Annotated in this window: 50 protein-coding genes and 1 tRNA gene (1 of these 51 cut by a window edge); 23 read left to right on the top strand and 28 right to left on the bottom strand. The window is 70.9% G+C overall.

The genetic code is table 11. The features are described from left to right. The 3 genes from ACIQVL_RS23675 to ACIQVL_RS23665 form a co-directional block, all read right to left on the bottom strand. Positions 1 to 217 carry the start of an FKBP-type peptidyl-prolyl cis-trans isomerase gene (locus ACIQVL_RS23675; protein WP_403476285.1) on the bottom strand. 782 nt of this gene lie to the left of the window's left edge, so only the first 217 of its 999 coding nucleotides appear in the window; it begins with the start codon at positions 215 to 217; its stop codon lies off the left edge, out of view. 114 nt (positions 218 to 331) lie between these two features. Then, on the bottom strand, positions 332 to 1693 hold the full coding sequence (pafA, locus tag ACIQVL_RS23670) for a Pup--protein ligase (RefSeq protein ID WP_067429457.1): 1362 nt from the start codon (positions 1691 to 1693) through the stop codon (positions 332 to 334). Between the two features lie 9 nt (positions 1694 to 1702). Next, on the bottom strand, positions 1703 to 2962 hold the full coding sequence (locus tag ACIQVL_RS23665; protein ID WP_403476284.1) for an MFS transporter: 1260 nt from the start codon (positions 2960 to 2962) through the stop codon (positions 1703 to 1705). 46 nt (positions 2963 to 3008) lie between these two features. On the opposite strand from ACIQVL_RS23665, the gene ACIQVL_RS23660 reads away from it, so the two are divergent. Further along, positions 3009 to 4067: a LacI family DNA-binding transcriptional regulator gene (locus ACIQVL_RS23660; protein WP_403476283.1), complete on the top strand. Its 1059-nt coding sequence runs from the start codon at positions 3009 to 3011 to the stop codon at positions 4065 to 4067. An 88-nt stretch (positions 4068 to 4155) separates the two neighbouring features. Here ACIQVL_RS23660 and prcA read toward each other — a convergent pair whose 3' ends face one another. The 6 genes from prcA to arc form a co-directional block, all read right to left on the bottom strand. Next, positions 4156 to 4914, bottom strand: coding sequence for a proteasome subunit alpha (prcA, locus tag ACIQVL_RS23655; protein WP_403429352.1), 759 nt, complete (start codon positions 4912 to 4914; stop codon positions 4156 to 4158). A gap of 69 nt (positions 4915 to 4983) precedes the next feature. Beyond that, positions 4984 to 5829 carry a proteasome subunit beta gene (gene prcB / locus ACIQVL_RS23650; protein WP_403476282.1) on the bottom strand — a complete coding sequence of 282 codons (846 nt, stop codon included), beginning with the start codon at positions 5827 to 5829 and terminating at the stop codon, positions 4984 to 4986. After that, positions 5781 to 6374 (bottom strand): endonuclease VII domain-containing protein, encoded by a 594-nt coding sequence (locus ACIQVL_RS23645; protein ID WP_403476281.1) that lies wholly within the window; start codon positions 6372 to 6374, stop codon positions 5781 to 5783. The genes prcB and ACIQVL_RS23645 overlap by 49 nt, the downstream gene beginning before the upstream one ends. 33 nt (positions 6375 to 6407) lie before the next feature. Then, positions 6408 to 6626: a ubiquitin-like protein Pup gene (locus tag ACIQVL_RS23640; protein ID WP_234531430.1), complete on the bottom strand. Its 219-nt coding sequence runs from the start codon at positions 6624 to 6626 to the stop codon at positions 6408 to 6410. Between the two features lie 190 nt (positions 6627 to 6816). Next, on the bottom strand, positions 6817 to 8328 hold the full coding sequence (gene dop / locus ACIQVL_RS23635; protein ID WP_403429346.1) for a depupylase/deamidase Dop: 1512 nt from the start codon (positions 8326 to 8328) through the stop codon (positions 6817 to 6819). A gap of 244 nt (positions 8329 to 8572) precedes the next feature. Next, entirely contained in the window at positions 8573 to 10339 is a 1767-nt protein-coding gene (arc, locus tag ACIQVL_RS23630) for a proteasome ATPase (protein WP_403429343.1), read from the bottom strand. Positions 10340 to 10878: 539 nt separating this feature from the next. Between arc and ACIQVL_RS23625 the strand changes: the two genes are divergently transcribed. Further along, positions 10879 to 11184: a ferredoxin gene (locus ACIQVL_RS23625; RefSeq protein WP_403429341.1), complete on the top strand. Its 306-nt coding sequence runs from the start codon at positions 10879 to 10881 to the stop codon at positions 11182 to 11184. Positions 11185 to 11248: 64 nt separating this feature from the next. Here the strand turns inward: ACIQVL_RS23625 and ACIQVL_RS23620 are convergent, their stop codons facing one another. The 3 genes from ACIQVL_RS23620 to ACIQVL_RS23610 form a co-directional block, all read right to left on the bottom strand. Continuing rightward, positions 11249 to 11830, bottom strand: a complete 582-nt coding sequence (locus ACIQVL_RS23620) for a hypothetical protein (RefSeq protein ID WP_403429339.1) — start codon at positions 11828 to 11830, stop codon at positions 11249 to 11251. A 213-nt stretch (positions 11831 to 12043) separates the two neighbouring features. Further along, complete coding sequence (locus tag ACIQVL_RS23615; RefSeq protein WP_358915346.1) at positions 12044 to 12946, bottom strand: tRNA (adenine-N1)-methyltransferase; 903 nt, start codon at positions 12944 to 12946, stop codon at positions 12044 to 12046. Between the two features lie 137 nt (positions 12947 to 13083). Further along, positions 13084 to 14526: a site-2 protease family protein gene (locus tag ACIQVL_RS23610; RefSeq protein ID WP_403476280.1), complete on the bottom strand. Its 1443-nt coding sequence runs from the start codon at positions 14524 to 14526 to the stop codon at positions 13084 to 13086. A 140-nt stretch (positions 14527 to 14666) separates the two neighbouring features. On the opposite strand from ACIQVL_RS23610, the gene ACIQVL_RS23605 reads away from it, so the two are divergent. Next, positions 14667 to 15608, top strand: coding sequence for a RecB family exonuclease (locus tag ACIQVL_RS23605; RefSeq protein ID WP_403476279.1), 942 nt, complete (start codon positions 14667 to 14669; stop codon positions 15606 to 15608). A 16-nt stretch (positions 15609 to 15624) separates the two neighbouring features. Then, positions 15625 to 16296, top strand: a complete 672-nt coding sequence (locus ACIQVL_RS23600; RefSeq protein WP_030608351.1) for a response regulator transcription factor — start codon at positions 15625 to 15627, stop codon at positions 16294 to 16296. A gap of 80 nt (positions 16297 to 16376) precedes the next feature. On the opposite strand, the gene ACIQVL_RS23595 is transcribed toward ACIQVL_RS23600, so the two are convergent. The 3 genes from ACIQVL_RS23595 to metH all read right to left on the bottom strand — a co-directional run bounded on the left by ACIQVL_RS23595 (position 16377) and on the right by metH (position 22752). Next, a complete protein-coding gene (locus ACIQVL_RS23595) occupies positions 16377 to 17981 on the bottom strand; it encodes an ABC transporter substrate-binding protein (protein ID WP_403429323.1) in 1605 nt (534 codons plus the stop codon). Between the two features lie 424 nt (positions 17982 to 18405). After that, positions 18406 to 19107 carry an HAD family hydrolase gene (locus tag ACIQVL_RS23590; protein WP_403476278.1) on the bottom strand — a complete coding sequence of 234 codons (702 nt, stop codon included), beginning with the start codon at positions 19105 to 19107 and terminating at the stop codon, positions 18406 to 18408. Between the two features lie 129 nt (positions 19108 to 19236). Further along, positions 19237 to 22752 carry a methionine synthase gene (gene metH / locus ACIQVL_RS23585; protein WP_403429319.1) on the bottom strand — a complete coding sequence of 1172 codons (3516 nt, stop codon included), beginning with the start codon at positions 22750 to 22752 and terminating at the stop codon, positions 19237 to 19239. Positions 22753 to 23112: 360 nt separating this feature from the next. Between metH and ACIQVL_RS23580 the strand changes: the two genes are divergently transcribed. The 8 genes from ACIQVL_RS23580 (at position 23113) to ACIQVL_RS23545 (ending at position 31276) form a co-directional block, all read left to right on the top strand. Then, a complete protein-coding gene (locus ACIQVL_RS23580) occupies positions 23113 to 23877 on the top strand; it encodes an IclR family transcriptional regulator (protein ID WP_352367102.1) in 765 nt (254 codons plus the stop codon). Positions 23878 to 24260: 383 nt separating this feature from the next. Beyond that, on the top strand, positions 24261 to 25055 hold the full coding sequence (locus ACIQVL_RS23575) for an MIP/aquaporin family protein (protein WP_366352976.1): 795 nt from the start codon (positions 24261 to 24263) through the stop codon (positions 25053 to 25055). Between the two features lie 65 nt (positions 25056 to 25120). Continuing rightward, a complete protein-coding gene (gene glpK / locus ACIQVL_RS23570) occupies positions 25121 to 26659 on the top strand; it encodes a glycerol kinase GlpK (RefSeq protein ID WP_403429317.1) in 1539 nt (512 codons plus the stop codon). 53 nt (positions 26660 to 26712) lie between these two features. Next, positions 26713 to 28329 (top strand): FAD-dependent oxidoreductase, encoded by a 1617-nt coding sequence (locus tag ACIQVL_RS23565; RefSeq protein WP_403429315.1) that lies wholly within the window; start codon positions 26713 to 26715, stop codon positions 28327 to 28329. Positions 28330 to 28755: 426 nt separating this feature from the next. Next, positions 28756 to 29001: a hypothetical protein gene (locus tag ACIQVL_RS23560; protein WP_403476277.1), complete on the top strand. Its 246-nt coding sequence runs from the start codon at positions 28756 to 28758 to the stop codon at positions 28999 to 29001. Positions 29002 to 29099: 98 nt separating this feature from the next. Beyond that, a complete protein-coding gene (locus ACIQVL_RS23555) occupies positions 29100 to 29294 on the top strand; it encodes a hypothetical protein (RefSeq protein ID WP_403476276.1) in 195 nt (64 codons plus the stop codon). 108 nt (positions 29295 to 29402) lie between these two features. Then, on the top strand, positions 29403 to 30074 hold the full coding sequence (locus tag ACIQVL_RS23550) for a FadR/GntR family transcriptional regulator (protein ID WP_351958931.1): 672 nt from the start codon (positions 29403 to 29405) through the stop codon (positions 30072 to 30074). Between the two features lie 152 nt (positions 30075 to 30226). Continuing rightward, a complete protein-coding gene (locus tag ACIQVL_RS23545; RefSeq protein ID WP_403476275.1) occupies positions 30227 to 31276 on the top strand; it encodes a PAC2 family protein in 1050 nt (349 codons plus the stop codon). Positions 31277 to 31470: 194 nt separating this feature from the next. Here the strand turns inward: ACIQVL_RS23545 and mshC are convergent, their stop codons facing one another. The 4 genes from mshC to ACIQVL_RS23525 all read right to left on the bottom strand — a co-directional run bounded on the left by mshC (position 31471) and on the right by ACIQVL_RS23525 (position 34947). Then, positions 31471 to 32700, bottom strand: a complete 1230-nt coding sequence (gene mshC, locus ACIQVL_RS23540) for a cysteine--1-D-myo-inosityl 2-amino-2-deoxy-alpha-D-glucopyranoside ligase (RefSeq protein ID WP_403429310.1) — start codon at positions 32698 to 32700, stop codon at positions 31471 to 31473. Between the two features lie 91 nt (positions 32701 to 32791). Next, entirely contained in the window at positions 32792 to 33607 is an 816-nt protein-coding gene (locus ACIQVL_RS23535; RefSeq protein ID WP_403476274.1) for an SCO1664 family protein, read from the bottom strand. Continuing rightward, the gene (locus tag ACIQVL_RS23530; RefSeq protein WP_403429306.1) at positions 33571 to 34161 is read right to left on the bottom strand and encodes a DUF3090 domain-containing protein; all 591 of its coding nucleotides are present in this window, start codon (positions 34159 to 34161) and stop codon (positions 33571 to 33573) included. Before ACIQVL_RS23530 ends, ACIQVL_RS23535 begins: the two co-directional genes overlap by 37 nt. A gap of 99 nt (positions 34162 to 34260) precedes the next feature. Then, positions 34261 to 34947 carry a histidine phosphatase family protein gene (locus ACIQVL_RS23525; RefSeq protein ID WP_403429304.1) on the bottom strand — a complete coding sequence of 229 codons (687 nt, stop codon included), beginning with the start codon at positions 34945 to 34947 and terminating at the stop codon, positions 34261 to 34263. A gap of 62 nt (positions 34948 to 35009) precedes the next feature. On the opposite strand from ACIQVL_RS23525, the gene corA reads away from it, so the two are divergent. Further along, a complete protein-coding gene (gene corA, locus ACIQVL_RS23520) occupies positions 35010 to 36014 on the top strand; it encodes a magnesium/cobalt transporter CorA (protein WP_403429303.1) in 1005 nt (334 codons plus the stop codon). Between the two features lie 25 nt (positions 36015 to 36039). Here corA and ACIQVL_RS23515 read toward each other — a convergent pair whose 3' ends face one another. Together ACIQVL_RS23515 and ACIQVL_RS23510 are read right to left on the bottom strand one after the other, a co-directional pair. Then, on the bottom strand, positions 36040 to 36828 hold the full coding sequence (locus tag ACIQVL_RS23515) for a ferritin-like domain-containing protein (protein WP_403476273.1): 789 nt from the start codon (positions 36826 to 36828) through the stop codon (positions 36040 to 36042). A 230-nt stretch (positions 36829 to 37058) separates the two neighbouring features. After that, positions 37059 to 38114 carry an LLM class F420-dependent oxidoreductase gene (locus ACIQVL_RS23510; RefSeq protein ID WP_403429301.1) on the bottom strand — a complete coding sequence of 352 codons (1056 nt, stop codon included), beginning with the start codon at positions 38112 to 38114 and terminating at the stop codon, positions 37059 to 37061. A gap of 257 nt (positions 38115 to 38371) precedes the next feature. On the opposite strand from ACIQVL_RS23510, the gene ACIQVL_RS23505 reads away from it, so the two are divergent. Beyond that, the gene (locus ACIQVL_RS23505) at positions 38372 to 39355 is read left to right on the top strand and encodes an aldo/keto reductase (protein ID WP_403429299.1); all 984 of its coding nucleotides are present in this window, start codon (positions 38372 to 38374) and stop codon (positions 39353 to 39355) included. Then, positions 39352 to 41634 (top strand): helix-hairpin-helix domain-containing protein, encoded by a 2283-nt coding sequence (locus ACIQVL_RS23500; RefSeq protein WP_403476272.1) that lies wholly within the window; start codon positions 39352 to 39354, stop codon positions 41632 to 41634. Before ACIQVL_RS23505 ends, ACIQVL_RS23500 begins: the two co-directional genes overlap by 4 nt. A gap of 109 nt (positions 41635 to 41743) precedes the next feature. Here the strand turns inward: ACIQVL_RS23500 and ACIQVL_RS23495 are convergent, their stop codons facing one another. Continuing rightward, positions 41744 to 42445 (bottom strand): hypothetical protein, encoded by a 702-nt coding sequence (locus ACIQVL_RS23495; RefSeq protein WP_403429296.1) that lies wholly within the window; start codon positions 42443 to 42445, stop codon positions 41744 to 41746. A 47-nt stretch (positions 42446 to 42492) separates the two neighbouring features. Between ACIQVL_RS23495 and ACIQVL_RS23490 the strand changes: the two genes are divergently transcribed. Next, on the top strand, positions 42493 to 42681 hold the full coding sequence (locus ACIQVL_RS23490) for a DUF5703 family protein (RefSeq protein WP_046732800.1): 189 nt from the start codon (positions 42493 to 42495) through the stop codon (positions 42679 to 42681). 85 nt (positions 42682 to 42766) lie between these two features. On the opposite strand, the gene ACIQVL_RS23485 is transcribed toward ACIQVL_RS23490, so the two are convergent. From ACIQVL_RS23485 to ACIQVL_RS23475, 3 genes are all read right to left on the bottom strand, one after another. Then, complete coding sequence (locus ACIQVL_RS23485; protein WP_403476271.1) at positions 42767 to 43828, bottom strand: chaplin family protein; 1062 nt, start codon at positions 43826 to 43828, stop codon at positions 42767 to 42769. A 139-nt stretch (positions 43829 to 43967) separates the two neighbouring features. Beyond that, on the bottom strand, positions 43968 to 44201 hold the full coding sequence (chpH, locus tag ACIQVL_RS23480) for a chaplin ChpH (protein WP_362594298.1): 234 nt from the start codon (positions 44199 to 44201) through the stop codon (positions 43968 to 43970). Positions 44202 to 44380: 179 nt separating this feature from the next. Next, complete coding sequence (locus tag ACIQVL_RS23475) at positions 44381 to 45706, bottom strand: M20/M25/M40 family metallo-hydrolase (protein ID WP_403429294.1); 1326 nt, start codon at positions 45704 to 45706, stop codon at positions 44381 to 44383. A 211-nt stretch (positions 45707 to 45917) separates the two neighbouring features. On the opposite strand from ACIQVL_RS23475, the gene ACIQVL_RS23470 reads away from it, so the two are divergent. Beyond that, positions 45918 to 46005: transfer RNA gene (locus tag ACIQVL_RS23470), tRNA-Leu, on the top strand. A gap of 103 nt (positions 46006 to 46108) precedes the next feature. On the opposite strand, the gene ACIQVL_RS23465 is transcribed toward ACIQVL_RS23470, so the two are convergent. Together ACIQVL_RS23465 and ACIQVL_RS23460 are read right to left on the bottom strand one after the other, a co-directional pair. Further along, positions 46109 to 46345, bottom strand: coding sequence for a DUF397 domain-containing protein (locus ACIQVL_RS23465; RefSeq protein ID WP_403429293.1), 237 nt, complete (start codon positions 46343 to 46345; stop codon positions 46109 to 46111). A 3-nt stretch (positions 46346 to 46348) separates the two neighbouring features. Beyond that, positions 46349 to 47215, bottom strand: coding sequence for a helix-turn-helix transcriptional regulator (locus ACIQVL_RS23460; RefSeq protein ID WP_351501568.1), 867 nt, complete (start codon positions 47213 to 47215; stop codon positions 46349 to 46351). Positions 47216 to 47457: 242 nt separating this feature from the next. On the opposite strand from ACIQVL_RS23460, the gene ACIQVL_RS23455 reads away from it, so the two are divergent. The 4 genes from ACIQVL_RS23455 to ACIQVL_RS23440 all read left to right on the top strand — a co-directional run bounded on the left by ACIQVL_RS23455 (position 47458) and on the right by ACIQVL_RS23440 (position 53995). Next, positions 47458 to 47901 (top strand): ATP-binding protein, encoded by a 444-nt coding sequence (locus ACIQVL_RS23455; RefSeq protein WP_403429290.1) that lies wholly within the window; start codon positions 47458 to 47460, stop codon positions 47899 to 47901. Between the two features lie 359 nt (positions 47902 to 48260). Beyond that, the gene (locus ACIQVL_RS23450) at positions 48261 to 52127 is read left to right on the top strand and encodes a Pls/PosA family non-ribosomal peptide synthetase (protein ID WP_403476270.1); all 3867 of its coding nucleotides are present in this window, start codon (positions 48261 to 48263) and stop codon (positions 52125 to 52127) included. 80 nt (positions 52128 to 52207) lie between these two features. After that, positions 52208 to 53581: a M1 family metallopeptidase gene (locus ACIQVL_RS23445; RefSeq protein ID WP_403429287.1), complete on the top strand. Its 1374-nt coding sequence runs from the start codon at positions 52208 to 52210 to the stop codon at positions 53579 to 53581. Positions 53582 to 53593: 12 nt separating this feature from the next. After that, a complete protein-coding gene (locus ACIQVL_RS23440) occupies positions 53594 to 53995 on the top strand; it encodes a YchJ family protein (RefSeq protein WP_403429285.1) in 402 nt (133 codons plus the stop codon). A gap of 13 nt (positions 53996 to 54008) precedes the next feature. Here ACIQVL_RS23440 and ACIQVL_RS23435 read toward each other — a convergent pair whose 3' ends face one another. Further along, the gene (locus ACIQVL_RS23435) at positions 54009 to 54710 is read right to left on the bottom strand and encodes a FadR/GntR family transcriptional regulator (protein ID WP_403429284.1); all 702 of its coding nucleotides are present in this window, start codon (positions 54708 to 54710) and stop codon (positions 54009 to 54011) included. 151 nt (positions 54711 to 54861) lie between these two features. Here ACIQVL_RS23435 and ACIQVL_RS23430 point away from each other — a divergent pair, with 151 nt between their 5' ends. Both ACIQVL_RS23430 and ACIQVL_RS23425 read left to right on the top strand, forming a co-directional pair. Beyond that, a complete protein-coding gene (locus tag ACIQVL_RS23430; RefSeq protein WP_403429282.1) occupies positions 54862 to 55383 on the top strand; it encodes a gluconokinase in 522 nt (173 codons plus the stop codon). A 40-nt stretch (positions 55384 to 55423) separates the two neighbouring features. Then, complete coding sequence (locus ACIQVL_RS23425; RefSeq protein ID WP_403476269.1) at positions 55424 to 56821, top strand: gluconate:H+ symporter; 1398 nt, start codon at positions 55424 to 55426, stop codon at positions 56819 to 56821. Positions 56822 to 57143 lie beyond the last annotated feature (322 nt).

Here is a 57143-nt window from a genome sequence, read left to right as displayed (position 1 = left end):
GGTCACCCGTGCCCTTGGCGACGGTCGGCTTCTCGTCGAACTTCGTGCCCGCCGTGATCGCCGGCAACGGCCCGTCCACGATCTTCGGCGGCGGCACCGAGGCGGACGCCGACGGCGACGCGCTGGCCTTGCTGGAGGAGGACGACTCGTCACCACACCCGGCGAGCGTGACCAGTCCCGCGGGAACAGCGGCAAGGAGGAGAGAGCGTCGGCGCACGGAAGAGCCTCGTAATCGGTCGATCTTGCGGATGGCGTGCGCGCAACTCTACGACGTGAGAAGGGCGCCGTACGGAAAACGTACGGCGCCCGTGTGGCGTTCTGTGCCGATCTCTCACATACCGGCGATGAGCTTCTCCACCCGGTCGTCGACCGAACGGAACGGGTCCTTGCACAACACCGTGCGCTGCGCCTGGTCGTTGAGCTTGAGATGCACCCAGTCGACCGTGAAGTCCCGGCGCTGCTCCTGGGCCCGCCGGATGAAGTCACCGCGCAGCCGCGCCCGAGTCGTCTGCGGCGGTACCGACTTGCCCTCGAAGATCTTCAAGTCATTGCAGATCCGCGCGGCTTGCCCCTTCTTCTCCAGCAGGTAATACAGACCTCGACGACGGTGAATGTCGTGATAAGCGAGGTCTATCTGCGCCACCCGCGGATGAGACATGGTCATGTTGTGCTTGGCCCGGTACCGCTCGATGAGCTGGTACTTCATCACCCAGTCGATCTCGGTGCCGATCCGGTCCAGGTCCTCGGCCTCGATCGCGTCCAGCGTCCGGCCCCACAGCTCCAACACCTGCTCGACCGTGCCGGTGCGGATACCGCGGCGCTCGCAGAAGTCCACGGCCTTCTCGTAGTACTCCCGCTGCACCTCCAGCGCGGAGGCCTCCCGGCCGCTGGCCAGACGCACCTTGCGCCGGCCCGTGATGTCGTGGCTGACCTCGCGGATCGCCCGGATCGGGTTCTCCAGGGTCAGGTCCCGCATCACCGTGCCCGCCTCGATCATGCGCAGCACCAGGTCGGTCGCGCCGACCTTCAGAAGCATCGTCGTCTCGGACATGTTCGAGTCGCCGACGATGACGTGCAGCCGGCGGTAGCGCTCCGCGTCCGCGTGCGGCTCGTCGCGCGTGTTGATGATCGGCCGGGAACGCGTCGTCGCCGAGGAGACGCCCTCCCAGATGTGCTCCGCCCGCTGGCTCACGCAGTACACCGCACCGCGCGGCGTCTGCAGCACCTTCCCGGCGCCGCACAGCAGCTGCCGGGTCACCAGGAACGGAATGAGGATGTCCGCGAGCCGGGAGAACTCCCCGTGCCGCGCCACCAGATAGTTCTCGTGGCAACCATAGGAGTTGCCCGCCGAGTCCGTGTTGTTCTTGAAAAGGTAGACGTCGCCCGCGATTCCTTCCTCATGCAGGCGTCGTTCGGCGTCCACCAACAGCCCTTCGAGAATGCGCTCGCCGGCCTTGTCGTGGGTGACCAGTTCGGTCACATTGTCACACTCGGGTGTCGCGTATTCCGGATGTGAGCCCACGTCGAGATAGAGCCGGGCGCCGTTCCGCAGAAAGACATTGCTGCTACGGCCCCATGACACGACACGGCGGAAGAGGTACCGCGCCACCTCGTCAGGCGACAGGCGGCGCTGTCCCCTGAACGTGCACGTGACGCCGTACTCGTTCTCCAGCCCGAAAATGCGGCGGTCCATGACTGAACATTACGCCCGATCCCCTGAGCTGAAACGGGGTTCGACAGCACGATTTGGATCATTTTCCGAACCGGCCGCAACCACCTCACCCCCACCGGGAGCTGCGAGGACCCGCCCCGTGACCGCCAGGACCAGCAACGACACACCCCCCGCCGCACCCGGCACGGCGAACCCCCACAGGGCCCCGCCCGCCTCGACCACCGGCCCCGCCACGCCCGTTCCCACCGACGCCCCCACTGTGAACGTCGTCACAAGCCAGGAGAACGCCTCGGTGACCGTGCCCCTCGGCGCATGCCGGTCCACCAGCACGAACGCACACGCGATCGCCGGCGCCAGGAACACCCCGGCCAGCACTGTGAGCAACACCATGGCCAACGCCCCCGGCATCAGCATCAACGGCAGATAACACACCGCCAGAAGAGCCACCAGCACCCGCAGTCGCCGCGCCGGCTCCCCCGCCCACCGCCGCACCCCGTAGACACTGCCCCCCAGCAGCGCACCCAGCCCCAGCGCCGCCATCATCCAGCCGTACACCGCGTCACCCCCGTGGCCGTCCGCGTACGGCACCGACGCCACCGTGATGGACCCCAGCGCAACCCCCACGAACAGGAAGGCGGCCAGCAGCGCCAGCAACCCGGACGACCGCAGCGCACCCAGCCAGTGCGCCTCCCGCGGCGCCGACCGCCACGCCCGCGACGGCGCCGAGACCACCACCGAGAGCGCCCCGAGCACCCCCACCACGTTCACCACCAGCAGCGCCGCCTGCGCCGACCACAGCGACACGCACAACGTCACCAGCAACGGCCCCACCGTGAACATGACTTCCTGCGCCACCGCGTCCATCGCATACGCCGTGTGCACCTGCTCCTGCGCGCCCAGGACACTCGGCCACAGAGCCCGCAGCCCGCCCTCCAGCGGCGGAGTGAACAGCCCGGCCCCCGCCACGGCCGCATACGCGACCGGCAGCGACCCGGTACCCGCGAAGGCGAACACCGCCATCGCCCCGGCCGACGCGAGCGCCGCGGGCAACTGGACCCGCGGCTGCCCGCACAGGTCGACCAGCCGCCCCAGCACCGGCTGCCCCACCGCGTTGGCCACCCCGTACACCGCAGCCAGCGCCCCCGCCAGGCTGTACGTACCGCCCTCCGCACGCACGAACAGCACGATCGCGATCGCGGCCGTCGCGTTCGGCAGCCGCCCCACCAACGTCCCCGTCAGCAGCCGGGCCGCGTGCCTCGCCCTGAGGATCTCCAGGTACCCCGCGGCCATGTCCCACCTCCACGTTTTACGTATAACCCCGTCTCCCATACGTACCATGTGCGCTGTTCACACGTCCAGACGAAGGAGCCCACCCCCGGTGCCACCCAGCAGCACGCGCCCCACGAGCCGCGACGTCGCCCAGGCAGCCGGCGTCTCCCAGGCAGCCGTGTCGCTCGTGCTCGGCGACAAATGGCGCGGCCGCGTCTCCGAAGCCACCGCCCAACGCGTCCGCGAAGCCGCCCACGACCTCGGCTACCGCCCCAACCTCGCCGCCCGCAACCTCCGCCTCGGCCACACCCGCACCGTCCTCCTCGTCGTCCCTGCCCTCACCACCGAGTTCTTCGCCGGCGTCTACACCGGCGCCGCCCGCGTCGCCTCCGCACACGGCTTCGGCGTCGTCCTCTACCCCTCCCCCGAAGGCATCGGCCCCGCCCGCAACCCCTTCGGCTCCGCCCAGGCCGCCCTCGACGGCATCATCGCCTCATCCATGGCAGCCGACGCCCTCACCGCCATCCGCGGCGACCAACTCCCCCTCGTCATGCTCGACAGCGACCCCGACGGCAGCCTCGGCGCCGCCACCGTCAACCTCGACATCGCCGACGGCGTACGCCAGGTCGCCGACCACCTGCTCGGCCTCGGCCACCGCCACTTCCTCCACCTGGCCGCCGACATCGCCTCCTGGACCTTCGAGGTACGCGCCCGCACACTCGCCACCCGCACCGCAGACGTCCCCGGCACCTCGGTACGCACCGTCCGGGCCCCCATCTCCATCGAAGGCGCCCGCACGGCCACCGAGGCCGCCCTCACCGCCCCCGGCCCCCGCCCCACCGCCCTCGTCTGCGACGACGACAAACTCGCCGCCGGCGCCTACAAGGCCATCCGCCGCCAAGGCCTGCACATCCCCGACGACATCTCCGTCACCGGCCTCGACGACCTCGCCCTCGCCACCGCCATCGACCCCGAACTCACCACCGTCCGCCTCGACGCGGAACTCTTCGGCGAACGCGGCATGCAAGCCCTCCTCGCCGTCCTGGACGGCCGCGAACCCGAACACGGAGACATCCCCGTCGAACTCGTCGTACGTGACTCCACAGCACCCCCACGCCAACCCTGACCCCCGGGAACGCCCGACAACGCCCGCGCCCCGCCCGGAAGACTCCCGGGCGGGGCGCTGAGCGGGTGAAGCAAGAGCAACAGCAGGGCTACTCGACGTCCCCGCCGGACTCCTCGGCATCCTCGGCCTCCGCAGCCGTCGCCGCACCGTCCGACTCCAGCAGCCGCGACAGCTGCGGACCCACGATCCGCTTGAACTTCCGCTGCTGCGGACGCGTCCGGTCCAGCACCGCGACCTCCAGACGCTCCGCCGGAATCTCCCGCTGCGTACCGTTCGACTCCCGCGACAACGCCGTCACAGCCAGCTTCAGAGCCTCCGCAAGGGTCATACCCTCCCGGTGCTCACGGTCCAGATACGTGCTGATCTGCTCCGCACTGCCACCGACCGCCACCGAACCGTGCTCGTCCACGATCGAACCATCATGCGGCAACCGATAGATCTGGTCACCCTCCGGAGTCTCCCCCACCTCCGCGACGACCAGCTCCACCTCGTACGGCTTCTCCGCCGCCGACGAGAAGATCGTGCCCAGCGTCTGCGCGTACACGTTCGCCAGACCACGCGCCGTCACATCGTCACGGTCATAGGTGTAACCACGCAGATCCGCGTACCGCACACCTCCGATCCGCAGATTCTCGTACTCGTTGTACTTACCGGCGGCCGCGAAACCGATCCGGTCATAGATCTCGCTGAACTTGTGCAGCGCACGGGACGGGTTCTCACCGACGAACACGATGCCGTCGGCGTACTGGAGCACAACCAGACTGCGGCCACGCGCGATGCCCTTGCGGGCGTACTCGGCACGGTCCGCCATCGCCTGCTGAGGTGAGACATAGAACGGCGTCGACACCGGTATCCGTCCCCTTCCTTAGGGTTCCGTCGAAGTCACTGGGATCACCTTGATAAGAACGCCGACGCCCTACAGCAGCGCCGCGCGCGGACCGTCCGGCTCCTCCAGACGGCGCGCCAGCACCGCACGGGCCAGCTCGGAGGACTCGTCGTCGGTGAGCCGGCGGAAACCGCCGTCGGTGATCACGGTGATGATCGGGAAGATCCGGCGGGCGACATCGGGACCACCCGTCGCCGAGTCGTCGTCGGCCGCGTCGTACAGAGCCTGCACCACCAGCGTGGTCGCCTGCTCCTCGGACAGGTCGTCACGGAACAGCTTCTTCATCGCACCGCGCGCGAAGATCGAGCCGGACCCCGTGGCGGCGAAGTGGTGCTCCTCGGAACGGCCACCGGTCACGTCGTAGGAGAAGATCCGCCCCTTGTTCCGGTCCACGTCGAACCCGGCGAACAGCGGCACCACGGCCAGCCCCTGCATCGCCATGCCGAGATTGGACCGGATCATCGTCGACAGCCGGTTCGCCTTGCCCTCCAGCGACAGCTGGGCACCCTCGACCTTCTCGAAGTGCTCCAGCTCCAGCTGGAACAGCTTCACCATCTCCACGGCGAGACCGGCGGTGCCGGCGATACCGACGGCCGAGTACTCGTCGGCCGGGAACACCTTCTCGATGTCCCGCTGCGCGATCACGTTGCCCATCGTGGCCCGACGGTCACCGGCGAGCACCACGCCCCCGGGGAAGGTCACCGCCACGATCGTCGTCCCGTGCGGCGCCTCGATCACCCCCTGCGTGGGCGGCAACTGCCGCCTGCCGGGCAGCAGCTCCGGCTGGTGCTCACCGAGAAAGTCCATGAACGAGGACGACCCAGGCGTCAGGAAGGCAGCTGGTAGACGCCCGGTGCTACGAGTGTTGGCTTCCACAAGTTTCCTTCCAGGTAAGCAGCGGCTCGGCGAGCGGCGTCGGGCTTGTCCCTCAATTTGCCGATGGCCGAATTGCAGTTGAAGCACAGTACGCCTCGGACCCTACCCGTCTTGTGGCAGTGATCCACATGCACGGGCGGGGCAGATAGACAGATCGCGCAGATCCCGTACTGGGAGGCGACCATCGCGTCGCGCTCGGCTTCGGTGAGGTTGTAGTTGCGCTTCAGGTGCCCGGCACGCCCCTCGACAGCTCTGCACGACTTGCAGCGGGTCGAGAGGCCGTCCGAGGCCGTGGCGTTTCGATGCCACTCGCTCCACGGCTTCACCTCGCCGCACTTCAGGCAGAGTTTGTGACCTTCAGGAACATCGACCTTCGGCCTGACCTTTCGCCCCAGGCTCTCCTGGCGCGCTCGATGGTAGTCCGACGAGCAGTCCCGGCAATGGTGCTGGAGACCGTCGAGGTTTGATCGCTTCCGCGCGAAGGCTGCGTGCGGCTTTACTTCACCGCACCGCACACAGCACTTCGCCCCACCTTCGTTCGCCAACTTTGAGTCCCCCGCAGACCTTCAATTCGAAGGCTACTCGCCGCCTTTTTGAACAAATGATCGAACGAAGTCCTCGGCGTTCTCCTCCAAGACATCGTCGATCTCGTCCAGAACCGAGTCGACGTCGTCGCTCAGCTTCTCGTGCCGCTCCTTGAGGTCCTCGGAGCCCTGCGACTCTGCCGCCTGCTCCTCGACCTCCTCGGTGGAGTGCGTCGCCTTCTGCTGTCCGCCGCCGGTGTCCTTGGTTGCCATGACACTCACCCCGCTCAGTTCGCCCGACATGGGTCGACAGGTCGGCTTTCCTGCCGATCGGTGATGATCAGACCCTACAAGCCGGGTCCGACATCGGCCCCGCAGTTTCTCCAACGTACGGGGGCCACCTCGATGATTCCCGGGCGCCGGGGTTTTGACCCCGGTCGCCCGGTGTGCTCCGGGTACTCGTTCAGCCGCCGGAAAGGACCCTGACCAGGTCTTCTGCGGTGCGGCAGCGGTCCAGGAGCTCCTTGACGTGATTTCGCGTTCCGCGTAGCGGTTCCAGGGTTGGGACGCGCTGGAGGCTGTCGCGGCCGGGGAGGTCGAAGATGACCGAGTCCCAGCTGGCCGCGGCGACGTCGTCGGCGTACTGCTCCAGGCAGCGGCCGCGGAAGTAGGCCCGGGTGTCCTCGGGCGGGCTGGTGCGGGCCCGTTCCACGTCGGCCTCGTCCAGGAGCCGCTTCATGCGTCCGCGGGCCGCGAGGCGGTTGTAGAGGCCCTTCTCGGCCCGTACGTCGGCGTACTGGAGGTCGAGGAGGTGCAGCTTGGCGGCGTCCCAGTCGAGACCGTCGCGGCGGCGGTAGCCCTCCATGAGTTCCAGCTTGGCGACCCAGTCGAGTTCTCCGGAGAGGCTCATGGGATCGCGTTCGAGGCGGTTGAGGGTGTCCTCCCAGCGGGCGAGGACGTCCTTGGTCTGGTCGTCGGCGTCGGCGCCGTAGCGCTCCTCGACGTATTTGCGCGACAGCTCGTAGTACTCCATCTGGAGCTGGACCGCGGTGAGTGTGCGTCCGCTGCGGAGGGTGATCAGCCGCTTCAGCGTCGGGTCGTGGGAGACCTGGTGGAGGGTGCGTACGGGCTGGTCGACGGCGAGGTCGACGGCGATGAAGCCGTCTTCGATCATCGAGAGGACCAGGGCGGTCGTGCCGAGTTTCAGGTAGGTCGAGATCTCGGACAGGTTCGCGTCGCCGATGATCACATGGAGGCGGCGGTACTTCTCCGCGTCCGCGTGGGGCTCGTCCCTGGTGTTGATGATCGGCCGTTTCAGCGTCGTCTCCAGGCCGACCTCGACCTCGAAGTAGTCGGCGCGCTGGCTGAGCTGGAAGCCGTGTTCGTGGCCGTCCTGGCCGATGCCGACGCGGCCTGCGCCGGTGACGACCTGGCGGGAGACGAAGAAGGGGGTGAGGTGGCGCACGATGTCCGAGAAGGGGGTTTCCCGCTTCATCAGGTAGTTCTCGTGCGTGCCGTAGGAGGCGCCCTTGTTGTCGGTGTTGTTCTTGTAGAGGTGGATGGGCTGGGCGCCGGGGAGTGCGGCGGCTCGTTCGGCGGCTTCGGCCATGATGCGTTCGCCGGCCTTGTCCCAGAGGACGGCGTCCCGGGGGTTGGTGACCTCGGGGGCGCTGTATTCGGGGTGTGCGTGGTCGACGTAGAGGCGGGCGCCGTTGGTGAGGATCACGTTGGCGAGGCCGATGTCCTCGTCGGTGAGCTGGCTGGCGTCGGCGGCCTCGCGCGCGAGGTCGAAGCCGCGGGCGTCCCGTAGCGGGTTCTCCTCCTCGAAGTCCCAGCGGGCTCGCCGGGCCCGGTGCATCGCCGCCGCGTAGGCGTTGACGATCTGGGACGAGGTGAGCATGGCATTGGCGTTGGGGTGGCCGGGGACGGAGATCCCGTACTCCGTCTCGATGCCCATTACTCGCCGTACGGTCATGCGGCCCTCCTTGCCCGGCGGAGCCCTCGGTCGTGGGCTGCGCTCGCGTACCGCTGGCGCTCCGGTGCGTGTGCGGTGCCCGTCCCCGCACTGCGCGACTCGGCGGTAGGAAAGAGCCTAGAACGCCTTTGCGCTGGTGGGGAGATCATTTGCGTCATTGCCTTGCTCGCCTCGGTTCCGGTTTTGGCCGGAAAAACAGTCGGCTGCGGGTACCCGGTGAGGGCACCCGCAGCCGCCCTGTGTTTTACAGGTACTGTCCGGTGTTCGCCACCGTGTCGATGGAGCGTCCGGTGTCCGCGCCCTGCTTTCCGGTGATGAGGGTACGGATGTAGACGATCCGTTCGCCCTTCTTTCCGGAGATCCGGGCCCAGTCGTCGGGGTTGGTGGTGTTGGGCAGGTCCTCGTTCTCCTTGAACTCGTCCACGCAGGCCTGGAGGAGGTGGGAGACGCGCAGACCCTTCTGCTTGTGTTCGAGGAAGTCCTTGATCGCCATCTTCTTGGCGCGTCCGACGATGTTCTCGATCATGGCGCCGGAGTTGAAGTCCTTGAAGTAGAGGACTTCCTTGTCGCCGTTGGCGTAGGTGACTTCCAGGAAGCGGTTTTCCTCGGATTCGGCGTACATGTGTTCCACGGCCGTCTGGATCATGCTCTCGACGGTGGTGGCCTTGCTGCCGCCGTGCTCGCCGAGGTCGTCGGCGTGCAGCGGGAGGCGCTCGGTGAGGTACTTGCCGAAGATGTCCTTGGCCGCTTCGGCGTCGGGACGCTCGATCTTGATCTTCACGTCGAGCCGGCCGGGCCGCAGGATGGCGGGGTCGATCATGTCCTCGCGGTTGGAGGCGCCGATGACGACCACGTTCTGCAGGCCTTCGACACCGTCGATCTCGGCGAGCAGCTGGGGGACGATGGTGTTCTCCACGTCCGAGCTGACGCCGGAGCCGCGGGTGCGGAAGAGGGATTCCATCTCGTCGAAGAAGACGATGACGGGGGTGCCCTCGCTGGCCTTCTCCCGGGCACGCTGGAAGACGAGGCGGATCTGCCGCTCGGTCTCGCCGACGTACTTGTTCAGGAGCTCGGGGCCCTTGATGTTGAGGAAGAAGCTCTTGCCTGCGGCCTGGCCGGTGACTTCGGCGACCTTTTTGGCCAGCGAGTTGGCGACGGCCTTGGCGATGAGCGTCTTGCCGCATCCGGGGGGTCCGTAGAGCAGGACGCCCTTGGGCGGGCGCAGTTCGTGCTCCTTGAACAGGTCCGGGTAGAGGTAGGGGAGCTCGACGGCGTCCCGGATGGCCTCGATCTGGCCGCCGAGTCCGCCGATCTGCTCGTAGCCGATGTCGGGGACCTCTTCGAGGACGAGTTCCTCGACCTCGCTCTTGGGGACGATCTCGTAGACGTAGCCGGAGCGGGGTTCGAGCAGCAGGGCGTCGCCGGGCCGGATGTTCACGTCCAGCAGTGGCTCGGCGAGCCGTACCACGCGTTCCTCGTCGGTGTGCCCGAGCACGAGGGCGCGCTCGCCGTCCTCGAGGATCTCCTTGAGGGTGACGATGTCGCCGACGCGCTCGTACTCCATGGCCTCGACCACGTTGAGCGCTTCGTTGAGCATGACTTCCTGGCCGCGCCTGAGGTCGTCCAGGTCAACGCTTGGGCTGACGTTCACCCGCAGTTTGCGGCCGCCGGTGAAGATGTCGGCGGTGCCGTCCTCGTTCGCCGTGAGGAAGACACCGAAGCCGGCCGGCGGCTGTGCGAGCCGGTCGACTTCTTCCTTGAGGGCCACGATCTGGTCGCGGGCCTCGCGGAGGGTGTTCGCGAGTCGCTCGTTCTGGGCGGACACGCCGGCCAGGTTCGTCTGCAGCTCGACGATCCGCTCTTCGAGAATCCTCGTGTGTCGCGGAGAGTCGGCGAGCTTGCGTCGCAGGACGGCGATCTCCTGCTCAAGATAGGCGATCTGCTCGGACGGGTCGTCGGACCCTCGTCCCGGGCGGATGCCGCGGTTCATGTCGTCGTCGTGGGCTGCCACGGTCCTCACCTCCTCCAAGGGGAGCTGGACGCTTCCAGACCCTACCTGGGTGGGTGTCGATTGAAACCCCTAGATCACAAAGACTGTCAAGGTGTGTCGTCGGTCACCCATCGCGTTCTCCCTCGTGCCGGGTGGATACCCACTCAACGCGATTCGGAAGCGGCGTGTTCCAGGCCCGGAGTGGTCAAAACCCTCCGTTACTGACCGGAGTTGTCCGCTCCAGTGCCGGTTCAGGGGTTGTGCCCAGGTGGCGGATTTCTTACACAGAGCGACCGGCCGGATGTGGTGCGTGTTCATGGCGGCGGGGCGCGGGTTGGCTCAAGTCGATCGGTCGGGTGGCCGGACGCCGCCGTTCCGCGCCGGTGGGGGCGCCGTGTGCGCGGGCGCGGGGTGTGGCCGCAGGGCGCTCCGGAGGGTGCGCGAGATGGGTGCGCGGGGGGCTGTGGGCCGGAGGTAGGGTCGAAGGCGTTCAACACCCGCCGGGGCGGGACCGGGTGACTGCCGGGTCCGGCCGTCCGGCGCTTTCGACGGCAGGAGAGATGACCGTGCAGCAGGAGGCCCTGGCCGACGGTGAGGCGCTCGAGGTCTGGATCGACCAGGATCTGTGTACGGGTGACGGGATCTGCGCCCAGTACGCCCCGGAGGTGTTCGAGCTGGACATCGACGGCCTGGCCTATGTGAAGGGCGCGGACGACGAGCTGCTGCAGGCGAAGGGGGCGACGGTGCCGGTGCCGCTGCCGCTGCTCACGGACGTGGTGGACTCGGCGCGGGAGTGTCCGGGCGAGTGCATTCACGTGCGCCGGGTCGAGGACCGTGTCGAGGTGTACGGGCCGGACGCGGAGTGACTTTCCGGCCACTCCGCGTGGCATGGGCCGCGGGCCGGTCGGGCCGCGCCGGCTGGCGTGGCCGTCAGACGCTGTGGGCGGCCACGGGGGTGGAGCGGACGAACGCGTGGCCGTTCCACTGCCACTTGGCGCCGGCCTTCAGGTCCGGGCAGCAACTGGGCACGTTGTCCGAGGAATAGCCGAGCAGGGTGGCGGTGACCGCTTTGCCGGCGACCGCGAAGTCCGTCACGGTGTAGCGGTCCTTGGGGTCGACCAGGGTGGCGACGACGCGGGGGCTGGTGGCTCCGGCGGCCTGGGTGAGGACGTAGACGCCGTCGGGCGGGGTGCCCATGGCCGAGTCGCAGTGGACGACCACCACGGTTTCCGGTCTGCCGTCGCCGTCGAGGTCGCCGGTGGCCTTCTTGACGACCAGCTCTTTCACGGGGCCGCAGTCCAGGGGGAAGTCCACGCCGGTGGTGCTGGGCGGCGCGGCGGCCGCGGCGGCGGGTTTCGTCCCGGTTGCGGCGGTGGGCTGGGCGGCTTTGGCCGAGCCCGGCTGGAAGAGGGACGACAGAGCGACGACCCCGGCCACGGCAGCGGCGGTGGCCAGCCAGTGCATGGGGCGGGTGTCGGTGTGAGCGAGCTCCGGAACCACGGATTGCTGCACTAGGAGTGTCTCCTGTGAGGCCTGTGCCGGTGGGGGTGGCCTGCATCGTGCCACACGTCACAGTGGGGAGGGAACGGCGGGGTGGGCTTTCGCGGCCGGTGGGGCGCCGCACTGTGCTGGGCGGCGTCAACGGGTGAGCGCCGCCGCCGAGTTCCGTGGTGTCGGGGAACTCGGCGGCGGCGCTCGTACGTTGAAGCGGTTGCGGGGCCGGGCTCAGCGGCCGGTGCCGCCGTCGGCGTTGGGGCCGTCGTAGTCCTCGCCGTAGGCGCCCTTGGCGGGGCGGCGGCGGCGCATGGGCGGCTCGACGCCGTCGGCGAGGCGGCGGGCGGTGAGCAGGAAGCCGGTGTGGCCGATCATCCGGTGGTCGGGGCGGACGGCGAGGCCCTCCACGTGCCAGTTGCGGATCATCGTCTCCCAGGACGTCGGCTCGTTGAAGCAGCCGATCTCGCGGATGGACTCGACGGTCCGGGCGAGCTGGGTGGTGGTGGCGACGTAGCAGCACAGGATGCCGCCGGGGACGAGGGCCTTGGAGACGGCCTCCAGGCACTCCCAGGGGGCGAGCATGTCGAGGATGACGCGGTCGACGTCGGTGTCGGAGAGGTTGTCCTGGAGGTCGCCGACGGTGAGCTGCCAGGCCGGGTGCGGGCCGCCGAAGTAGCGCTCGACGTTCTGCTGGGCGATCTCGGCGAAGTCCGCGCGGCGCTCGTAGCTGTGCAGCATGCCCTGGTCGCCGATGGCGCGCAGCAGGAAGCTGCTGAGCGAGCCGGAGCCGACGCCGGCTTCGACGACGCGGGCGCCGGGGAAGATGTCGGCGAAGGAGAGGATCTGCCCCGCGTCCTTGGGGTAGACGACGGCTGCCCCGCGGGGCATGGACAGGACGTAGTCGGGGAGCAGGGGGCGCAGCGCGAGGTAGGCGACGTTGCCGGTGGTGCGGACAACGCTGCCCTCGGGAGCGCCGATCAGTTCGTCGTGCGGGAAGGAGCCCTTGTGGGTGTGGAAGTTCTTCCCGGCTTCGAGCGTGAACGTGTAGTGGCGACCCTTGGGGTCGGTCAGCTGTACCTGGTCCCCGACCTTGAAGGGCCCGCGCCTGCGGGCGGCACCGGTCGGTTCGGACATGTGAACAGCCTACCGGGCCCTGCGGGCGGCTCGGACCAACGAAGGGCGCCTTCGGTCGTGGGAACAGTGCGGGTGCGTTGCGGTTGCTCGCGCGGTTCCCCGCGCCCCTGAAGGGGCGCGCCGGCCCCGGGGCGTCGTCAGGCGGGCCTTGCCATTGCTCTGACGAAGGCGCGTTCGACGTCCGCGGCTGAGAGGACGCCGTAGATCTCGCCGGTCTCCTCGACGACCAGGTATTCGGTGGCGGGGGTGGCGCGCAGGACGTCCAGGAGGTCTTCTCCGGCCAGCTCCGCGGAGACGCGCATGCCGTCGGTGAGGTCCTGGGCGAGGCCGCTGACGGCGACCCAGGGGCGGCGGTGTTCGGGTACGCCGACGATCGCGGCCTCGCGGACGAGGGAGAGCGGGTTGCCGTCGGCGTCGACGACGACCAGGGCGCGGGCGCCGGCGGCGTTGGCGCGGCGCAGGGCCTCGGAGAGGGGGGTGTCGGTCTCGACGGGGACAGCGCGGCGGGTGAGGGTGCGGGCGCGCAGTTCCGGGAGGTGTTCGCGGAGCCTGGCCATGCGCAGGCTGTTTCCGGCGCCGGTCCAGATGATCGCGGCGAGGATGGCGGCGAGCAGGGCGTCGGTGACGGCATCCATGCCGCTGCTGTCGTCGGTGCCGCCGCCGAAGGCGCCCCAGTGGTTGAGCAGAGGGAGGCCGATGAGGACGGAGACGGCGAGGGCGCGGCCGACCCAGGCGGCGGCGACGGTGCCGCTCATGGGTTTGCCGGTGATCTTCCAGACGACGGCGCGGAGCATCCGGCCGCCGTCGAGGGGCAGGCCGGGCAGCAGGTTGAAGGCGGCGACGATGAGGTTGGAGACCATGAGGCCGGCCAGCAGGACGCCGGGGACGGTGCCGGGCTCGACGGGCTGCATGGCGAGGTAGAAGAGGCCGGAGAGGACGAGGGAGAGCAGCGGGCCGACGAAGGCCAGCACGAATTCCCGGCCCGGGGTCTCCGCCTCCTTCTCGATCTCCGAGACGCCGCCGAAGAACTGGAGCTGGATGCGGCGGACGGGGAGGTTGAAGCGGATCGCGGCGACCGTGTGGGCGAGTTCGTGGATGAGGACGGAGGCGTAGAAGGCGATGGCGAAGAAGAGGGAGACGAGGTAGCGGGCGGCGCCGAGTTCGGGCAGTACGCGGTCGAGCTGGCCGCCGAAGACCCAGGTGATCAGTGCGGCGACGACGAACCAGCTGGGGGCGACGTACACGGGGACACCGAAGGGCCGGCCCATGAGCAGTCCGCCGCCGGGTTCCTTGGGCCGCTGCGGCGGCTGTCCCTTGGCCATGCCGGACGACTGCGCGCGGGCCGGCGCGTCGGCCGGGTCGGGGGCGCCGGTGGGTGGGTCGGGTGGGTCCAGGCGGCCTGGCGTCCCGGCCGTCTCCGGTTTCTCCGGTGCCGGCGTCGTCCGCGGCTGTTCCGGCTGTTCCGGGTGCTCCGGTGTCTGTGGGGCCGGGGCCGGGGGCGCGGGCTCCTCGCCGGTCGTCTGCTGCGCCGGTTCGGCGTTGTCCGACCGGGGCTGCCCGCTGCCGCCGCTCACGTCCACGGTGTCCCCTCGTTAGATACGTCTTCTCCGGTCGATGGTATGCGGCCGTCGCGGCGTGTTCTGCCCCGGCACCCCCTGTGTTGGCCGGGGCGTCGTGCGGGTTGGGTGACTGTCAGTGGCGGGCCGTATGGTCTGTGGTCATGGACAGCAGCATCGAGGACGCCGCACGGGATCGGGGCGCGGTCGTCGCGCAGGGGGATGGGCCGGTCACGGCGGTGGCGGGCAGGGCGGCCGGGCCGCCTGCGTCGCTGTCGCCGTCGCGGGCCAGTGACTTCATGCAGTGTCCGTTGCTGTACCGGTTCCGGGTGATCGACCGGCTGCCGGAGAAGCCGAGCGAGGCGGCGACCAGAGGCACTCTGGTGCACGCGGTCCTCGAGCGGCTCTTCGACGCGCCCGCGGCGGAGCGGACGGCGCCGCGGGCCAAGGCGCTGGTGCCGGGGCAGTGGGACCGGTTGCGGGAGTCCAGGCCGGAGCTCGAGGAGCTGTTCGCGGAGGATCCGCGGGGCGAGCGGCTGGCGCGTTGGCTGGGTGAGGCGGAGCAGCTGGTCGAGCGCTGGTTCACGCTGGAGGATCCGGTCCGTCTCGAGCCCGTGGAGCGGGAGCTGTTCGTGGAGACGGAGCTGGAGTCGGGGCTGCGGCTGCGCGGGATCATCGACCGGGTCGACGTGGCTGCGACGGGTGAGGTGCGGATCGTCGACTACAAGACGGGCAAGGCGCCGCGGCCGGAGTACGCCGAGGGTGCGTTGTTCCAGATGAAGTTCTACGCGCTGGTGGTGTGGCGGCTGAAGAACGTGGTGCCGAGGCGGCTGCAGCTGGTCTATCTCGGCAGCGGTGACGTGCTGACGTACGACCCGGTCGTGGCCGATCTGCAACGGGTGGAGCGCAAGCTGCTCGCGCTGTGGGAGGCGATCCGGGAGGCGACGGAGTCGGGTGAGTGGCGGCCGCGTCCGACGAAGCTGTGCGGCTGGTGCGACCACCAGGCGCACTGTCCGGAGTTCGGCGGTACTCCCCCGCCGTATCCGCTGCCGGTGAGGTCGGCCGCGTCCGGGGACGTGGCGCAGGGCAGAATGGGCGCGGACTAGCAGAAGGAGACTCATCGTGGCCATCCGTGTCCTACTGGTCGACGACCAGCCGCTGCTGCGCACCGGGTTCCGGATGATTCTGGAGGCCGAGCAGGACATCGCGGTCGTGGGCGAGGCCGGAGACGGCCTGCAGGCACTCGACCAGGTGCGGGCCCTGCAGCCCGACGTCGTGCTGATGGACATCCGGATGCCGCGGATGGACGGCGTGGAGGCGACCCGGCAGATCACCGGTCCGGGCCGGGACGGTCCGGCGAAGGTGCTGGTGCTGACCACGTTCGATCTGGACGAGTACGTGGTGGAGGCGCTGCGCGCGGGAGCCAGCGGCTTCCTGCTGAAGGACGCCCCGGCCAACGAACTGGTGCAGGCGATCCGGGTGGTGGCGAACGGGGAGGCGATGCTGGCGCCGAGCATCACGCGCCGGCTGCTGGACAAGTACGCGACGCATCTGCCGTCCGGTGAGGAGCCGGTGCCGGACACGCTGCACACGCTCACCGACCGTGAGGTGGAGGTGCTGAAGCTGGTGGCGCGCGGGCTGTCGAACGCGGAGATCGCCGCGGATCTGTTCGTCAGCGAGACCACGGTGAAGACGCATGTGGGGCATGTGCTGACCAAGCTGGGGCTGCGGGACCGGGTGCAGGCGGCGGTGTACGCGTACGAGAGCGGCCTGGTGCGCCCCGGCGCGCAGTAGCCGGCGGCCGACAGGCGTATACGACAGGAGGGGCGCCCCGCTTCACGAGCGGGGCGCCCCTCCTGTCGTATGACCGGGCGTCAGCTGCTGGAGCCGCGGCCCAGCTCCCACAGCTGGAGGCTGGCGGAGGAGTTGAGGGCGTAGGCGACGCCGGTGATGTCGTCGCGGGCGGCGACGTACTGCTTGCCCTGCCACAGGGGCAGCACGGGGACGTCGTTGGCGACGTCGTCCTGGATCTCGGTCAGGCTGCCGGCGGCGCTGGCCCGGTCGGCCTCGCGGCGGGACTCGGGGATCAGCGTGTTGATGATCCGGTTGTTGACGTAGGGCGACTTGAGGAAGTTGTCCTTGTCGAGGAACGGCGCGAGGAAGTTGTCGGCGTCCGGGAAGTCGGGGAACCAGCCCATGCCGTAGACGTCGTAGTCACCCTTGCGCTCGTTGGTCTGGTAGCTCGACCAGGGGGTGCCCTCGATGCTGACGTCGAACAGTCCGCTGCCGTTGAGCTGCTGCTTGAGGACCTCGAACTCCTGCTTGGTGGCCGAACCGTAGTGGTCGGTCGTGTAGTGCAGCGTGAGCTTCACCGGGGTGGTGATGTTCGCCGCGGTCAGCAGGTTCTTCGCCTTGGAGACGCTGGGGTCGCCGTACTTGTTGAAGAAGGAGTTGGAGTGGCCGGTGATGGAGGCCGGGACCAACGAGTACAGCGGCTCGGCCTGGGAGCCGTACACCTTGGCGACGAGTTCGTCGCGGTTGATGACCTGGGCCATGGCCTGGCGGACGGCCTTGGTCTTGACGGACGGCGCGTCGGTGTTGAAGCCGAGGTAGCGGATCTCCAGGCCGGACATGTCGACGAGGCTGACGTTCTTGTCGGTGCCGGCGTCGAGCTTGTTGATCTGGGCCGGCGACATGGAGCGGGTCATGACGTCGATGTCGCCCTTGTCGATCGCCGCGCCCATGGCGTCGGCGTCCTTGAAGGCGCGCAGGACGACCTGCTCGTTGTTCACCTTCACGCTGCCCTTGTAGTTCGGGTTCTTGGTGAAGGTGGCGGAGACGAACTCGTCGTTCTTGACGTCGGCCTTGAAGGTGTAGGGGCCGGAGCCGTCGATGTCGAAGCCGTCGCGGAGCTTGTCCTTCTCGTAGTCCTTGGGGTTCAGGATGCCCGCGACCGGGGTGGACAGCTTGTACGGGAAGGTGGCGTCGGCGGTCTTGAGGTGGAAGATGACCTCGCGGTCGCCCTGGGTCTCGACGGTGTCGATGTTCGTGAGCAGGCCGTAGACGCCACTGTCCGACTTGATGCGCAGGGCACGCTCGATGGACCACTTGACGTCCTCGGCGGTGACGGCGTTGCCGTCGGAGAACTTCAGGCCCTCACGCAGCTTGCACGCGTAGCGCTCGCTGCCGCTGTCGGTGAAGGAGCAGCTCTCGGCCGCGTCCGGGACCGGGTCGCCCTCGCCCTTGGGCTGGGACATGAGGGTCTGCACGGTCTGGCGCAGGATGTTCCAGCCGCCGACGTCGTAGGAGTAGGCCGGGTCGAGGGGCGCCGGGGCGTCCTTCGTGGCAGTGAACCCGTCGGTGGTGCCTACGACGATCGCGTCGCTGCTGCTGCTCCCGCTGTCGGATCCACCGCACGCGGCGAGCACCGGAGTGAGCAGGCCGACCACGGCCGGCAGCACCAAAGTCTTACGGTTCATGCTCGAAGTTCTCCAGAGCTGTTCGTGTCCGTGTATCCCGCATACATGGGGTGTCGAAGCGGATCACGGGGGTTACGGCGATGTTCTCGCGACGAGATTAGTCGGCGCCCGCAGGACGGTTGGCAGCGGCGTGAGTTGAGGGCCCATCACGCAGGGGAACCGGTCGTGGACGGACCGAAAACCCGACAGCGGCAGGATTAGTGCAGCGTCTCCCCAATCGGGACACAAGGTCGCCCCGTTTCCCCCCGAACGGGGGTGGGCTGCACAATCGGGCAACGTTGTCGAGCATCCTCACGCGTGGGGAACGTCACACGCGCATTTCTGTGATGGAGTATCGGAATTCAGCCGGTTGAACAGTTGCGAATTCCGTTGAATGATCGCTGTCGGGATTTCGACCAATGGACTTTGCACGCTGGGTGAACGGCTAGGCCATTTCCGTCATCAGGCCACGCAGAAAAGCCAGGTCGACCTCTTCCAGCGAGGTCACCACGGTACGCCGTGCGGCCGGGGCGATCGGCGCGACGGACGGGACGGCGACCACCTGGCAGCCGGCCGCCTCGGCGGCGGCGACACCGGTCGCGGTGTCCTCGACGACCGCGCATCTGGCCGGATCCACGCCCAGTCCGGCGGCGGCGAGCAGGTACGGGTCCGGGTAGGGCTTGGTGCGCGAGACCTCGTCGCCGGCGACGGACAGGCTGAAGTGCTGGGGGCCCAGCGAGGTCAGGACACGGTCGATGATGCGCCGGTGCGAGGCGGAGACCAGGGCGGTGGGGATCTGCTGCTCGTACAGCTCGGCGAGCAGCCGCTGCGCGCCCGGCATCAGCGGCAGGGCGGTGCCGATGCGTGCCTCGAAGCCCTCGTTGAGCAGCACGCTGAGCTCGGCGAGGGTGATGGCGGCGCCGGTGGCCTCGATGAGGAACCCGGCGCTGCGGGTCATGGGGCCGCCGACCACGACATGGCGCCAGGAGTCGTCGAGGGTGTGGCCGAGGCGGGCGAAGATCTCGACCTCGACGTCCCACCAGAAGCCCTCGGTGTCCACCAGGGTGCCGTCCATGTCGAGGAGCACCGCCTGGAGGGCCGAGCCTTCCGCCGTACGGGTTCCGAGCGCGGGGACCGTGCTGGTCAATCCACACACCTCCTTGAGGGACGACCAGGCCGGTTCCCATGCGGGGAACCGGCCTGCTGTGGACCGACCAGTGTACGACTTATCCGATCAGTGTGCTGTGTGGGACACGTCTCGGTGCCGGCGTACCGGTCAGCGGGCGTTGAAGTACTTCGCCTCCGGGTGGTGGATCACGATGGCGTCCGTGGACTGCTCGGGGTGCAGCTGGAACTCCTCGGACAGGTGGACGCCGATCCGCTCGGGCCGGAGCAGGTCGGCGATCTTGGCGCGGTCCTCCAGGTTGGGGCAGGCGCCGTAGCCGAGGGAGAAGCGGGCGCCCCGGTACTTCAGGGCGAACATGTCCTCGATGTCGCCGGGGTCCTCGCCGGCGAAGCCCAGCTCCGAACGCACGCGCGCGTGCCAGTACTCGGCGAGGGCCTCGGCCAGCTGGACGGACAGGCCGTGCAGTTCGAGGTAGTCGCGGTAGGCGTTGGCCTCGAACAGCTTGGCGGTCTGCTCGCCGATGCGGGAGCCGACGGTGACGACCTGGAGGCCGACCACGTCCGTCTCGCCGGACTCCTCGGGGCGGAAGAAGTCGGCGAGGCAGAGCCGGCGGCCGCGGCGCTGGCGGGGGAAGGTGAACCGGGTGCGTTCGTTGCCGCGGTCGTCCAGGATGATCAGGTCGTCGTCCTTGGAGACGCACGGGAAGTAGCCGTAGACCACGGCCGCTTCCAGCAGGTTCTCCGTCTGGAGCTGGTCGAGGAGGCCGCGCAACCGGGGGCGGCCCTCGGTCTCGACGAGTTCCTCGTACGACGGTCCCTCGCCGGTGCGGGCCTGCTTGAGGCCCCACTGGCCCTTGAAGAGGGCGCCCTCGTCCAGCCAGCTCGCGTACTCCTTGAGCTGGATGCCCTTGATGACGCGGGTGTCCCAGAACGGCGGGGTGGGCACCGGGTTGTCGACGGCGACGTCGGAGCGGACGTGGCCCTCCTCGGACCGCTCCTCGACCTCGACGGCGGGGGCCTGCCGGACCCGGCGCTGCTTGAGCTCGGGGAGGCTGGCGCCGGGCACCCCGCGCTTGACGCCGATGAGCGCGTCCATGAGGCGCAGGCCCTCGAAGGCGTCGCGGGCGTAGCGGACCTCGCCCTCGTAGAGCTCGTGCAGGTCCTGCTCGACGTAGGCGCGGGTGAGGGCGGCGCCGCCGAGGATGACCGGGTAGGTGGCCGCGAGGCCGCGCTGGTTGAGCTCCTCCAGGTTCTCCTTCATGATCACCGTGGACTTGACGAGCAGGCCGGACATGCCGATGACGTCGGCCCGGTGTTCGTCGGCGGCCTCCAGGATCGCGGAGACGGGCTGCTTGATACCGAGGTTGACGACGTTGTAGCCGTTGTTGGACAGGATGATGTCGACGAGGTTCTTGCCGATGTCGTGGACGTCGCCGCGCACGGTGGCGAGCACGATGGTGCCCTTGCCCTCGACGTCCGACTTCTCCATGTGCGGTTCGAGGTGGGCGACCGCGGACTTCATGACCTCGGCGGACTGGAGGACGAACGGCAGCTGCATCTGGCCGGAGCCGAACAGCTCGCCGACGACCTTCATGCCGTCCAGGAGGGTCTCGTTGACGATGTCGAGAGCCGGGCGGTCCTGGAGGGCCGCGTCCAGGTCGGCCTCCAGGCCGTTCTTCTCGCCGTCGATGATGCGGCGCTTGAGGCGTTCGTCCAGCGGGAGGGCGGCCAGTTCCTCGGCCTTGCCCGCCTTGAGCGACTTGGCGGTGGCGCCCTCGAAGAGGGCCATCAGCTTCTGGAGCGGGTCGTAGCCCTCGGCGCGGCGGTCGTACACGAGGTCGAGGGCGGTCTGCACCTCCTCCTCGGAGAACCGGGCGATCGGCAGGATCTTGCTCGCGTGCACGATCGCCGAGTCCAGGCCCGCCTTGACGCACTCGTCGAGGAAGACGGAGTTCAGCAGGATGCGGGCGGCCGGGTTGAGGCCGAAGGAGATGTTGGACAGGCCGAGGGTGGTCTGGACGTCCGGATGGCGGCGCTTGAGCTCGCGGATCGCCTCGATGGTGGCGATGCCGTCTCCCCGGGACTCCTCCTGGCCGGTGCAGATGGTGAAGGTCAGGGTGTCGATGAGGATGTCCGACTCGTGGATGCCCCAGTTCCCGGTCAGGTCGTCGATCAGCCGCTCGGCGATCTCGACCTTCTTCTCGGGGGTACGGGCCTGGCCCTCCTCGTCGATGGTCAGCGCGATCAGGGCGGCGCCGTGCTCCCGCGCCAGCTTCGTGACCTTCGCGAACCGGGACTCCGGGCCGTCGCCGTCCTCGTAGTTGACGGAGTTGATGACCGCGCGGCCGCCGAGCTTCTCCAGCCCGGCCCGGATGACGGGGACCTCGGTGGAGTCGAGGACGATCGGCAGGGTGGAGGCGGTGGCGAAGCGGCCGGCCAGCTCCTCCATGTCGGCGACGCCGTCCCGGCCGACGTAGTCCACGCAGAGGTCCAGCATGTGGGCGCCCTCGCGGATCTGCTCGCGGGCCATCTCCACGCAGTCGTCCCAGCGGGCGGCCAGCATGGCCTCGCGGAACTTCTTCGAGCCGTTGGCGTTGGTGCGCTCGCCGATGGCCAGGTAGGAGGTGTCCTGGCGGAACGGGACCGTCTGGTAGAGCGAGGCGGCGCCGGGCTCGGGGCGCGGGCTGCGCTCGGGCGGGGTGATGCCGCGGACCCGCTCGACCACCTGGCGCAGGTGCTCGGGGGTGGTGCCGCAGCAGCCGCCGATGAGGGAGAGGCCGTAGTCGCGGACGAAGGTCTCGTGGGCGTCGGCCAGCTCCGACGGAGTGAGCGGGTAGCTGGCGCCGTTCTTGCCGAGGACGGGCAGGCCGGCGTTCGGCATGCACGCGAGCGCGATGCGGGAGTGCCGGGAGAGGTAGCGCAGGTGTTCGCTCATCTCGGCGGGGCCGGTGGCGCAGTTCATGCCGATCATGTCGATGCCGAGCGGCTCCAGCGCGGTGAGCGCGGCGCCGATCTCCGAGCCCAGCAGCATGGTGCCGGTGGTCTCGACGGTGACGGAGACGATGATCGGGACGTCCAGGCCGGCGGCCTCACGGGCGCGGTGGGCGCCGATCACGGCCGCCTTGGTCTGGAGCAGGTCCTGCGTGGTCTCCACGATCAGCGCGTCCGCGCCGCCGCTGATCAGGCCCTCGGCGTTCTGCTGGAAGGCGTCGCGGATCGTGGTGTACCCGACGTGCCCGAGGGTGGGCAGCTTGGTGCCGGGGCCGATGGAGCCGAGGACCCAGCGCTGCCGGCCGTCGCGGGCGAGGTAGCCGTCGGCGGTCTCGCGGGCGATGCGGGCGCCGGCCTCGGACAGTTCGAAGACGCGCTCGGGGATGTCGTACTCGGCGAGCGCCGCGTAGTTGGCGCCGAACGTGTTCGTCTCGACGCAGTCCACGCCCGTGTCGAAGTACGCCTCGTGGACCGAGCGCACGATGTCGGGCCGGGTCAGGTTCAGGATCTCGTTGCAGCCTTCCAGCTGCTGGAAGTCGTCGAGCGTGGGGTCCTGCGCCTGGAGCATGGTGCCCATGGCTCCGTCGGCGACCACCACGCGTGTGGCGAGCGCCTCCCGGAGCTCGGACACCCGGGTCCGGCTGTCGGCGGAAGGGGACGGCGGCAACGAGGCCATGAAGGGCTCCCTTGGATGCGACGGCTGTCGGCTATGCGGTTTCCCCGGGCGGACCCGGCTATGGACGCACGGCGCCAGCGTAACCGGGAGTGGGCTTGGATGGGCAGGGCGTCCATGTGGCGGACGAGTGACCGGCGGGGCGGGCAGTATGACGCCGGCCATGGCGTTTCGGCCGCTCACGGGTCATGGTGCGGGGCGGACGTGTGTGGCCGGACACCCAAGGGCGGGCCACGCGTGAAGTAACGGATGTCGACCGACCATTGGCGGTGAGTCGGCATCGACCGGTAGTGTTCGGCATTGCCGAACGATGGTTACGGCGTTGTGACGGTGAGGGTCACAGGGGACGGAGGCAGAACGGCGATGGCACGGAACATCCAGTCGCTCGAACGGGCGGCCGCGATGCTGCGGCTGCTCGCGGGCGGCGAGCGACGGCTCGGCCTGTCGGACATCGCCTCGTCGCTGGGCCTCGCCAAGGGCACCGCCCACGGCATACTCCGCACCCTCCAGCAGGAGGGGTTCGTCGAGCAGGACGACGTCTCGGGCCGTTACCAGCTGGGCGCCGAGCTGCTCCGGCTCGGCACCACCTACCTGGACATCCACGAGCTGCGGGCGCGGGCGCTGGTGTGGACGGACGACCTGGCCCGCTCCAGCGGGGAGAGCGTCTACCTGGGCGTGCTCCACCAGCAGGGCGTGCTGATCGTGCACCACGTCTTCCGGCCCGACGACAGCCGGCAGGTGCTGGAGATCGGTGCCATGCAGCCGCTGCACTCCACGGCGCTCGGCAAGGTGCTGTCGGCCTACGACCCGGTGGCGCACAGCGAGGCGCTGGAGGCCGACCGCAAGCCCTTCACCGACCGCACCACCTGCGACCTCGACGCCTTCGAGCACATCCTCGACATCACCAGGGCCCGGGGCTACGCGGCCGACGTGGAGGAGACCTGGGAGGGCGTGGCCTCGGTCGCGGCCCCGATCCACGACCGCCGCCGGATGCCGGTGGGCGCGGTGGGGATCACGGGCGCGGTGGAGCGGCTCTGCAAGGACGGCGAGCTGCGGCCCGACCTGGTCGCCGCGGTGCGGGACTGCGCCCGTGCCGTCTCGCGGGACCTGGGCGCGGGCCGGTTCTGACGGCACACCCCTGATCGACGACCGAGGCCGGTTCGCAGGTGGCGGACCGGCCTCAGCCGTACCCTGAGATGGACATAACAGGGCAAACATGCAGATCAGTGGAGCTAACGCAGGACACCCGGCGGACAACCCGACTCGGCCCGACCCATCGATAACCCACAGCAATCAATAACGATCGCGTTTTCGATAACAGAACTCTTGACGCACGCGTAACGCCGGAGCAAGACTCCCGTCCATCGGTCGGCATTGTCGAACACCTACCGGCAATACGCGCTAGAGTGTGACAACGCCAAAGGCCGACATCGCTCTCACCCCCGAGGGCGCCAACACCCCGACGGGACTCGGGGTTCGGCTTCCCTGGACGAAGGACAAAGGAGTCGCGGGTGTCCAGCTCCGACATCTTCATCGGCGAGACCATCGGTACCGCCATACTCATCCTGCTCGGCGGTGGCGTCTGCGCCGCCGTGACCCTCAAGGCCTCCAAGGCCCGCAACGCCGGCTGGCTCGCCATCGCCTTCGGTTGGGGCTTCGCCGTCATGACGGCCGTCTACATCTCCGGACCGCTGTCCGGTGCCCACCTCAACCCGGCCGTCACCGTCGCTCTCGCCATCAAGAACAGCGACTGGAGCAACGTCCCGGTCTACTTCGCCGGACAGCTGCTCGGCGCGATGATCGGCGCCTCCCTGGTGTGGGTCGCCTACTACGGCCAGTTCCACGCGCACCTCACCGACAAGGAGATCGTCGGCGGTCCGGGCGCGCAGGCCACCACGGCCAAGGCCGTCGAGGCCCAGGAGAAGGGCGCAGGCCCGGTCCTCGGCATCTTCTCCACCGGTCCCGAGATCCGGAACGCGGTCCAGAACCTCGCCACGGAGATCATCGGCACCGTCGTGCTGATCCTCGCGGTCCTCACCCAGGGCCTCAACGACAAGGGCAACGGCCTCGGCGTCCTGGGCGGCCTGATCACCGCCCTGGTGGTGGTCTCCATCGGTCTCTCGCTCGGCGGCCCGACGGGATACGCCATCAACCCGGCCCGTGACCTCGGCCCGCGCATCGTGCACGCACTCCTCCCCCTGCCCAACAAGGGTGGTTCCGACTGGAGCTACGCCTGGATCCCGGTCGTCGGCCCGCTGATCGGCGGCGCCATAGCCGCGGGTATCTACAACGTCGCCTTCGCTTAGACCAGCAGGCCTCGCCCAAGAGACAGACGTACCGCCACACACCACGGACCTCTGAGGAGCACACAGTGACCGACGCCCACACCGCAGGCCCCTTCATCGCCGCGATCGACCAGGGCACCACCTCCAGCCGCTGCATCGTCTTCGACAAGGACGGCCGGATCGTCTCGGTCGACCAGAAGGAGCACGAGCAGATCTTCCCGAAGCCGGGCTGGGTCGAGCACAACGCCAACGAGATCTGGACCAACGTCCAGGAGGTCGTCGCCGGGGCCATCCAGAAGGCCGGCATCACCCGCGACGACATCAAGGCCATCGGCATCACCAACCAGCGCGAGACCACCGTGCTGTGGGACAAGAACACCGGTGAGCCCGTCCACAACGCCATCGTCTGGCAGGACACCCGCACCGACGCCCTCTGCAAGGAACTCGGCCGCAACGTCGGCCAGGACCGCTTCCGCCGCGAGACCGGTCTCCCGCTGGCGTCCTACTTCGCCGGCCCCAAGGCCCGCTGGCTGCTCGACAACGTCGACGGCCTCAAGGAGCGCGCCGAGGCGGGCGACATCCTCTTCGGCACCATGGACACCTGGGTCATCTGGAACCTGACCGGCGGTGTCGACGGCGGCAAGCACGTCACCGACGTGACCAACGCCTCCCGCACCCTGCTGATGAACCTGCACACCATGCAGTGGGACGACAAGATCGCCGAGTCCATCGGCGTGCCGCTGCAGATCCTGCCCGAGATCCGCTCCTCCGCCGAGGTCTACGGCGAGGTCACCGGCGGCAAGCTCGGCGACCTGCTCGGCGGCATCCCGGTCGCCTCCGCGCTCGGCGACCAGCAGGCGGCCCTGTTCGGCCAGTGCTGCTTCTCCGAGGGCGAGGTCAAGTCCACCTACGGCACCGGCACCTTCATGGTGATGAACACCGGTGACAAGATCATCAACTCCTACGCGGGTCTGCTGACCACGGTCGGCTACAAGATCGGCGACCAGCCGACCCAGTACGCGCTGGAGGGCTCGATCGCCGTCACCGGCTCGCTGGTCCAGTGGATGCGCGACCAGATGGGCCTCATCTCCACCGCGGCCGAGATCGAGACGCTCGCGCTCTCGGTCGAGGACAACGGCGGCGCCTACTTCGTGCCGGCCTTCTCCGGCCTGTTCGCCCCGCACTGGCGCTCCGACGCCCGCGGCGTGATCGCCGGCCTGACCCGGTACGTCACCAAGGCGCACCTGGCCCGCGCCGTCCTGGAGGCCACCGCCTGGCAGACCCGCGAGATCGCGGACGCCATGGTCAAGGACTCCGGCGACGAGCTGGTGGCCCTCAAGGTCGACGGTGGCATGACCGCCAACAACCTGCTGATGCAGCAGCTCGCCGACGTCCTGGACGCACCCGTGGTGCGCCCGATGGTCGCCGAGACCACCTGCCTCGGCGCCGCCTACGCCGCCGGCCTCGCCGTCGGCTTCTGGTCCGGCACCGACGAACTGCGCGCCAACTGGCGCCGGGCCGCCGAATGGACCCCCCGCATGGACGCGGAGACCCGCGACCGTGAGTACAAGAACTGGCTCAAGGCCGTCGACCGGACCATGGGCTGGATCGACGACGAGAGCTGAGAGAGCGCGCACCGCTCTCACGATCGAGCTCTGACGAGGAGTAAGAACCCGACATGACCAGTCAGTCCACCCTGCAGTCCGTACCTGCCCTGGGGACGCACCCGGCCTCCGGCTCGCTTCCGAGCCGCGCCGAGACCAGGGAGCAGCTCTCCAAGGCGTCGTACGACCTTCTCGTGATCGGCGGCGGCATCCTGGGCATCTCCACCGCCTGGCACGCCGCGCAGTCCGGGCTCAGGGTGGCACTGGTCGACGCCGGCGACTTCGCCGGCGCCACCTCCTCCGCCTCCTCCAAGCTCCTCCACGGCGGTCTGCGCTACCTGCAGACCGGCGCGGTGAAGCTGGTGGCGGAGAACCACTTCGAACGCCGTGCGGTCTCCCGCCAGGTGGCCCCCCACCTGGCGAACCCGCTCACCTTCTACCTCCCCGTGTACAAGGGCGGTCCGCACGGCGCGGCGAAGCTCGGGGCGGGCGTCTTCGCCTACTCCGCGCTCTCCGCGTTCGGTGACGGCGTCGGCCACCTGCTCTCCCCCGCGCGGGCCCAGCGGGACGTGCCGGAACTGCGCACCGAGAACCTCAAGGCCGTCGCGGTCTACGGCGACGACCAGATGAACGACGCGCGCATGGCGCTGATGACGGTCCGCGCGGCCGTCGAGGCGGGCGCGGTCGTCCTCAACCACGCCCAGGTCACCGGGCTGCGCTTCACCCGGGGCCGGGTGACCGGCGCCGACCTGAAGGACGCGGTCTCCGGCGAGGAGTTCGGCGTCAACGCCCGCCTGGTGCTGAACGCGACCGGCCCCTGGGTCGACCACCTGCGCCGGATGGAGGACCCGAACGCGGCCCCGTCCATCCGCCTGTCCAAGGGCGCCCACCTGGTCCTGAAGCGCACCTCCCCGTGGAAGGCCGCGCTCGCGACCCCGATCGACAAGTACCGGATCACCTTCGCCCTCCCCTGGGAGGACATGCTGCTGCTCGGCACCACCGACGAGGAGTACGAGGGCGACCCCGCGGACGTGGCCGTCACCGAGAAGGACATAGCCCAGATCCTGGACGAGGCCGCGTTCTCCGTCCGGGACCAGCAACTCCAGCGCGACCTGATCACCTACTCCTTCGCCGGCCTGCGCGTCCTGCCGGGCGGCCCCGGCAGCACCGCGAAGGCCAAGCGGGAGACCGTGGTCACCGAGGGCCGGGGCGGCATGCTGTCCGTCGCGGGCGGCAAGTGGACCACCTTCCGGCACATCGGCCGCACCGTGATGGAGAAGCTGGAGGCGCTGCCGGGCCACCCGCTGGGCGACGACTTCGAGCCCATCGCGTCGCTGCCGAAGAAGCTGCCGCTGCCCGGCGTCGCCAACCCCCGTGCCGTCGCCCACCGCCTGCTGGTGGACAACCCGGCGCCGGGCCCGCGGATGGCCGCCGACACCGCGAAGCACCTGGCCACCCACTACGGTTCGCTGGCCTTCGACATCGCCCGCCTGGCCAACGAGGACCCGCTGCTCGCCGAGCGCGTCCACCCGGACGCCCCGGAGATCTGGGCGCAGGTCGTCTGGGCCCGCGACCACGAGTGGGCCGAGACCGCCGACGACGTGCTGCGTCGCCGTACCACCCTGACCATCCGCGGCCTGGCCACGGACGACGTCCGGGCCAGGGTCCAGGACGTGCTCGACAAGAAGTGACACCGGAACAGGCGGCTGCCGGGTCCTGCCCTGACCGTCCCGGCAGCCGCTGAGGACCCGGCCCCGCCGTACCGGGGGCGGGCGACAGGAGGGGCGGCTTCCCTCCCCTGGGAGCCGCCCCTCGGGCATGCCCGCCGCACGGCCGTATGCCGTCGCCGTGTGCCTCCGGTAACTGCCCGCACGGCACATCGCACCACCAACCGCCCGCCGAACACTCCCGCACGCTCCCTCACACGTGTTTCGAACAGCGGGTTCGCCGAAGATCCTGCGGCTACAACGGGTCGTCACGGCACGACGGAACGACGGCAGGCGGTGCCGGCACGGCACGATCCGGGAGCGGCACATGCACGGCGGACGGCACAGTGCCCGGGTGCGGCGGCGCCTGGGTTGTCGGCGTGCGCGGCGGCGCTCGCCGCCCTCACGGGCGTGCTGCGGTTCCCGTGGGACGACACCGTCACCGAGGGCGTCCTGGTCTCGGCGATCGGCACCCTGGTGTCGGTCGCCGCGCTCGTCGCCGACGTACTGCGCGGCGACGCCGACCCGGTCCTGCGGTCCGCCGACGAGGACCGGCGCCGGGCCGCCGACGCGCTGGCCGAGGCCGTACGCGAGCAGTGGGCGGCGGAGGTCCGGCTGCGGCGGCTGCAGGACCCGGAGCCGATCGAGGTGGGCTGAGCGCCCGCGGACCGGCGGCTCGCCGACCATCCGGAGAACCTCGGGCGCGGCGGCCGGCTCCCCGCGCCGCGGGCTCGGCGGGTCGAGGACCTGGCCGCGTGGTTCGCCGGCCTCCCCGGCCGCCGGCTGGTGGTCCTGGGCGGCCCGGGGCGTACTTCGAGTTCCGGCATCTGCGGCTGCAGTCGCACCTGGCCCACGGCGGCACCCCGGTCGGCACCCCGGCGGACTTCCCGCCCCGGCCCCGCGAGGCACCGGCCGGGCCGGTCAGGGAGAGCGGCGACAGGCCCTGCTAGGCGGGTCCGGGCCCGGTGGAGGGGCGCGGGGAAGGCTGGCCGCGGAAGCCTGACCAGGCCGCATAATGTGACCGAGACATCGGATGTCTGAGCGACAGGGAGGCCGGTATGGCAGTCACCGATGAGGCGATCGAGAAGATCAAGGACATGATCGTCTCCGGTGCGCTGCGCCCCGGAGAACGGTTGCCCAAGGAGAGCGAGCTCGCCGCCGAACTGGGCCTGTCCCGCAACTCGTTGCGGGAGGCGGTACGGGCCCTGTCGCTGATCCGGATCCTGGACGTCCGGCAGGGCGACGGCACGTATGTCACGAGCCTGGACCCGCAGTTGCTTCTCGAGGCCATGAGCTTCGTCGTCGACTTCCACCGCGACGACACCGTCCTGGAGTTCCTCGCGGTGCGCCGGATCCTGGAGCCGGCCGCGACCGCGATGGCCGCCTCCCGGATCAGCGAGCAGCAACTGGACGCACTGGACGCCCAGTTGGACGCGCTCGGCGCCGAGCCTTCGGTGGAGGAACTGGTCGCCTGCGACCTGGAGTTCCACCGGGGCATCGTGCAGAGTTCGGGAAACTCGGTGCTGTGCTCGCTCCTTGACGGGCTGTCGGGCCCGACCACCAGGGCGCGGATCTGGCGCGGTCTGACCCAGGAGGACGCGGTCGCCCGCACCCTGCGGGAGCACCGGGCGATCCTGGCCGCGCTGCGCGACCGGGACGCGGAGGCGGCCCGGTCCTGGGCGACCGTGCACATCGCGAGCGTGGAGCAGTGGCTGCGCAGCAGCCTGTGAAGCGCTTGCCGGCTTCCCGGAACCGGTGGTGTTCGAGAGCGGCGAACGGGGCAGTGATCCGTTCACTCCCCCGTGCAAGGGGGCTGCGGGCGCCCCCGCCTCACGCCGTAAGGTTGGGGCGTACGCGAGGGCACGTCGGAAGGAGGCACTGGGTGATCGAGCTGGAGGGGGTTCCCGAGCTGATCGACCCAGTCATGGTGGCCGCGTTCGAAGGCTGGAACGATGCCGGCGACGCCGCCTCCACCGCGGTCGCGCACCTGGAGCGGGAGTGGAAGGGCGAGGTGTTCGCGGCGCTCGACGCCGAGGACTACTACGACTTCCAGGTGAACCGCCCCACGGTGTGGATGGACGCGGGCGTGCGAAAGATCACCTGGCCGACGACACGGCTGTCGGTGGTCCGGGTCGGCGGCGACAAGCCGCGGGACCTGGTGCTGGTCAGAGGCATCGAGCCGTCCATGCGCTGGCGCTCGTTCTGCAACGAGCTGCTGGGCTTCGCCCACGAGCTGGGCGTCGAGCTGGTGGTCGTCCTCGGCGCGCTGCTCGGCGACACCCCGCACACGCGTCCGGTTCCGGTCAGCGGGGTCACCTCGGACTCGGACCTGGCGCAGCGGATGGACCTGGAGGAGACCAAGTACGAGGGCCCGACGGGCATCGTCGGCGTCCTCCAGGAAGCGTGCACGCATGCCGGTGTGCCGGCGGTCTCACTCTGGGCGGCCGTCCCGCACTACGTCTCCCAGCCGCCCAACCCGAAGGCCACGCTGGCGCTGCTCAACCGCCTGGAGGACCTGCTCGACCTGCGGATCCCGCTGGGCGAGCTGCCCGAGGACGCGCGCGCCTGGCAGGTCGGGGTGGATCAGCTGGCCGCGGAGGACAGCGAGGTCGCCGAGTACGTGCAGACGCTGGAGGAGGCCCGGGACACCGCGGAGCTGCCGGAGGCGTCGGGCGAGGCGATCGCGCGCGAGTTCGAGCGGTATCTGCGGCGCCGGGACGTGAACCCGCCCGGCGGTCACGCCACGGCGGACGGCAGCGATGCCGCGTCCTACCTGCGGGACAACCCCGGGAACCCCGGCGGCAAGGCCAGGCCGCCACGACCGCCGAAGCCCGACACGCCCGGGGGCGCCGGCAATGCCGGGAATCCCGGGGAGGACGGGGACACCGGCGGGGATTCCGGGCCGGACGGCGAGGACACCTCGGAGGACTGAGACAGGGGCGGTACGCGAGATGCGTGCCGCCCCTTCTTGTCGGCCCTGCCGACCGTTGGGGGGTGCGTTCTTGTCGGCCCTGCCGACCGTTGGGGGGGTGCGCGTCGTGTGTGCGGTGCAGGTGAGTCGTGGCTGGTCGCGCAGTTCCCCGCGCCCCTAAAGGCCTGAAGGCGGGGCGCGGGGGTCGGCGTTTCTCAGAGGGCCACGCCCAGCAGGGCGTCCACCGCTCGGGATACGACACCTGGGGCGCCCGTGTCCGTGCCGCCCTGCGCCTGCTGCAGCGACGCCCAGCGGTCGACGGCCGCCAGGGCGGCGGGGGCGTCCAGGTCGTTGCTCAGGGCCTCGCGGATCTCCTCCACGAGGGACTCGGCGGGCGGGCCGTCGGGGCGGGAGACCGCCGCGCGCCAGCGGTCCAGGCGGGCCACCGCGTCGGCCAGTACCTGGTCGGTCCACTCCCAGTCGGCGCGGTAGTGGTGGGAGAGCAGGGCGAGGCGGATGGCGGCGGGGTCGACGCCGTCCCGGCGGAGCCGGGAGACGAAGACCAGGTTGCCCTTGGACTTGGACATCTTCTCGCCGTCGAGGGCGACCATGCCGGCGTGGACGTACGCCCTGGCCATCGGGAACTCGCCGGTGAGCACCTGGGCGTGCGAGGCGCCCATCTCGTGGTGCGGGAAGGCGAGGTCGGAGCCGCCGCCCTGGACGTCGAAGGTCATGCCGAGGTGGTCGAGGGCGATCGCCACGCACTCGATGTGCCAGCCGGGGCGGCCGCGGCCCAGGGAGCCGCCGTCCCAGCTCGGTTCGCCCTCGCGGGCGGCCATCCACAGCATCGGGTCGAGCGGGTTCTTCTTGCCGGGACGGTCGGGGTCTCCGCCGCGCTCGGCGGAGAGCAGCCGCATGGCGGCCGCGTCGAGGTTCGAGACCTTGCCGAAGTTCGGGTCGGACTCGACGGAGAAGTAGATGTCGCCTTCGAGTTCGTAGGCGGCGCCGAGGTCGCGGAGCCGTTCGACCAGCGGCACGATGCCGGGTATGGCCTCGACCGCACCTATGTAGTGCTGCGGCGGCAGCATCCTGAGGGCGGTCATGTCCTCGCGGAAGAGGGCCGTCTCCTGCTCGGCGAGGGCGACCCAGTCGACGCCGTCGCGCTCCGCGCGCTCCAGGAGCGGGTCGTCGACGTCGGTGACGTTCTGGACGTAGTGCACCTGCCGCTTGGTGTCGAGCCACACGCGCTGAACCAGGTCGAACGCGTTGTAGGTCGCCGCGTGCCCCATGTGGGTCGCGTCGTACGGCGTGATGCCGCAGACGTAGATACGGGCGACGGGACCGGGGTCGAGGGTGACAGGACCACCGGTCGCGGTGTCGTGGATCCTCAGGTCGCGGCCCTGACCAGGCAGGGCGGGGACCTCGGAAGCGGGCCAGGCATGCATGTACATGAGCGTAACCGGACCCGAGTTCGGTATACGAACCGGACGGCCTGGAAGGCAGTCTTGATCTCGGGGCCGGAGTGTGCTGGTGGGGCTATACGGGCGGCCAGGGGATGGCCGGCCACTCGCCGCTGGGTTCCGGGTGCCTGCCGGCGGTGAGCAACGTCTCGACACGCGCGCGCGTGGCGTCCAGTTCCGCGGTGGTGATCAGCTCGGCCAGGCGGGTTCCCAGCGGCCCGCCGAGAGCCTCCCGCAGGCCCTTGAGGACCTCGACCGCCTCGCCGGTCAGGTCCTCCCCCGCCCAGCCCCACAGCAGGGTGCGCAGCTTGTTGTCGACGTTGAAGGTGACGCCGTGGTCGATGCCGTAGAGCCGGCCGTCGGCGGTGGGCAGCAGATGGCCGCCCTTGCGGTCGGCGTTGTTGATGACCGCGTCGAGGACGGCGAGCCGGCGCAGCCGTTCGTCGTCCGCGTGCACCAGCAGCGCCGTCCTGCCCTCGCCGACCTCGGCGAGACCGATCGCCTTCCAGCCGGGTTCCGGCTCCTCCGCGTCCACCAGGGCGAGCAGTTCGGCGCCCTCGGGGTCGACGTCGATCCACAGCTGGACCATGCCCTCGCCGTACGGCCCGTCGCGCAGGACGGTGGGCGGGACCAGGTCCCAGCCGGTGGCCGCGGCGACCTCGTAGGCGGCCACCTCGCGCTGGGCGAGGGTGCCGTCGGGGAAGTCCCACAGCGGGCGCTCCCCCGCGACCGGCTTGTAGACGCAGGACGCCTCCCGGCCGTCGTGCGCGACCGTGCAGAACAGTGCCGCGTTGGAGGCGTCGCGGATGCGGCCGCGTACCTTCAGCTCACCGTGGGCGAGCAGCTCGGCGGCGGTCACGCTCCGCGGCGGTATCCGTTCTGGCGCGGACATACATGTCCTTCCGGGTCGAGCGGGAGGCTGCACAGCGGGCACGGCGGCCGCCCGGCGTTGACGACGTCCAGGGCGCGCTTGGCGAAGGCCCTGGCCTGCGCGCCGGTCAGCCGGACCCGCAGCATCGGGGGCCCGTTCTCCTCGTCCTGCAGGAGCCGCTCCTCGGCCTCGGCGAGGTCCTCCTCGGAGTCGGCCTCGAGCTCCACGAGCGCCTGCGCCTCGACGATCATGCGTTCTTCGTCGCCGTCCCAGGCGAGCGCCATGGTGCCGACGCGGAACTCCTCCTCGATGGGGGTGTCGAGGGGGGCGCTGTCGCTGATCTCGGCGGGCGCGACGGCGGGCACGGCCGCGTTGCCGCCGCTGCGGCGCACGACCTCGTCGAGGAGTTCGTCCATGCGTTCGGCGAGTGCGGCGACCTGGGTCTTCTCCAGGGCCACGCTGGTCGTCCGGGGGCCGGCCGTGGCCTGGAGGAAGAACGTACGGCGTCCGGGCATTCCGACCGTGCCCGCGACGAAGCGGTCCGGCGGATCGTAGAGGAACACCTGACGGGACACGTCCTGTCTCCATGAGTCGAGAGTGCGTGGGTTTCGGGCGGGCAACGACACGGCCGGGAGCCGCTTACGTGGGTTGCTTCACCCTACTGCGGCTGACGATCACGGCGCGCCGGCGCCGCCACCGACCGCGGCGTCTTCCCCGGGGGGTTCCTCGCGGGGGGCAAGGGAGGCGAAATCCCCGGTGTCCCCGAGACGAACGAGAAACGGCCTGAGGCGGGTGTAACGGATCGCGGTGATGGAACACGGTTCGACGGAGATCCGCTGGAAGAGGTCGAGATGCAGACCGAGCGCGTCCGCGACGAGGGACTTGATGATGTCACCGTGCGAGCACATGAGAAAGACGGCGTCCGGGCCGTGGTCGCGCTCCACGCGCGCGTTCCACTCGCGGACCGCCTCGGCGGCGCGGGTCTGCATGGCGCGCATGGACTCGCCGCCGGGGAACGCGGCCGCCGACGGGTGGGCCTGGACGACCTCCATCAGCGGCTCGTCCTTGAGTTCGGCGAGCTTGCGGCCGGACCAGTCGCCGTAGTGGGCCTCCCCGATCCGCTCGTCGGTGTGGGCGGTGAGCCCGGGGCGGGCGTCGAGCAGCGGGCGGACCGTCTCCTGGCAGCGCTGCAGCGGGCTGGTGACGAGTTCGGAGATCGGCAGCCCGGCGAGCCGGCCGGGCAGCGCGGCGGCCTGGGCGGCCCCCCGCTCGTCGAGGGCGACGCCCGGCGTCCAGCCGGCGAGCACACCCGAGGTGTTGGCGGTGGACCGTCCGTGCCTTACGAGGATCAGCGTGGGCATGCGGCCCAGGGTAGGCGCACCCCGAAGTGCGCCGGCGGGCGGCCGACGGGAGAATACGCTCCGTGATCGTCGATTGCGCCATCTACCGGGACGGGGAGCGGACGGAGACGCCGCAGGACTTCTCCGACGCCCTCGCCGAGGCACGCGCGCGCGGCGACAGCTTTCTGTGGATCGGCCTGTACGAGCCGACGGAGCGCGAGTTCGACCTGGTCACCGACGAGTTCGGGCTGCATCCGCTGGCCGTCGAGGACGCCCTGACCGCGCATCAGCGGCCCAAGCTGGAGGTGTACGACGACTCGCTGTTCGTCGTCCTGAAGCCGGTGACGTACGAGGCGAAGAGCGACACGGTGACCTCCGGCGAGCTGATGATCTTCATCGGGGACTCCTTCGTGGTCACCGTGCGCCACGGGACGCCCTCGCCGCTCGGCGACATCCGGCGGCACCTGGAGGAGCAGCACGAGATGCTGAAGCACGGGCCGACGGGGGTGCTGCACTCGATCTCCGACGCGGTCGTCGACAACTACCTGGCGGTCGCCACCGAGCTGCAGAACGACCTGGAGGAGCTGGAGGCCGAGGTGTTCTCGCCGAGCGGCGGCGGCTCCCGGCACACCGCGTCACGGATCTACACCTTCAAGCGGCAGATCCTGGAGTTCCGCCGGGCGACCGTGCCGCTGGCGCTGCCCATGACCAAGCTGGCGGGGGTGGGCCCGTACGGCAGCGGGGTGACCGTGCCCTTCGTGCACGCGGAGGCCCGGCCGTTCTTCCGGGACGTCAACGACCACCTGCTGCGGGTGAACGAGAGCGTGGAGGGCCTGGACCGGCTGGTGTCGGACGTCCTCGGCGCCCATCTCGCGCAGATGAGCGTGCGGCAGAACGACGACATGCGGAAGATCTCCGCGTGGGCGGCCATGGCCGCGGTCCCCACGCTGATCGCGGGGATCTACGGCATGAACTTCGACCACATGCCCGAGTTGCACTGGCTCTGGGGGTATCCAGCGGTGATCATGCTCATGGTCCTGCTGGAGCTGTCGCTGTACCGGCTGTTCAAGCGTCGCGGCTGGATGTGAGCCGGTTCGCCGACGGCACCGCGACTCACGCGAACTCGGGGGCGGGGGCCGCGGGGCCGCCCAGGGCGTTCCTGCGCTCCGGCATCCGCAGGGAGACCATGCGGCGCCAGCCGACGGCGCGCTCGTAGGCGTGGACGGCGTGGATGCCGGACGCCAGGAGCGCGGACCTGGCCCTCGGCCAGCCGAGGATGCGGCCCATGTGGGCCATGACGGCGAGGCTGACGTCCCGGTGGACGCGGATCTCGGCGAGGGCGCACGCGCGGAGCGTGTGCTGGATGGTGCGGCCGTGCCCGGCTGCGGCGAACCGCAGCAGTTCCTCGTGGCAGTAGGCGAGGTGGTTGTCCTCGTCGCCGGCGATCATGCGCACCGCGCGGCCCACGTCCGGGTGGTCGGCGAAGTACCGGCGCAGCAGCCCCATCTGCTCGGCGGCGCGCTGCTCGGTGACCCGGCTGTGGGCCAGGTAGGCGACGATGTCCGGCACCGTGAGCGGCTGGTCGGCCCGGAGCCGGTCGTGGGCGAGTCCGATGCCGTGCCGTTCCAGGATCATCGTGTAGTCGGTGTCGGCCGGCACCGGAACGGGCGCCAGCCCGCGCTTCTTCAGCAGGCCGTGGAAGATGCGCCCGTGCTTGTCCTCGTCGGCGCCGTGGCGGGCGATCTTGGGGGCGAGGCCGCGTTCGCTCCGCGGTACCAGCGCGGCGATCCGCGCGTTCTCCCAGCCGCCCTGGGACTCCCCGCTGGCCGCGATGGAGCAGAAGAGCCGGAAGGTCTCGTCGTTGTCGAGGATCTCCTGGAACAGACTCCTGGCCGAAAGCATCGTGGGCACCTCTCCGGAGGACTCACCTGACCCGCAAAGAACGAGTCAAATGCCACGTCGGAGCGGCTGCAACAGGTGTGCGGGCGAACTCGGCCGAAAGGAGGACCGACGGGGTCACGCCGGGGGCGTAACCGCGCGGGCGCGGGCGCGTTGTTCTGCGTGACGGCCGTGGCGGGGAAGACCCCCCGAGCCCCCACCACGGCCGTGGACTTCTCTCACCTCTCAGGTGTTCACGCGAGCCCGGCGCGCTCCAGGGCCTCGGCGCCGGCCCGCAGCGAGGCGAGCCGCTCGTCCAGGGCGAACCCGGCGGGCGCGAGGGAGAGCGTGGTGACCCCGGCGGCCGCGTAGGCCTTCATCCGGTCGGCGATCCGGTCCACGGAGCCGAGCAGCGTGGTCTGGTCGATCAGCTCCTGCGGTACGGCGGCCGCGGCCCCGTTCTTGTCCCCGGACAGGTACTTGTCCTGGATCTCGGCGGCCTCCCGCTCGTAGCCCATGCGCCGGGCGAGCTGGTTGTAGAAGTTCTGCTTGCGGCTGCCCATACCGCCGACGTAGAGCGCGGTGTAGGGCCGGAAGGTGTCGGCGAGCGAGGCCACGTCCCTGTCGTCGCCGACGGCGAGCGGCAGCGTCGGGCAGATGTCGAACCCGTCGAGGGTCCGGCCGGCCTTCTCGCGGCCCGCGCGCAGGTACTTCACGGCCGTCTCCTCCATGTGCTCGGCGGAGGGGAAGATCAGCAGCGCGCCGTCGGCGATCTCGCCGGTCTGCTCCAGGTTCTTCGGGCCGATGGCGGCGATGTAGACCGGGATGTGCTCGCGCTCCGGGTGCACGGTCAGCTTGATGGGCTTGCCCGGACCGCCCGGCAGCGGCAGCGTCCAGTGCTCGCCCTCGTACGACAGCCGTTCCCGGGTCATCGCCTTGCGCACGATCTCCACGTACTCGCGGGTGCGGGAGAGCGGCTTGTCGAACTTGACGCCGTACCAGCCCTCGGAGACCTGCGGTCCGGAGACGCCGAGGCCGAGCCGGAAGCGGCCGCCGGAGAGGGAGTCGAGGGTGGCGGCGGTCATCGCGGTCATGGCGGGCTGCCGGGCCGGGATCTGGAAGATGGCCGAGCCGACGTCGATGCGCTCGGTCTGGGCGGCGACCCAGCTGAGCACGGTGGCGGCGTCGGAGCCGTAGGCCTCGGCGGCCCAGCACACGGCGTATCCGAGCCGCTCGGCCTCCTGCGCCACGGCCAGGTTGTCCCCGTCCATCCCGGCGCCCCAGTAGCCGAGGTTGATCCCGAGCTGCATGGCCGTTCCCCTTACCGATCAGTAACGTCGCTGTTGCGATCGACCTTAGCGCGGAGGTTTTCTGCACGGGGGGATCGGTGCGTGTTCGACTGCGGGCGGGTGGGGGCTGGTCGCGCCCGCGCGGCGGAGCCGCATATCGATTCAGCCCCGCGCCCCTGGGGGGTCGGTTCCCGCCTCCTCCAAGGCGCCGCTGCCTTGTGAAATCGGTTATCCACAGGCAACCCAACGCACCAGCTCTGGCCAGTAATCTCGCGGGCATGGAGCAGAGGCATCTCGGCCGTACCGGCCTGCGTGTGTCCAGAATCGGGCTCGGCACCCTCACCTGGGGCCGGGACGTCGACGAGCACGACGCCGCGGACATGCTGAAGGCGTTCTGGGAGGCCGGCGGGACCCTCGTCGACACCGCGGACGTGTACGGCGACGGTGAGGCCGAGTACCTGCTCGGGCAGCTCATAGAAGGGCTGGTGCCGCGCCGGGACCTGGTCATCTCGACGAAGGCGGGCAGCGTCCCCGACCCCGACCGGCGTTTCAACGGCTCGCGCGGCCACCTGCTCGCCGCGCTGGACGCCTCCCTGGCCCGCCTCGGCACCGACCACGTCGACGTCTGGCACGTGCACGCCTACGACCCGGACACCCCGCTGGAGGAGACCCTGCAGGCCCTCGACCTGGCGGTGAGCAGTGGTCGCGCCCGGTACGCCGGGGTCTCCAACTTCTGCGGCTGGCAGCTGGCGAAGGCGGCCACCTGGCAGCTCGCGGCGCCGGGCAACCGCACCCGGCTGGCCAGCACCCAGCTGGAGTACTCGCTGCTGCAGCGGGGCATCGAGCGCGAGGTGCTGCCCGCCGCCCTCGACCTGGGCATCGGCCTGCTGCCGTCCTCCCCGCTCGGCCGGGGCGTGCTGACCGCGAAGTACCGGCACTCCACTCCCCCGGACTCGCGGGGCGCCTCCGATCATCTGGCGCCGTTCGTCGAGCCCTACCTCGACGACACCGCGACCCGGATCGTGGACGCGGTGCAGACGGCGGCGGACGGGCTCGCGGTCACCCCTCTCCAGGTGGCGCTCGCGTGGGTGCGGGACCGGCCGGGCGTGGCCGCGCCGATCGTCGGCGCGCGCAACGCGCAGCAGCTCGCGGGGGCGTTGTCAGTGGAGGCGCTTACGCTTCCTGACGAGATCTGCCGGGCGCTCGACGACGTGTCGGCGCCCGTGCACCGCTATCCCGATCACGACTGGAGCACGCTGTGAGCACGGAGCCGGGGCTGGGCGCCAAGCCCGAGGCCGACGAGGGCACGACGGCCGGGGGGACGACGGAGACCGGCCACCTCACCGACAGAGCGAACGGCGGCGGCAGCGGCAGGGCCGAAGACGGGGCCGAAACCGACGGGGCGGACGGCCACGAAGGTGCCGAGTCCGTCTCCGGGGCGGCGACGGACGGTGACCCGGCGGAAGGCCGGGCCCGGTCCGGGGGCGACGTGGGCGGCCCGGGGAGCGGCGAGGGCACCGCGGCCGAAGGCGCGGCCCAGGAGTCCGAGGCCGCCACCCGGGAGTCCGAGGCCGCGGCCGAACTGGCCGCTCAGCGGGTCGAGCGGGAGCGGATCGAGCGGCGGAAGGCGGAGAAGTCGGCGCCGATCGACAGCGGGGCCAAGCTCAGCGGCAAGGCGGCCGACCTGCTCGCGGCGGTCCGGGCCGTGGAGAGCGGAGCGAAGCCGGCGGCCGGCGTGTTCACCGCTGCGGAGCCGTCCCCGCGCCCGGTGGCCCCAGCGCCCGAGCCGGTCCGGCGGCCCCAGCCCGCGCCGGCCGCCGCCGTGCCCGCCGTGCCCGCCGCGGAGACGGTCGGGGCGGTCCGACGGGTCCTGACCGACGGCGGTGCGCCCGAGTCGCTCGCGCCCGAGGTCGCCGCCGCTCTCGGCGTGGGCGCGGAGAGGCTGCTGCGGGAGGACCCCTGGCAGCTGCTCCGGGTCACCGGAGTGCGGCCGGACCAGGCAGACGGGTTCGCGCGGGCGCTGCTGGGCGCGGAGTGCGGTCCGGACGACGAGCGGCGCGGCCGGGCGGTGACCGGCTGGCTTCTGGAGCAGGCGGCCGGGGCCGGGCACACCGCGCTGGAGATGCCGGCGCTCACCGCCGCGCTGGCCCGGGGCGCGGTGCCCGACCCGGAGGCGGCCGTGCAGGACGCGCTCGCGGAGGGCGAGGCGCTGGTCTTCCGGGACCCGCTGGACCCGGGCGCCCCGGAGCCCGAGGACGACGAGGAGGAGCGGCCGGTCCGGATCCTGGTCGCCCTTGAGCGGTACGCGCTGGCCGAGGAGAGCCTCGCCGACGGGCTGGCCCGGCTGGTCAACTCCCTGGCCAAGGACGCCCCGGACCCCTGGGAGGCGGCCGCGGCGGCGGCCTCCGGGGGCGCGGCGGAGCTGGCGCGGGCGGTCGCCGGGCACGGCCTGGTGCTGCACACGGGCGGCGAGGCAGCCCGCGCCGAACCCGCGGCCCTGCTCAGCGCCGCCCGCGCGGCCGGGCTGCGCGCCTTCGCGACCACCCATGCCCCTGACGGCAGCCGGCGCCTGGCGGGCGCCGAGGGAGCCGTGGGCACCGTCGCCGACCTGCTCGCCGGCGCCGCGGGGCCCGGCCGGGACGCGGACGGCGCCCTGGCCCTCGACCTGCTGATCGTGCTGGACGCGCCCCAGCTGGACGTGGAGGGCGCGGCGATGCTCGTGGAGGCGCTGCCCGACGGCGCCCGGCTGGTGCTGAGCGGGGATCCGGCGGCGTTGTGGTCCGCGGGCCCCGGGCGGGTCTTCGCCGACCTGCTGGCCGCCCGGGTGTGCCCGCAGATCGCCTCCCGCACGCCCGACCCCGGCCCGCTCGGCGAACTGGTCTCCGGGATCGGCGTGGGCGAGCTCACCCAGGTCGAGGCGCCCGGCAAGGAGGTGGTGATCGTGCCGGTGCGGGACGCGGGCGAGGCGGTGCACCGTGCGGTGCAGCTGGTCGCCGATTCCGTGCCGCGCGCGATCGGCGTCCCCGCCGAGCAGACCGTGGTGATCACCCCGGGCCACGGCGGAGCGGCCGGCACCCGCGCCCTCAACGCCGCCCTCAAGGAACGGCTCAATCCGGGCCCCGGCCGCTTCGGCGGCTTCGACCCCGGTGACCGCATCGCCTACTCCCCCGTGCCGGGCCGTACGGTGCCGGGCCAGGTGGTGACGGCCGACACCGACGGGCTGCACCTGTCGTGCGCGGGGGCGCCCGTGGTCGTGCCGAAGGAGCGGGTGGAGCAGTCCGTCCGCCACGGCTGGGCGCTGACCGCCCACCAGGCGGTGGGCAGCCGCTGGGCGGCGGCGGTCGTGGTGCTGCCGGGGGACGCGGTCCAGTCCCTCAGCCGCCCCTGGGTGTACACGGCGTTCAGCCGGGCGGAGCGCCACCTGTCGGTGGTCCACGGCGTGGAACAGGCCCTGCCGAAGGCGGTGGCCGAGACCCTGCCGAAGCCGCGGACGACCCGCCTTCCGCTGTTGCTGAAGACACAGGTTCCCGCGGCGGACTGACCGGTTCCGCACCGGTTCCGCTCCCGCGGCGAGGGCGATGGGCCGTGACGGCGCCGGGCGGCGGTGCCCGTCCGGCCTCGACCGCCGGAAGGCACCGCCGCCCGGCGGATCAGCGCTCCGCGTCCAGCGGCTCCAGATCCTCGTCCTCGTCCAGGTCGAGGTCGTCCAGTTCGTCGGTCCGCGCGGTGTCGTCGCCGTCCTCGTCGTCGAAGACCGCGCTGACGTCGAAGCGGCACACCACCCGCTGCGGGTCGACCCCCTCGAAGGGCACCTCAAGCCACTCGCCGGGCTCGGCCGGCTCGTCCGCCGCGGTCACCCAGAGCGTGGAGTCGCCCTCCTCCAGACCGAACTCCTTGTGCCGGGAGGCGATCTCGTCCGGCTCGAACTCGCCGAACAGGACGCCCAGCGCCCCGTGGATCGTGCCCGCCGCGTCCCCGTCCACGCCGGGACCGTCGTCGTACTCCGCCGCCTCCACCCGCTGGGCCTGTGCCAGCAGCCGCTGTGGTTCCGCCACGGCGTAGTCGCGGCGGATCAGCACGCTGATCGCGTTCGGTTCCTCGGGGCCCGCGTACGGCGGGAGCGAGTCGTCCGTACCGGGGATCTCGAAGGGTGTGACTTCGTCGTAACGGTCGTACAGGAGCTCGTCGTAGACCTCGGCGGCCGCGGCCAGCTGGTTGAACGCCTCGTAGACAGCCGGGTCGTCCTCCCCCGACCTGCGTTCGACCGCGGCCAGATGGCGGTCGAGCGCGGTCTTGACCGCCTCGGCGGCGGCGCGTACCTCGGCAGCGGTGGGCTGCGCAGCATCAGACATAGTGCAGACGCTATCCGTACCGGGCACCAGCCCGCACAATAGATGCGATGCCGGAATACGAATTTGTCGACGTGTACGTACCTCGCGGGGTGTCCCGCAAGGAGGCCACACGTCTGCTGACGGACCATGCCGAGTACGGACACTGGGAGTTGGACCGACTGAGCCTGATGCGCGACGGCAGCCGCAGGGTGCGGTTGCGCCGGCGGATCATCCGCCAGGTGCGTGCCACATGGTGAGACTGGCCGACTGACGGAAAGGGCCCCGCGTCGACGGGGCCCGCTCCGTTCCACGCACCGCTGCCGGTGCGTCACCGTCCGTGCGCTACGCCGCGGCGCGCGCCCTGCGGTAGAGCACCGCGCCCGCGAGCAGCGCGCCCGCGCCCGCCGGGAGCGTGAGCCCGAGCGAGAGGTCACTGCCGGTGTGCGCGAGTTGCGCGGCGGCGACGGGCTGGCTCACCGAGGCGCCGCCGCCCAGCGGGGCGACGTGGCTGGAGCCGTGGGTACCGGTCGGCACGGTGTTGTTGCCGGGGTGAGCGGGGGGCGTTCCCGGGTGTCCCGGCTGGCCCGGAGTGCCGGGGTGTCCCGGCCGGCCCGGCTGGCCCGGAGTGCCGGGGTGTCCCGGCTGGCCCGGAGTACCGGGGTTCCCCGGCTGGCCCGGCTGGCCCGGAGTGCCGGGGTGTCCCGGCTGGCCCGGAGTACCGGGGTTCCCCGGCGTCCCGGGCGGGTTGCTCCCGTCTCCCCCGTGTCCGGGGGGCGTGCCGTGGCCCCCATGCCCTCCGTGACCCCCGTGGCCTCCGTGTCCAGGCGGCTGCGCGGGGTGACCGCCACCCGGATGTCCGGGGGTTCCGGGGTGGCCGGGATGTCCGGGGTGGCCGGGGTGGCCCGTGTGTCCGGAACCCCCGTCGTTGGCGCACTCGTTGCCCACCGCGGCGTTGCCGACGCCGATGATGTCGACGCTGTTGCCGCAGACGTTGACCGGGACGTCGATCGGCGCCTGCACGGTGTTGCCCGAACCGACGCCGGGCGAGCCCGCGGTGTGGCCGCCGGCGTGCGAGCCGCCGTGGCCGCCGTGGCTGCTGTGGCCGCCGTGATCGCCGTACCCTCCGGTGTCGCCGTAGCCCGTCGAAGCGCCGCCCCCGCCGCCGGGGTTGGCGCACTTGTTCCCCATCGACGGGTTGAGGGCGCCGACGACGTTCACGGTGTTGCCGCAGACGTTCACCGGCACGTGTACCGGCGCCTGCACCGTGTTGCCGGAGAGCACACCGGGTGAGTCGGTGGCGGAGCCGACGGCTCCGGAGTCGGCGTGGGCGTAACCGCCCGCCGCGGCGATCACGCCGGTCGCCGCGGCCACTGTCATAAGGCCCTTGCGGGTACCTTGTCGCATTTTCTGAATTCCCCCCTGCCTCGGTTCCTGACCTTGCATTCACCGCTGGGAAAACCCTGCGGGAAAACCGGCCGGCCCCGGAGCGCATGGCGCGCGCTCCGGGGCCGGCGGAAAGACGACGCCCCTCAGGGAGTCGGCGTCACTTGTTGATGCAGGTGTTGCCGAAGGCGGGGTTCAGCAGCCCGATCACGGAGATCGTGTTGCCGCAGACGTTCACCGGGACGTGCACGGGAACCTGGATCACGTTGCCGGAGATGACACCCGGGGAACCCACGGCAGCACCCTGGGCACCCGAGTCGGCAGCGGCCAGGCCCGCGCCCGCGAGAACCAGACCACCAGTGGCAACCGCAGCAGCGACGACCTTCTTGAGCATTATTCCTCCTTGTTGGCAATGCGATTCCAAGTAGCGGATCGCATGAGATGTAACGAGGAGGGAGTAATGGAGCTACGAGCTTATCGTCGCATTCACTCTTTTCAGTCGACCTCGTACAGCCGCCCGATTACCTGAAGCCAGGGCTTCACGACGCGTACGGCTTCACGACGCGTACGGCTTCACGAAGCGTCGATGAAGCGGTCGAGGACGCGCACGCCGAACTGCAGCCCGTCCACCGGCACCCGCTCGTCCACGCCGTGGAACATGCCCGCGAAGTCCAGCTCCGGCGGCAGCTTGAGCGGCGCGAAGCCGAAGCCGCGGATGCCGAGGTCGTCGAAGGACTTGGCGTCGGTGCCGCCGGAGAGCATGTAGGGGATGGCCTTGGCGGTCGGGTCCTCGGCGAGCAGCGAGGACTGCATGGCCTCCACCAGGGCCCCGTCGAAGCTGGTCTCCAGCGCCTTGTCGGAGTGCACGTCCGCACGGACCACGTTCGGGCCGAGGATCCGGTCGAGGTCGGCGAGGAACTCCTCCTCGTGTCCGGGCAGGAAGCGGCCGTCCACGTGCGCGGTGGCCTCGCCGGGGATGACGTTGACCTTGTAGCCGGCGTTCAGCTGGGTCGGGTTGGCGGTGTTGCTGAGGGTCGCGCCGATCAGCTTGGCGATGCCACCGAGCCGGGCCAGCGTCGACTCCATGTCCTCGGGGTCCAGCTCGGTGCCGAGCGCGTCGCCCAGCTCGTCGAGGAAGGCCCGGGTGGTCTTGGTGACCCGGACCGGGAACCTGTGCCGCCCGAGCCGGGCCACGGCCTCGGAGAGTTCGGTGATCGCGTTGTCGCGGTGGATCATCGAGCCGTGCCCGGCGGTGCCGGCCACCTTCAGCTTCATCCAGTGCATGCCCTTCTCGGCCGTCTGGATGAGGTAGAGCCGGCGCTGCTCGTTCACCGTGAAGGAGAACCCGCCGACCTCGCTGATCGCCTCGGTGACGCCCTCGAAGAGGTCCGGGTGGTTGTCGACCAGGTGCCGGGCGCCCCAGGTGCCGCCGGCCTCCTCGTCGGCCAGGAAGGCCAGCACGATGTCGCGGGGCGGTTTGCGGCCGCTGCGCAGCCGGTCCCGCACGACCGCCAGGGTCATCGCGTCCATGTCCTTCATGTCGACGGCGCCCCGCCCCCACACGCACCCGTCCGCGACCTCGCCGGAGAACGGGTGGTGGGTCCAGTCGTCGGCGTTGGCCGGTACGACGTCGAGGTGACCGTGGATGAGGAGAGCGGGCCTGGACGGGTCCGCGCCCTCGATGCGGGCCACCGTCGAGGCGCGGCCCGGGTGGGACTCGAAGATCTTCGGCTCCAGGCCGACCTCGGCGAGCTTCTCGGCGACCCACTCGGCGGCCTTGCGCTCGCCGGGACCGGAGTGGTCGCCGTAGTTGCTGGTGTCGAACCGGATCAGCTCGCGGCAGAGGTCCACGACCTCGTCCTCGCCGGTGACGCCCCTGGCCGTGTCCGTCTCGCTCACGCTGCTTCCTTCCGCTGTCACTGCCGCCCGGTCCCCGCCATCCTCTCTCCCTTCCCGCTCCGGGCCCAAGGCCGGTCCCGGCCCGTCACACGCCGTTCACGCCCGCAGGCACGGGAACAGGGTGTGATCGACCGCCCCCGAAAGCCTGGTAGTGTTTCCTCCGTCGCCGCGAGGGGAGCCCGCACGGAAGCCTTCGCACGACAGACACCTTGTCCGGGTGGCGGAATGGCAGACGCGCTAGCTTGAGGTGCTAGTGCCCTTTATCGGGCGTGGGGGTTCAAGTCCCCCCTCGGACACCATGAAGGAATCACGAAGAAACCCCTGCTGAGCAGGGGTTTCTTGGTTTTTGGAGCGGTTTCGGGGCAGAGCGCGGGCGGCCACCTCGCGGTGGACGCCGCTGTCTCAGCCGAGGCCGTCCAGGCCGCCTATTCGGCCGTCACGGAGGGCGACGGCGGAGGCGAACGCACGGAGCGTGGCGCGGTCCAGCAGGAGCGCGGGCCCGTCGGGCCGCTTGCTGTCGCGGACGGCGACCGTCGCCTCGTCGACGATCCCGCATTCCACGCAGTCGGACTGTGATGCGGACGCCGAGGACTTCCACCAGGTCACCGGCAGAGTCGACGCGTCGTCAACGTGCTTCATTCGCTATTCGTTCTTCCTTATCTGGGTGATCAGTTCCACCGACGCCTCGACGGACTCGGCGGCAGACGTGAGGCGTTGCCACGCGGCCCGGTGCGTGGAGACCCGATCACGTTCCTCGATGTACAGGGCGGAGGTCAGCCCTTCCTGGTGGACGACGTCCAGGTCCGTGTGCGGACCGAAGCCCAGGATGCTGAAGGTGCCGGTGAGCCCGGCGTGCAGGGGAGCGTCCGATCTCAACACCTGGATGTTGATGTTCGGGCGCCGCCCCATCGTAAGCAGGCGCCCCAACTGCTCGTACATCAGGGCGGGATCCTCGGTGGTGGAGCGCAGGGCCTGTTCGGAGATGATCGCCCAGAGCGCCAGCGGGTCGCTGTCCCGGGTGAGGACGGCCTGGCGTGCCAGCCGTACCTCGACGAGCGCGTCGACCCGTGCCTCGACCGCCTCGGACATGGCGGTCGCCCGGATGATCTCGCGGGCGTACTCGGCGGTCTGGAGCAGTCCGGGGACCATGCCCAGCTGCCAGGTGGAGACCGTCTCGGCCTCCGCCTCCAGGCTGATCAGGTCCTCGTACACCGGGGTGAGGACACCCCGGTACGAGTGCCACCAGCCGCGTCGGCCGCCCTCCTTGGTGAGCGTGATCAGGGCCGCGCGCAGTTCGTCGCTGACGTCGCGGCCCAGTTCGCCGTAGAGGTGGAGCAGCGCCTGGATGTCCGCCGCCTTGGGGGCGGTCTTGCCGGTCTCCATCCGGGACAGCTTGGAGGAGACGAACGCGCCCTCGGAGTGCTCGGCGACCTCGTCGAGGGTGAGTTCGCCGCGCAGTTCGCGCAACTTCGCACCGAGCCGTCGCCGGCGCACCGTGGGCGTGCTCACGGATTCCCCCTTCTCTCCGGTGAACTGCCCGACAGTCTGCCCGTGCCGCCCCGACCCCCGCCACCGACTGACGACTTGTGCCGCAAGTCTCTCAAGGCGATGCGCAATATTTCACATCTCGTGGGACGTATTGCGATCGACTGTGTCGTGAAGGCACCATGAATCCGGGAAATACGACAGTGACCGCACTCGCATGGCGAACCACTGTGCCTGCGTTGGGACATGCCCGTGAGGGGATGCACATGATCGAACGCCAGCGGAGCACCACGACCGAACCCCGCCCCCTGCAAGTCGCCCCGCCGCCGGTCCTGTTACTGGCCAGCGAGCCTCAGTCGGCCAAAGCCGCCCGGCTGTTCGTGAGCGACTTCATCGCGCACCACACCCCCGACGCCTCCCGCGACCACATCGACGCGGTCGCCCTGGTCACCTGCGAGCTGGTCACCAACTCCCTGCGCTACGAGACCGACCCGGACGACCCGGTCCGGCTCGTCATCGACACCGACGGCTCCCGGACCCGGGTCGAGGTGCACGACCCGCTGGGCCGCCATCCCCGGCTGCGGCCCATCTCGGTCGAACGGGACCGGGGGCGCGGTCTGCTGATCCTCGACGCGCTCTGCTCGGGCCGCTGGGGTGTGGGCAACCTGCCCTGGGGCAAGTCCATCTGGGCCGAGGTCAGCGCCGCGTGACGTCCGGCGCCCTGTGACGTTTCCTCCACCCCCACGGCGACGGCCGGTCCGCGGCGATCCCTCCCCCCTCTTCGCCGCCGGGCCGGCCGTTGTCGTACCGGCCGCCGGACACATGGAGTTGGCCCGCCTCACGCTGTGTGGCCCATCTCTCGCCGGGTAGGGAGAATCCCTGGTCAGAGGTCGCTTAAGATTCAAGGGACTGCTCCGAACGGCTGCTTTCAAGTGGCCGCGAGATGAACGGGAGCCTAGCGTCGTACTAATATTTCCGGCTTGTCACCTAGCCGGAGCCGGACAACCCCAGGCAGACCTGCGGGCCCGCCGGCACCCCGGAGGTTCCGGGAACGAGACGCGAGGACCGGATGGCAGCGATTGACGAGAGCAGTGCTCTCGGCCTGCTCGACGAAGAGATCCGCGAGGAGTTCGGGGACACGGCACGCTTCTCGGCCGGGGCGGCGGCGTCGCCGCGCACCCTGGTGGACGTGTTCGAAGCAACGGTACGGGCCCACCCCGATGAGCCCGCGCTGGACGACGGCACCACCCAGCTGACCTACCGCGGGCTGGCCATGGAGGTGGCGCGGCTGCGGCGGCGGCTCACCGAGGCCGGCATCGGGCTCGGGGACCGCGTCGGCGTGCGGGTGCCGTCCGGAACCAACGATCTGTATGTCGCCATTCTCGGCGTGCTCGCGGCCGGCGCCGCCTATGTCCCGGTCGACGCCGAGGACCCGGACGAGCGCGCCGCACTGGTGTTCGGCGAGGCGGAGGTGGCGGCCGTCCTCGGCGAGGGGCTGCACATCGACGTACGCCGGGAGACCCGGCAGCCCGCCGGGCGTCCCGGCGCCGAGCACGACGCCTGGATCATCTTCACCTCCGGGTCCACCGGCAAGCCCAAGGGCGTCGCCGTCACCCACCGCAGCGCCGCCGCCTTCGTGGACGCCGAGGCCGCGCTGTTCCTGGCCGAGGAGCCGATCGGCCCCGGCGACCGGGTGATGGCGGGCCTCTCGGTGGCCTTCGACGCCTCCTGCGAGGAGATGTGGCTCGCGTGGCGCTACGGCGCCTGCCTGGTGCCCGTGCCGCGCTCCCAGGTCCGCTCCGGCGCCGACCTCGGCCCCTGGCTGGTCGAGCAGGAGATCACCGTCGTCTCGACCGTGCCCACCCTGGCCGCCCTCTGGGAGCCCGAGACCCTCAACGACGTCCGCCTCCTCATCTTCGGCGGCGAGGCCTGCCCGCCCGAGCTGGCCCAGCGCCTGGTCACCGAGGGCCGCGAGGTCTGGAACACCTACGGCCCCACCGAGGCCACCGTCGTCGCCTGTGCCGCCCTGATGACCGGCGACGAGCCGATCCGCATCGGGCTGCCGCTGAACGGCTGGGAGCTCGCCGTCGTGGACGACGCGGGCGTGCCCGTGTCCCTGGGCGAGAGCGGCCAGCTGGTCATCGGCGGGGTCGGCCTCGCCCGCTACCTGGACGCCGAGAAGGACGCGGAGAAGTACGCGCCGCTGGAGTCGCTGGGCTGGGAGCGGGCGTACCGCAGCGGTGACCTGGTGCGCGCCGACCGCGAGGGGCTGGTCTTCCTCGGGCGTGCCGACGAGCAGATCAAGCTCGGCGGGCGCCGGATCGAGCTCGGCGAGGTCGACGCGGCCCTGCAGGCGCTCCCCGGCGTCGCGGGCGCGGCGGCTGCCGTGCGGACCGCGCGCAGCGGCAACCAGCTCCTGGTCGGCTATGTCGTCACCCAGGACGGCTGGGACCACGCGACCGCCGTCGAGAAGCTGCGCGCCGAGCTGCCCGCGGCCCTGGTGCCGCTGCTTGCGCCGGTCGCCGAGCTGCCCACCCGTACCTCCGGCAAGGTCGACCGCAACGCCCTGCCCTGGCCCCTGGAGGGCCTGGAGACGGCCGGCAAGTCCGAGCAGCTGTACGGCACCGAGGCCTGGGTCGCCGAGCAGTGGACCGAGGTCCTCGGCATCCCGGTGTCCAGCGCCTTCGACGACTTCTTCGCGATCGGCGGCGGCAGCCTGTCCGCCGCCCAGCTCACCACCCGGCTGCGCACCCGCTACCCGAGCGCGGCCGTCCTCGACATCTACCAGCAGCCGGTGCTGCGCAAGCTGGCCCGCCGGCTGGAGGAGTCGGTGCAGGACGACGGTGCCGAGCGCACCATCGCGCCGGTGCCGCGCGGCGCCCAGCTGGTGCAGCTGCTGCTCCTGCTCCCCCTGTTCACCCTCCTCGGGCTGCGCTGGACGGTGCTCCTCGCCGCGCTCGGCAACGTCCTCGGCGGCTACGGCTGGCTGCCCACCGCACCCTGGTGGCTGGTCGGCCTCGGGGCCCTGGCCCTGTACACCCCGCCCGGCCGGATCGCGATCGCGGCCGGCGGCGCGCGGCTCCTGCTGCGGGACGTGAAGCCCGGCACGTACCAGCGCGGCGGCTCCGTCCACCTGCGGCTGTGGGCGGCGGAGCGGCTGGCCGAGTTCGCCGGGGCGACGACGCTGACCGGGTCCTGGCTGGAGCGGTACGCGCGGGCGCTCGGCGCCAAGATCGGCCCCGAGGTGGACCTGCACTCGCTGCCGCCGGTCACCGGCCTGCTCAGGGTCGGGCGCGGCGCGGCCGTGGAGTCCGAGGTGGACCTGTCCGGCTCCTGGCTGGACGGCGACCGGCTGGTGATCGGCCAGGTCCGGATCGGCGCCCACGCGGTCGTCGGGACGCGCAGCATGCTCTTCCCGGGCGCCCGCGTCGGCAAGCGTGCCGAGGTGGCCCCCGGCTCCGCGGTCACCGGGCAGATCCCGACCGGCCAGCGCTGGGCCGGCGCCCCGGCGGTCAAGCTGGGCAAGGCCAAGCGGAACTGGCCCAAGCACCGGCCGCAGCGCGGCACGTACTGGCGGGTGATGTACGGCCTGACCGGGCTCGGGCTCAGCGCGCTTCCGGTGCTGTCCGGTGCCGCGGCGCTGCTGGTCGCCGGGCGTTTCGTGGCCCCCGGCGACGGCCTGGCCGAGGCCCTGCGGGGTGCGGCGGTCGCGCTGGTCCCGGCCACGCTGGCCTTCGGGCTGGCGTACGCGCTGCTGATCCTGGTCTCCGTGCGGCTGCTGAGCCTGGGACTGCGGACCGGCACCTACCCGACGCACAGCAGGATCGGCTGGCAGGCGTGGACGGTGTCCCAGCTGATGGACCGCTCCCGCGAGACGCTGTTCCCGCTGTACGCGGGGCTGGTCACGCCGGTGTGGCTGCGGCTGCTCGGGATGCGGATCGGGCGCGGGGCCGAGGTGTCGACCGTGCTCGCGCTGCCGAGCCTGACGACGGTCGGCGAGGGCGCGTTCCTGGCCGACGACACGCTGACCGCGCCGTACGAGCTCGGTGGCGGGTATGTGCGGATAGGGCGTGCGGAGATCGGGCGGCGGGCGTTCCTCGGGAACTCCGGGATGACCGCGCCGGGCCGCAGTGTGCCGGACGGCGGGCTGGTGGGTGTGCTGTCGGCGACGCCGAAGAAGGCCAAGAAGGGCACGTCGTATCTGGGGCTGCCGCCGGTGAAGCTGCCGCGCAGCGCGGCCGACGGCGACCAGAGCCGGACCTACGAGCCGCCGGCCCGGCTGCTGTGGGCGCGGGCGCTGGTGGAGGCGTGCCGGATCGTGCCGGTGCTTTGCTCGGTGGCGCTGGCGGGGCTGACGGTGGCCGCGCTGTGCGCGCTGGGTGCCTGGGCGCCGCTGCTGTCGGGGCTGGTGCTGCTCGGCGCCGGGGCGGCCGCGGGCCTGGTCTCGGTGCTGGCCAAGTGGGCGCTGGTCGGGCGGCACCGCAGCGGGGAGCATCCGCTGTGGAGCTCGTTCGTGTGGCGCAACGAGCTGGCGGACACGTTCGTCGAGGTGCTGGCGGTGCCGTGGCTGGCCGGCTCGGTCCCGGGTACTCCCGTGCTGACGGCCTGGCTGCGCGGCCTCGGCGCCCGCATCGGCAAGGGCGTCTGGGTGGAGAGCTACTGGCTGCCGGAGACGGATCTGGTCACACTGGAGGACGCGGCCACCGTGAACCGCGGCTGTGTCCTGCAGACTCACCTCTTCCACGACCGGATCTTGCGGACGGATACTGTGGTTCTCCGTGAGGGCGCCACCCTGGGCCCTGGCGGGATCGTGCTGCCCGGCAGCACGATCGGGGCCCGCACCACCCTGGGTCCCGCGTCGCTCGTCATGGCGGCGGAGTCGGTTCCCGACGACACCCGCTGGCTCGGCAACCCGATCGAGGCATGGCGTCCCTGAGCGCGGGCCGTCCGGTGGTGGCCGCGGGCATCGGTGCACCGAGGGACGGTTCGAGCACAGCGCAGGGAGCGAACGCGGAAGTGGCAGTGCAGCAGTCAGCGGGTCCGGACCCGTACTTCCCGGACAACGGCGATTCCCGGTACCGGGTGCATCGCTATGAGCTCACGCTGGACTACCGGCCAGGCCCCAACCGCCTGGCCGGCATGGCCCGGATCAACGCGATCGTGGGCCGTGCCGCGCTGCCCGAGTTCCAGCTGAACCTGGCCGACTTCAAGATCGGCCGGATCCGGGTGGACGGCCGCCAGCCGCACTGGACGCACCGCGGCGGCCGGCTGCGGGTCAAGCCCGCGAAGCCGCTGCGGGCCGGGGCCGCCTTCACCGTGGAGATCCACTGGTCGGGCAACCCGAAGCCGGTGAACAGCCCCTGGGGCGGGATCGGCTGGGAGGAGCTGACGGACGGCGCGCTGGTGGCCAGCCAGCCGGTCGGCGCCCCCTCCTGGTTCCCGTGCAACGACCGGCCCGCCGACAAGGCGTCGTACCTGCTCTCGGTCACCTGCCCGTCGGCGTACTCGGTGGTGGCCGGCGGCAGGCTGCTCACGCGTACCACGAAGGCGTCCACGACGACCTGGGTGTACGAGCAGGCGGCGCCGACGTCGAGCTACCTGGTGAGCCTCGCGATCGGGAAGTTCCAGACGGTGCTGCTCGGCGATCCGGGCTTCGGCGGGATCCCGATGCACGGCCACATACCGGCGCAGCTGCTCCCGGAGTTCTCCCGGGACTTCGCGCGGCAGCCCGCCATGATGGACCTGTTCCAGCGGCTGTTCGGGCCGTACCCCTTCGACGAGTACGCCGTGGTCGTCGCCGACGAGGAGTTCGATGTCCCCGTCGAGGCCCAGGGGTTGTCGCTGTTCGGCGCCAACCACGTGGACGGGGCGCGGGGTTCGGAGCGGCTGGTCGCGCACGAGCTGGCGCACCAGTGGTTCGGCAACAGCGTGTCCATCGCGGACTGGCGGCACATCTGGCTGAACGAGGGGCTCGCCAAGTACGCGGAGTGGCTGTGGTCGGAGCGGTCCGGCGGCCGTAGCGCGCAGCAACTGGCCGCCGTCGCGCACCGGATGCTCGCCGGGCTGCCGCAGGACATCCGGATCGCCGCCCCGGGCAGGAAGGCGATGTTCGACGACCGGCTCTACGAGCGGGGCGGGGTCACGATCCACGCGGTCCGCTGCGCGCTCGGCGACGAGCGGTTCTTCCACATGCTGCGGGCGTGGGCGGGGCTGCACCGGGGCGGGTCGGTGACGACGGCGATGTTCACGGCCCACGTCAACCGGTTCGCGGACGAGCCGCTGGACGGCCTCCTGGACGCCTGGGTGCACCGCACGGCGCTGCCCGCGCTCCCCACCCTGGCCCTCCCGGCCCGCCCGGCCCAGCCGCCCACCAACGCCGAGTCGGCGTAGGGGGGCGGGCCCGTGGCACCGAAGCGACCCCGGCAGCAGCCCGCCGCCGCCTGCCCGTGCGGTCTCCCGGAGACGTACGAGAACTGCTGCGGCCGGTTCCACCGCGGCGAGGCGGCGGCGCCCACCGCGGAGGCGCTGATGCGCTCGCGCTACAGCGCGTTCGTCAGGCGCGACGAGCCGTACCTGCTGCGCACCTGGCATCCCCGGACCCGCCCGGCCCGGCTCGGCCTGGACCCCGGGATGCGGTGGACGGGACTGGAGATCCTGGCGACGACCGACGGCTCGGCCTTCCACACCACCGGCACGGTGACCTTCCGCGCCTCGTTCCGGGACGGCTCGCTGCTGGAGCGCAGCCGGTTCGAGCGGGTCGAGGGGGCCTGGATGTATCTGGACGGGGAGTTCCCGGAGCAGTAGGGCCGCGGCAGCGCTACGGCGCGAGGATGTCCAGTTCCTGGAGGGCGCCCGCCGTGATCTCGCGGGTCAGCCGTTCCGCGCGCGGGGCGTCGCCCTCGCGGACCGCCTCCGCGAGCTGGACGTGCAGGGTGACGGCGGCCGGGTCGGGGTCCTCGAACATGACCTCGTGCTCGGTCCGGCCCGCGAGGACCTCGGCGACGACGTCGCCGAGCCGGGCGAACATCTCGTTGCCCGACGCCACCAGGATCACCCGGTGGAAGGCCACGTCGTGGAAGAGGTACTCCGCCAGCCTGTGGCCGCGCGAGTGGGCCACCATGCCGAGGGCGCACTCGGTGAGCTCGGCGCACTGCTCGGCCGTGGCGTGCCGCGCCGCCAGACCGGCCGCCACCGGCTCGACCGCCGAGCGCAGCACGGTGAGCGAGCGCAGCTGGTGCGGGCGGTCGGCGCCGGCCAGGCGCCAGCGGATGACCTGCGGGTCGTAGACGTTCCACTCGGGCTTGGGGCGGACGGTGACGCCCACCCGGCGGCGGGACTCGACCAGGTGCATGGATTCGAGGACCCGGACCGCCTCGCGCATCACGGAGCGTGAGACCTCGAAGTGCTGGGCCAGTTCGTCGGTGCGCAGGACGCTGCCCGGCGGGTACTCGCCCGCGGTGATGGCGGGGCCCAGGGCGTCCAGTACTCGGCCGTGCAGGCCCCGGCCCGGTGTGCTCATGCACTCAGCGTACCGAGTGGATCACCGAGCCAAAAAGTCAGACTTATACGTCACACACTCTTGAATTCGTCGTACCTAATGCGTTTCAGTGAGGCCGACACCGGATGTCGTACGCCGGTGCCGCTCGTCGAGGAAGGACAGCGAGGCAGTGATGCGGACCCCTCACGTCGTCGTGGTGATGGGCGTCGCCGGCACGGGCAAGACCACGATCGGTCCCCTGCTCGCCGCCCGGCTCGGCGTCCCGTACGCCGAGGGCGACGACTTCCACCCGCCGGCCAACATCGCCAAGATGTCGGCCGGTCACCCGCTCGACGACGCCGACCGGTGGCCGTGGCTGGACGCCATCGGCGCCTGGGCGCACGGCCGGTCCGGGCTCGGCGGGGTGGTCAGCAGCTCCGCGCTGAAGCGGTCGTACCGCGACCGGCTGCGGGCCGCGGCCCCCGGCATCGTGTTCCTGCACCTGTCCGGCGACCGGCGGCTCATCGAGGACCGGATGTCGCACCGGCAGGGCCACTTCATGCCGACCGCGCTGCTGGACTCCCAGTTCGCCACGCTCCAGCCGCTGGAGCCGGACGAGGCCGGTGTCGCCGTGGAGGTCTCGGGCACCCCCGAGGAGATCACGGCACGGGCGGTGCGCGCGCTCGACGCGCTGCCCGACCTCACCCCGCAGTAACTCCCCCTACTCCCCGCCCCCGTCACTGCAAGGAATCCCCGTGACCAGACTCAGCGTCGAGATGCTGGCAGCGGACACCGTCGCGCCCATCACCTCGGCCGGACACGCCCGGCTCGGTATCGCCGCCCTGCTGGGCTTCGCCGTCATCGTCCTGCTCATCACCAAGTTCAAGCTCCATGCCTTCCTGGCTTTGACCATCGGCTCGCTCGCGCTCGGCGCGTTCGCCGGGGCGCCGCTCGACAAGGTCATCACCAGCTTCACCACCGGGCTCGGCGCCACCGTCGCCGGCGTGGGTGTCCTGATCGCGCTCGGGGCGATCCTGGGCAAGCTGCTGGCCGACTCCGGCGGCGCCGACCAGATCGTCGACACGATCCTCGCCAGGGCCGGCGGCCGGGCGATGCCCTGGGCGATGGTGCTGATCGCCTCCGTGGTCGGGCTGCCGCTGTTCTTCGAGGTCGGCATCGTGCTGCTGATCCCGGTGGTGCTGATGGTCGCCAGGCGCGGCCACTACTCCCTGATGCGCATCGGCATCCCGGCGCTCGCCGGGCTGTCCGTGATGCACGGCCTGGTGCCCCCGCACCCCGGCCCGCTGGTCGCGATCGACGCGGTCCACGCGAACCTGGGGGTCACCCTGGCCCTCGGCGTCCTGGTCGCGATCCCGACCGTGATCATCGCCGGCCCGCTGTTCTCGAAGGTCGCCGCCCGCTGGGTGGACGTGCAGGCCCCCGACCGGATGCTCCCGCAGCGCCCGTCCGAGGAACTGGAGAACCGCCCCGGCTTCGGCGCCACCCTCGCCACCGTCCTGCTGCCGGTCGCCCTGATGCTGTCCAAGGCGCTGGTGGACATCGTCGTCGACGACCCGGCGGACACCGTCCAGCGCGTCTTCGACGTCGTCGGCTCGCCGCTGGTCGCACTGCTCGCGGCCGTGCTCGTCGGCATGTTCACGCTGGGCCGGCCGGCCGGGTTCTCCCGGGAGCGGCTCTCGCAGACCGTCGAGAAGGGGCTCATGCCCATCGCGGGCATCCTCCTCATCGTCGGCGCGGGCGGCGGCTTCAAGCAGACGCTGATCGACTGCGGTGCCGGCCAGATGATCCTGGAGATCTCCAAGGACTGGTCGATCCCGGCGCTGCTGCTGGCCTGGCTGATCGCCGTCGCGATCCGCCTCGCGACCGGCTCCGCGACGGTCGCCACGGTCTCCGCGGCAGGCCTGGTGGCCCCTCTGGCGGCCGACATGTCGACCGCCCACACCGCCCTCCTCGTCCTGGCCATCGGCGCGGGTTCGCTGTTCTTCAGCCATGTCAACGACGCCGGGTTCTGGCTGGTGAAGGAGTACTTCGGCCTGTCCGTCGGCCAGACCCTCAAGACCTGGTCGGTCATGGAGACGATCATCTCGGTGGTCGCGGGCGGCCTGGTGCTGCTGCTGTCCTTGGTGATCTAGGAGCGGTACGGGACCGGAGTCCGGTGGTACGCCTCACTCGGCGCCGCCGGACTCCGCCGCCTCGCCTGGTCGCCGTCGCGGCGGGATGCGGAGAGCGGCGCACTGAACGGCCTTCACGACTCCCTGCGCCGCAACGGCGGAGTCCGGAAGTGCGGCCAGTGAGGCACCGCCGGACTCCACCGCCTCCGCCTGGTCGCCGTCGCGGCGGGATGCGGAGAGCGGCGCGCTGAACGGCCTTCACGACTCCCTGCGCCGCAACGGCGGAGTCCGGAAGTGCGGCCAGTGAGGCACCGCCGGACTCCACCGCCTCCGCCTGGTCGCC

Source organism: Streptomyces sp. NPDC090499 (assembly GCF_044769305.1).
Classification (GTDB): domain Bacteria; phylum Actinomycetota; class Actinomycetes; order Streptomycetales; family Streptomycetaceae; genus Streptomyces.
Note: the sequence above shows the minus strand (reverse complement) of the source record. Positions and strands in the feature narration are given on the sequence as shown.

What these genes read in the sequence shown, in the direction of transcription:
- pafA (WP_067429457.1), bottom strand. Translation starts at nt 1,693, where the DNA reads ATGGACCGCCGCATTTTCGGGCTGGAGAACGAGTACGGCGTCACGTGC.
- ACIQVL_RS23665 (WP_403476284.1), bottom strand. Translation starts at nt 2,962, where the DNA reads ATGGCCGCGGGGTACCTGGAGATCCTCAGGGCGAGGCACGCGGCCCGG.
- ACIQVL_RS23660 (WP_403476283.1), top strand. Translation starts at nt 3,009, where the DNA reads ATGTGCGCTGTTCACACGTCCAGACGAAGGAGCCCACCCCCGGTGCCA.
- ACIQVL_RS23640 (WP_234531430.1), bottom strand. Translation starts at nt 6,626, where the DNA reads ATGGCAACCAAGGACACCGGCGGCGGACAGCAGAAGGCGACGCACTCC.
- dop (WP_403429346.1), bottom strand. Translation starts at nt 8,328, where the DNA reads ATGACCGTACGGCGAGTAATGGGCATCGAGACGGAGTACGGGATCTCC.
- ACIQVL_RS23625 (WP_403429341.1), top strand. Translation starts at nt 10,879, where the DNA reads ATGACCGTGCAGCAGGAGGCCCTGGCCGACGGTGAGGCGCTCGAGGTC.
- ACIQVL_RS23615 (WP_358915346.1), bottom strand. Translation starts at nt 12,946, where the DNA reads ATGTCCGAACCGACCGGTGCCGCCCGCAGGCGCGGGCCCTTCAAGGTC.
- ACIQVL_RS23605 (WP_403476279.1), top strand. Translation starts at nt 14,667, where the DNA reads ATGGACAGCAGCATCGAGGACGCCGCACGGGATCGGGGCGCGGTCGTC.
- ACIQVL_RS23595 (WP_403429323.1), bottom strand. Translation starts at nt 17,981, where the DNA reads ATGAACCGTAAGACTTTGGTGCTGCCGGCCGTGGTCGGCCTGCTCACT.
- metH (WP_403429319.1), bottom strand. Translation starts at nt 22,752, where the DNA reads ATGGCCTCGTTGCCGCCGTCCCCTTCCGCCGACAGCCGGACCCGGGTG.
- ACIQVL_RS23580 (WP_352367102.1), top strand. Translation starts at nt 23,113, where the DNA reads ATGGCACGGAACATCCAGTCGCTCGAACGGGCGGCCGCGATGCTGCGG.
- ACIQVL_RS23565 (WP_403429315.1), top strand. Translation starts at nt 26,713, where the DNA reads ATGACCAGTCAGTCCACCCTGCAGTCCGTACCTGCCCTGGGGACGCAC.
- ACIQVL_RS23550 (WP_351958931.1), top strand. Translation starts at nt 29,403, where the DNA reads ATGGCAGTCACCGATGAGGCGATCGAGAAGATCAAGGACATGATCGTC.
- mshC (WP_403429310.1), bottom strand. Translation starts at nt 32,700, where the DNA reads ATGCATGCCTGGCCCGCTTCCGAGGTCCCCGCCCTGCCTGGTCAGGGC.
- ACIQVL_RS23535 (WP_403476274.1), bottom strand. Translation starts at nt 33,607, where the DNA reads ATGTCCGCGCCAGAACGGATACCGCCGCGGAGCGTGACCGCCGCCGAG.
- ACIQVL_RS23525 (WP_403429304.1), bottom strand. Translation starts at nt 34,947, where the DNA reads ATGCCCACGCTGATCCTCGTAAGGCACGGACGGTCCACCGCCAACACC.
- ACIQVL_RS23515 (WP_403476273.1), bottom strand. Translation starts at nt 36,828, where the DNA reads ATGCTTTCGGCCAGGAGTCTGTTCCAGGAGATCCTCGACAACGACGAG.
- ACIQVL_RS23510 (WP_403429301.1), bottom strand. Translation starts at nt 38,114, where the DNA reads ATGCAGCTCGGGATCAACCTCGGCTACTGGGGCGCCGGGATGGACGGG.
- ACIQVL_RS23505 (WP_403429299.1), top strand. Translation starts at nt 38,372, where the DNA reads ATGGAGCAGAGGCATCTCGGCCGTACCGGCCTGCGTGTGTCCAGAATC.
- ACIQVL_RS23495 (WP_403429296.1), bottom strand. Translation starts at nt 42,445, where the DNA reads ATGTCTGATGCTGCGCAGCCCACCGCTGCCGAGGTACGCGCCGCCGCC.
- ACIQVL_RS23490 (WP_046732800.1), top strand. Translation starts at nt 42,493, where the DNA reads ATGCCGGAATACGAATTTGTCGACGTGTACGTACCTCGCGGGGTGTCC.
- ACIQVL_RS23485 (WP_403476271.1), bottom strand. Translation starts at nt 43,828, where the DNA reads ATGCGACAAGGTACCCGCAAGGGCCTTATGACAGTGGCCGCGGCGACC.
- chpH (WP_362594298.1), bottom strand. Translation starts at nt 44,201, where the DNA reads ATGCTCAAGAAGGTCGTCGCTGCTGCGGTTGCCACTGGTGGTCTGGTT.
- ACIQVL_RS23465 (WP_403429293.1), bottom strand. Translation starts at nt 46,345, where the DNA reads ATGAAGCACGTTGACGACGCGTCGACTCTGCCGGTGACCTGGTGGAAG.
- ACIQVL_RS23455 (WP_403429290.1), top strand. Translation starts at nt 47,458, where the DNA reads ATGATCGAACGCCAGCGGAGCACCACGACCGAACCCCGCCCCCTGCAA.
- ACIQVL_RS23450 (WP_403476270.1), top strand. Translation starts at nt 48,261, where the DNA reads ATGGCAGCGATTGACGAGAGCAGTGCTCTCGGCCTGCTCGACGAAGAG.
- ACIQVL_RS23435 (WP_403429284.1), bottom strand. Translation starts at nt 54,710, where the DNA reads ATGAGCACACCGGGCCGGGGCCTGCACGGCCGAGTACTGGACGCCCTG.
- ACIQVL_RS23430 (WP_403429282.1), top strand. Translation starts at nt 54,862, where the DNA reads ATGCGGACCCCTCACGTCGTCGTGGTGATGGGCGTCGCCGGCACGGGC.